At 70.7% G+C, this 57,671-nt stretch carries 47 protein-coding genes and 1 riboswitch (1 of these 48 running past the window's edge); of the genes, 16 read left to right on the forward strand and 31 right to left on the reverse strand.

Annotated features, from left to right (window positions below):
* The first annotated feature begins 37 nt into the window (after positions 1–37).
* The gene (locus tag B0675_RS41455) at positions 38–178 is read left to right on the forward strand and encodes a hypothetical protein (RefSeq protein ID WP_179165203.1); all 141 of its coding nucleotides are present in this window, start codon (positions 38–40) and stop codon (positions 176–178) included.
* 113 nt (positions 179–291) lie between these two features.
* On the opposite strand, the gene B0675_RS24875 is transcribed toward B0675_RS41455, so the two are convergent.
* Together B0675_RS24875 and B0675_RS24880 are read right to left on the reverse strand one after the other, a co-directional pair.
* Entirely contained in the window at positions 292–1,131 is an 840-nt protein-coding gene (locus tag B0675_RS24875) for an RNA polymerase sigma factor SigF (RefSeq protein ID WP_081221248.1), read from the reverse strand.
* A 1,014-nt stretch (positions 1,132–2,145) separates the two neighbouring features.
* Positions 2,146–2,316 carry a hydrophobic protein gene (locus B0675_RS24880; RefSeq protein WP_067385923.1) on the reverse strand — a complete coding sequence of 57 codons (171 nt, stop codon included), beginning with the start codon at positions 2,314–2,316 and terminating at the stop codon, positions 2,146–2,148.
* 178 nt (positions 2,317–2,494) lie between these two features.
* Here B0675_RS24880 and B0675_RS24885 point away from each other — a divergent pair, with 178 nt between their 5' ends.
* The 6 genes from B0675_RS24885 to B0675_RS24910 all read left to right on the forward strand — a co-directional run bounded on the left by B0675_RS24885 (position 2,495) and on the right by B0675_RS24910 (position 8,160).
* Positions 2,495–2,671: a CsbD family protein gene (locus tag B0675_RS24885; protein ID WP_081221251.1), complete on the forward strand. Its 177-nt coding sequence runs from the start codon at positions 2,495–2,497 to the stop codon at positions 2,669–2,671.
* Between the two features lie 576 nt (positions 2,672–3,247).
* Positions 3,248–4,459 (forward strand): PP2C family protein-serine/threonine phosphatase, encoded by a 1,212-nt coding sequence (locus B0675_RS24890; RefSeq protein ID WP_081221254.1) that lies wholly within the window; start codon positions 3,248–3,250, stop codon positions 4,457–4,459.
* Positions 4,460–4,832: 373 nt separating this feature from the next.
* The gene (locus tag B0675_RS24895) at positions 4,833–5,237 is read left to right on the forward strand and encodes an ATP-binding protein (RefSeq protein ID WP_081221256.1); all 405 of its coding nucleotides are present in this window, start codon (positions 4,833–4,835) and stop codon (positions 5,235–5,237) included.
* A gap of 130 nt (positions 5,238–5,367) precedes the next feature.
* A complete protein-coding gene (locus B0675_RS24900; RefSeq protein WP_179165361.1) occupies positions 5,368–5,778 on the forward strand; it encodes an STAS domain-containing protein in 411 nt (136 codons plus the stop codon).
* 504 nt (positions 5,779–6,282) lie between these two features.
* A protein-coding gene (locus B0675_RS24905) for an IS5 family transposase (RefSeq protein WP_241539979.1) occupies positions 6,283–7,106 on the forward strand; the annotation gives its coding sequence in 2 pieces (ribosomal slippage) (positions 6,283–6,646 and positions 6,646–7,106; 825 coding nt in all).
* 64 nt (positions 7,107–7,170) lie between these two features.
* Positions 7,171–8,160 carry an aldo/keto reductase gene (locus B0675_RS24910; protein ID WP_081221260.1) on the forward strand — a complete coding sequence of 330 codons (990 nt, stop codon included), beginning with the start codon at positions 7,171–7,173 and terminating at the stop codon, positions 8,158–8,160.
* Positions 8,161–8,736: 576 nt separating this feature from the next.
* Here B0675_RS24910 and B0675_RS24915 read toward each other — a convergent pair.
* The 9 genes from B0675_RS24915 to B0675_RS24955 all read right to left on the reverse strand — a co-directional run bounded on the left by B0675_RS24915 (position 8,737) and on the right by B0675_RS24955 (position 27,953).
* On the reverse strand, positions 8,737–9,528 hold the full coding sequence (locus tag B0675_RS24915; RefSeq protein ID WP_081221263.1) for a class I SAM-dependent methyltransferase: 792 nt from the start codon (positions 9,526–9,528) through the stop codon (positions 8,737–8,739).
* Positions 9,529–10,010: 482 nt separating this feature from the next.
* Entirely contained in the window at positions 10,011–10,823 is an 813-nt protein-coding gene (locus B0675_RS24920; protein WP_081221264.1) for a thioesterase domain-containing protein, read from the reverse strand.
* Positions 10,824–11,351, reverse strand: a complete 528-nt coding sequence (locus tag B0675_RS24925) for a flavin reductase family protein (RefSeq protein ID WP_081221265.1) — start codon at positions 11,349–11,351, stop codon at positions 10,824–10,826.
* A gap of 113 nt (positions 11,352–11,464) precedes the next feature.
* Positions 11,465–12,223: an SDR family oxidoreductase gene (locus tag B0675_RS24930; RefSeq protein WP_081221266.1), complete on the reverse strand. Its 759-nt coding sequence runs from the start codon at positions 12,221–12,223 to the stop codon at positions 11,465–11,467.
* 54 nt (positions 12,224–12,277) lie between these two features.
* Positions 12,278–13,297, reverse strand: coding sequence for a guanitoxin biosynthesis L-enduracididine beta-hydroxylase GntD (gene gntD, locus B0675_RS24935; protein WP_081221267.1), 1,020 nt, complete (start codon positions 13,295–13,297; stop codon positions 12,278–12,280).
* On the reverse strand, positions 13,254–14,726 hold the full coding sequence (locus B0675_RS24940; RefSeq protein WP_081221268.1) for an MFS transporter: 1,473 nt from the start codon (positions 14,724–14,726) through the stop codon (positions 13,254–13,256). Before B0675_RS24940 ends, gntD begins: the two co-directional genes overlap by 44 nt.
* On the reverse strand, positions 14,723–14,950 hold the full coding sequence (locus tag B0675_RS24945; RefSeq protein ID WP_081221269.1) for an MbtH family protein: 228 nt from the start codon (positions 14,948–14,950) through the stop codon (positions 14,723–14,725). The genes B0675_RS24940 and B0675_RS24945 overlap by 4 nt, the downstream gene beginning before the upstream one ends.
* Before the next feature lie 311 nt (positions 14,951–15,261).
* The gene (locus B0675_RS24950) at positions 15,262–21,444 is read right to left on the reverse strand and encodes a non-ribosomal peptide synthetase (RefSeq protein WP_179165362.1); all 6,183 of its coding nucleotides are present in this window, start codon (positions 21,442–21,444) and stop codon (positions 15,262–15,264) included.
* Entirely contained in the window at positions 21,441–27,953 is a 6,513-nt protein-coding gene (locus tag B0675_RS24955; protein ID WP_179165363.1) for a non-ribosomal peptide synthetase, read from the reverse strand. Before B0675_RS24955 ends, B0675_RS24950 begins: the two co-directional genes overlap by 4 nt.
* Positions 27,954–28,482: 529 nt before the next feature.
* Between B0675_RS24955 and B0675_RS24960 the strand changes: the two genes are divergently transcribed.
* Positions 28,483–29,025: a dihydrofolate reductase family protein gene (locus B0675_RS24960; RefSeq protein ID WP_081221998.1), complete on the forward strand. Its 543-nt coding sequence runs from the start codon at positions 28,483–28,485 to the stop codon at positions 29,023–29,025.
* 257 nt (positions 29,026–29,282) lie between these two features.
* Here B0675_RS24960 and B0675_RS24965 read toward each other — a convergent pair whose 3' ends face one another.
* The 3 genes from B0675_RS24965 to B0675_RS24980 form a co-directional block, all read right to left on the reverse strand.
* Positions 29,283–29,585, reverse strand: a complete 303-nt coding sequence (locus B0675_RS24965; protein ID WP_081221274.1) for a hypothetical protein — start codon at positions 29,583–29,585, stop codon at positions 29,283–29,285.
* A gap of 858 nt (positions 29,586–30,443) precedes the next feature.
* Entirely contained in the window at positions 30,444–30,854 is a 411-nt protein-coding gene (locus B0675_RS24975) for a VOC family protein (RefSeq protein ID WP_081221275.1), read from the reverse strand.
* Positions 30,855–31,154: 300 nt separating this feature from the next.
* Positions 31,155–31,760 (reverse strand): dihydrofolate reductase family protein, encoded by a 606-nt coding sequence (locus B0675_RS24980; RefSeq protein WP_081221276.1) that lies wholly within the window; start codon positions 31,758–31,760, stop codon positions 31,155–31,157.
* Between the two features lie 334 nt (positions 31,761–32,094).
* Here B0675_RS24980 and B0675_RS24985 point away from each other — a divergent pair, with 334 nt between their 5' ends.
* The gene (locus B0675_RS24985; protein WP_143661095.1) at positions 32,095–32,349 is read left to right on the forward strand and encodes a DUF6479 family protein; all 255 of its coding nucleotides are present in this window, start codon (positions 32,095–32,097) and stop codon (positions 32,347–32,349) included.
* A 118-nt stretch (positions 32,350–32,467) separates the two neighbouring features.
* On the opposite strand, the gene B0675_RS24990 is transcribed toward B0675_RS24985, so the two are convergent.
* The 4 genes from B0675_RS24990 to B0675_RS25005 form a co-directional block, all read right to left on the reverse strand.
* On the reverse strand, positions 32,468–33,253 hold the full coding sequence (locus B0675_RS24990; RefSeq protein WP_081221278.1) for a phosphatase PAP2 family protein: 786 nt from the start codon (positions 33,251–33,253) through the stop codon (positions 32,468–32,470).
* Complete coding sequence (locus tag B0675_RS24995) at positions 33,253–34,206, reverse strand: YihY/virulence factor BrkB family protein (protein ID WP_081221279.1); 954 nt, start codon at positions 34,204–34,206, stop codon at positions 33,253–33,255. The genes B0675_RS24990 and B0675_RS24995 overlap by 1 nt, the downstream gene beginning before the upstream one ends.
* Positions 34,206–35,957 (reverse strand): diacylglycerol kinase family protein, encoded by a 1,752-nt coding sequence (locus tag B0675_RS25000; protein ID WP_081221281.1) that lies wholly within the window; start codon positions 35,955–35,957, stop codon positions 34,206–34,208. The genes B0675_RS24995 and B0675_RS25000 overlap by 1 nt, the downstream gene beginning before the upstream one ends.
* 297 nt (positions 35,958–36,254) lie before the next feature.
* A complete protein-coding gene (locus B0675_RS25005; RefSeq protein ID WP_081221284.1) occupies positions 36,255–36,752 on the reverse strand; it encodes a lamin tail domain-containing protein in 498 nt (165 codons plus the stop codon).
* Between the two features lie 200 nt (positions 36,753–36,952).
* On the opposite strand from B0675_RS25005, the gene B0675_RS25010 reads away from it, so the two are divergent.
* From B0675_RS25010 to B0675_RS25020, 3 genes are all read left to right on the forward strand, one after another.
* Complete coding sequence (locus B0675_RS25010; protein WP_107482726.1) at positions 36,953–37,258, forward strand: DUF6400 family protein; 306 nt, start codon at positions 36,953–36,955, stop codon at positions 37,256–37,258.
* On the forward strand, positions 37,245–37,502 hold the full coding sequence (locus tag B0675_RS42075) for a hypothetical protein (RefSeq protein WP_081221287.1): 258 nt from the start codon (positions 37,245–37,247) through the stop codon (positions 37,500–37,502). Before B0675_RS25010 ends, B0675_RS42075 begins: the two co-directional genes overlap by 14 nt.
* Positions 37,503–37,846: 344 nt before the next feature.
* A complete protein-coding gene (locus tag B0675_RS25020; RefSeq protein ID WP_081221289.1) occupies positions 37,847–38,341 on the forward strand; it encodes a hypothetical protein in 495 nt (164 codons plus the stop codon).
* 112 nt (positions 38,342–38,453) lie between these two features.
* On the opposite strand, the gene B0675_RS25025 is transcribed toward B0675_RS25020, so the two are convergent.
* Complete coding sequence (locus B0675_RS25025; protein ID WP_081221290.1) at positions 38,454–38,954, reverse strand: cysteine dioxygenase family protein; 501 nt, start codon at positions 38,952–38,954, stop codon at positions 38,454–38,456.
* Positions 38,955–38,991: 37 nt separating this feature from the next.
* Entirely contained in the window at positions 38,992–39,933 is a 942-nt protein-coding gene (locus B0675_RS25030; RefSeq protein WP_081221291.1) for an amidohydrolase, read from the reverse strand.
* 100 nt (positions 39,934–40,033) lie between these two features.
* Between B0675_RS25030 and B0675_RS25035 the strand changes: the two genes are divergently transcribed.
* Positions 40,034–41,038 (forward strand): LacI family DNA-binding transcriptional regulator, encoded by a 1,005-nt coding sequence (locus B0675_RS25035; protein ID WP_081221292.1) that lies wholly within the window; start codon positions 40,034–40,036, stop codon positions 41,036–41,038.
* Positions 41,039–41,059: 21 nt separating this feature from the next.
* On the opposite strand, the gene B0675_RS25040 is transcribed toward B0675_RS25035, so the two are convergent.
* From B0675_RS25040 to B0675_RS25075, 8 genes are all read right to left on the reverse strand, one after another.
* Positions 41,060–41,743: a hypothetical protein gene (locus B0675_RS25040; protein WP_081221293.1), complete on the reverse strand. Its 684-nt coding sequence runs from the start codon at positions 41,741–41,743 to the stop codon at positions 41,060–41,062.
* Positions 41,740–43,377 (reverse strand): serine/threonine-protein kinase, encoded by a 1,638-nt coding sequence (locus tag B0675_RS25045; RefSeq protein WP_081221294.1) that lies wholly within the window; start codon positions 43,375–43,377, stop codon positions 41,740–41,742. The genes B0675_RS25040 and B0675_RS25045 overlap by 4 nt, the downstream gene beginning before the upstream one ends.
* Positions 43,378–43,478: 101 nt before the next feature.
* Complete coding sequence (locus B0675_RS25050; protein ID WP_081221295.1) at positions 43,479–43,808, reverse strand: hypothetical protein; 330 nt, start codon at positions 43,806–43,808, stop codon at positions 43,479–43,481.
* 196 nt (positions 43,809–44,004) lie between these two features.
* Positions 44,005–44,592 (reverse strand): hypothetical protein, encoded by a 588-nt coding sequence (locus tag B0675_RS25055; protein ID WP_241539869.1) that lies wholly within the window; start codon positions 44,590–44,592, stop codon positions 44,005–44,007.
* A complete protein-coding gene (locus B0675_RS25060; RefSeq protein WP_179165364.1) occupies positions 44,589–45,455 on the reverse strand; it encodes an oxidoreductase in 867 nt (288 codons plus the stop codon). Before B0675_RS25060 ends, B0675_RS25055 begins: the two co-directional genes overlap by 4 nt.
* Positions 45,456–45,646: 191 nt before the next feature.
* On the reverse strand, positions 45,647–47,965 hold the full coding sequence (gene metE, locus B0675_RS25065; protein ID WP_081221299.1) for a 5-methyltetrahydropteroyltriglutamate--homocysteine S-methyltransferase: 2,319 nt from the start codon (positions 47,963–47,965) through the stop codon (positions 45,647–45,649).
* Between the two features lie 161 nt (positions 47,966–48,126).
* A riboswitch (cobalamin riboswitch) is annotated at positions 48,127–48,346 on the reverse strand.
* 139 nt (positions 48,347–48,485) lie between these two features.
* Positions 48,486–49,670, reverse strand: a complete 1,185-nt coding sequence (locus B0675_RS25070; RefSeq protein WP_081221302.1) for a GDSL-type esterase/lipase family protein — start codon at positions 49,668–49,670, stop codon at positions 48,486–48,488.
* Positions 49,671–49,770: 100 nt separating this feature from the next.
* A complete protein-coding gene (locus tag B0675_RS25075) occupies positions 49,771–50,340 on the reverse strand; it encodes a TetR/AcrR family transcriptional regulator (RefSeq protein ID WP_081221304.1) in 570 nt (189 codons plus the stop codon).
* A 71-nt stretch (positions 50,341–50,411) separates the two neighbouring features.
* On the opposite strand from B0675_RS25075, the gene B0675_RS25080 reads away from it, so the two are divergent.
* Positions 50,412–50,903, forward strand: a complete 492-nt coding sequence (locus B0675_RS25080) for an FBP domain-containing protein (protein WP_081221307.1) — start codon at positions 50,412–50,414, stop codon at positions 50,901–50,903.
* Positions 50,904–51,050: 147 nt separating this feature from the next.
* Here B0675_RS25080 and B0675_RS25085 read toward each other — a convergent pair whose 3' ends face one another.
* The gene (locus B0675_RS25085; protein ID WP_081221310.1) at positions 51,051–51,806 is read right to left on the reverse strand and encodes a hypothetical protein; all 756 of its coding nucleotides are present in this window, start codon (positions 51,804–51,806) and stop codon (positions 51,051–51,053) included.
* Between the two features lie 334 nt (positions 51,807–52,140).
* Between B0675_RS25085 and B0675_RS25090 the strand changes: the two genes are divergently transcribed.
* Positions 52,141–52,560: an ATP-binding protein gene (locus B0675_RS25090; protein ID WP_081221313.1), complete on the forward strand. Its 420-nt coding sequence runs from the start codon at positions 52,141–52,143 to the stop codon at positions 52,558–52,560.
* 130 nt (positions 52,561–52,690) lie between these two features.
* Here the strand turns inward: B0675_RS25090 and B0675_RS25095 are convergent, their stop codons facing one another.
* The gene (locus B0675_RS25095) at positions 52,691–55,135 is read right to left on the reverse strand and encodes an alpha-L-rhamnosidase C-terminal domain-containing protein (RefSeq protein WP_241539870.1); all 2,445 of its coding nucleotides are present in this window, start codon (positions 55,133–55,135) and stop codon (positions 52,691–52,693) included.
* 493 nt (positions 55,136–55,628) lie between these two features.
* On the opposite strand from B0675_RS25095, the gene B0675_RS25100 reads away from it, so the two are divergent.
* Positions 55,629–56,555, forward strand: coding sequence for a CDP-diacylglycerol diphosphatase (locus B0675_RS25100; protein WP_241539871.1), 927 nt, complete (start codon positions 55,629–55,631; stop codon positions 56,553–56,555).
* 99 nt (positions 56,556–56,654) lie between these two features.
* Here the strand turns inward: B0675_RS25100 and B0675_RS25105 are convergent, their stop codons facing one another.
* Positions 56,655–57,671 carry the 3' portion of a winged helix DNA-binding domain-containing protein gene (locus B0675_RS25105; RefSeq protein ID WP_081221318.1) on the reverse strand. The gene runs 105 nt beyond the window's last position, so only the last 1,017 of its 1,122 coding nucleotides appear in the window; its start codon lies off the right edge, out of view; its stop codon occupies positions 56,655–56,657.

The raw sequence follows: 57,671 nt of genomic DNA on the forward strand, positions 1-57,671 counted from the left end.
CGGACGAAAGAGCTGCCTCGACTCCCTGGGGGGACGTGTGGACGACCCTACTCAACGGAACAGGCTCGGCGGCCTCGGCTGCATCCTCGTGGCCGTGGTCACCATCGCCGCCGTAATTGCCCTGGTCGTGTGGGCGTGGCAGCAACCCGGCGGGAGCACGCCCAGCTACTGGCACTGAACCAGTGGCGCACGGCGGTGCAGAGTTCGGCGCCGAACACATGAACCGGCGGTGTTTTCCCGCTCCTGGTGGAGGAGCGGGAAAACACCGCCGAGGGGACGCCGCGGGTGGGCTCAGTTGGTGGCGAGCATGCCTTCGCGGAGCTTGGCCAGAGTTCGGTTGAGGAGTCGGGAGACGTGCATCTGGGAGACGCCGAGGTGTTCGCCGATCTGGGCCTGGGTGAGCTCGTCGACGAACCGCATGTGGATGATGCGGCGCTCGCGGTCGTCGAGTTGGGCGATCATGGGGGCGAGCGCGTTGAAGTCCTCGACAAGTTCGAGGGCGTGGTCGTCCGCGCCGATGAAGTTGGCGAGCGCGGATTCCCCGTCGCTGGTGGAGTTGATCGTCGCGTCCAGGGACGAGGAGTTGTAGCCGTTGGAGGCAAGGCGCGCCTCGATGACCTCCTCCTCGCTCAGCGACATCAGTTGGGAGAGCTCCTTGACCGTGGGGGTGCGGCCGAGACGGCTGCGCAGTTCCTCGGTGGCCTTGGCCAGCTGGACGCGAGCTTCCTGCAGGCGCCGCGGGACGTGGACGGCCCAGCTCGTGTCGCGGAAGAAGCGCTTGATCTCACCGACGATGTAGGGGACGGCGAAGGAGGTGAACTCGACTTCGCGGGTGAGCTCGAAGCGGTCGATGGCCTTGATGAGGCCGATCGTGCCGACCTGGACGATGTCTTCCATCTCGTCGCTGCTGCGGCTGCGGAATCGCGAGGCCGCGTACTGGACGAGGGTGATGTTCATTTCGATGAGGGTGTTGCGCGCGTACTGGTACTCGGGCGTGCCCTCTTCGAGTACGGCGAGCTTGTCGAAGAACAGCCGTGACAGCTCACGGGCGTCCTTCGGTGCGATCTGCGACGGGTCCGCGATCTCGGGCAGCACACCGGACTGCGCCTCTGCCGTCCTCGTCACTGTCATGCTGGTCCCCTCCTGTGTAATCAAGCGTTCGGCCGCTGGCCCCATGCACGTCGGCGACAGACGGTGTACCCGGAACCGGGCCATGCATGTCAGCGGATTTTCGGATGGTCCGAGCGCACCGTGGGTGACTGGTTCGCGGGCTTCCACGAGCCCATGGGATGCAGCTCTCCGAATTGCCTGGGACTGCGCGCTCTTCTGTCCGGCGGTGCTGCTGACGTCACGCTGTCGGGTGCAACAGCGCGTGCAGCCCGAGGACAGCGCACCGTGGACCGCTCCGTCACCTCGTGGCGAATGACCACGCCGCCTCGCTGCGCCAGCTCGCCGGAATCGTCACGGACTGCCGGGACTCCCCGCCACCGCGGCGGACGCTCTCGCGTCCCTGCATGAGGCACTCGGGGGAAGCCCGGCCCAGTTCCCCGGCCCCCTTTCCGAGATGGGCGGTCCCATCCGCGGCCCGGTCACGGGGACCTCGCGGACCGCGTGACCGGCATCGGCCGCCACGCCGGCGAGATGGTCGTGAGCGAACACCTCACCGTTCCTCCATCGGGTCGTGATCGCCGCCCGCTCACGACAACGGCCCTCGGGGCGCGGTCGGCCGGCAGCAGAACGCAGCGACCGTCACATGCGCAAGGGCCGGACGGAGTGTCTCCGTCCGGCCCCTGTGTGCGTCGGTTGGCAGCTCGAAATGCGGGGGGTGCCGCAGTCGAATGGCGCCGTGGAAACCGTCGTCGAATTCACTGACGCTTGCTCAAAAAGGCGGCTATTGTCCGGGAGTCTTAAATCAAACATGGAACTACCGAGCGTAGTGGCCGGAGGCGGCATGCTGGAGGGCCATGGTTCCTGGCGTCACCCCGCCTCCGGCCACCACGTGGCGCATACCCCGCATCGGGGGAATCACCCCCTTCTGCTCCGCGCGGCAAGAAGGGCAACCTTCAGGGGCGGGAACGGGAAACGGGTGGGGCCCGACGCCGTCGCGTCGGGCCCCACCCGCGTGAAACTGCTGTTCAGAACCGTCTACCAGCGGTACCAACGGCCGCGCTTGCCGCCGCTGGCCGTCGGGCGGATCACGAAGCCGAGCACCCACACGATCAGCACGATGACGGCGATCCACCACAGTGCCTTCAGTGCGAAACCGGCACCGAAGAGGATCAGGGCGAGCAGAAGAACAAGAAGAATAGGAACCATGATGATCAACCTCCGCCCCCTCATCTGCCCGGGTCGGCAATCTCCACTCCTGCGGATCGATCCCTTTTCGCGGTTGTCCCCGATCCGGGCCACGCCTTTGTGATCCACTGGTTTAGGAGGTGAATCTCTGGCAACTCGGAGAAGAACCTTTTTCGAGCGAGACAGGGTGTGAGTGGTTGTGGCTGCGGACGAGAAGGCTCAGGCCAAGGCCGAGCAGGTCGAGGGCAAGGTCAAGAAGGTCGTCGGCGGTGCAGTCGGCAACGAGTCCCTGAAGGCCAAGGGCAAGGCCAAGGAGTCCCAGGGTGACCTCCGCGCGGCCAAGGAGAAGACGAAGGACGCCGTCAAGCCCAAGTAGTCCTCTTCGTACTCCTGATCCCGGCAGCCCGCTGGTTGCCGGGATCCGTGCTGCTCGGGCAGGAACGCAAGCTCAGGCAGCCCGGACCGGGGTGAGTGGTATCCCTGCGCGCACCAGCACCCCGGATGCTGATCCTTTGGTCTCTGACCCACTCGGTGACAGAGATGCGGGGGAGAGGCCCCGCCCCGTAGCCGGCAGAGGTGTGCCCGGTGACGAAGGTGGTGGGCAGGACGATCCAACGGGTGCAGGAACCCAGAGTGCGAGGTGGCACAACCGCGCTCTGTCGGACGTGGACGAGGCTTTCACGATGCGCCTCGTGTGCCGCTGTGGAAGCTGAATGCACTGGTGGCCTGCGTGGTAACTCTCTGTTCGAGTTGCCTGGCGTTCTGGACGAACTGGGACGCGGGTGATTGGTCCCTCAGGCCGCCGGCATTCGGTCTTCCCCAAGAGCGCAGACCTGCTCCGGACTGGGTCCGGAGCGCCATCGAGCACTTAGGAGCCGAAGTGATCGCACGAAGGCAGGACGGTGGGCAGGCCCCTGGCCATCCCGAGGACGGGAACCGTCGGGGCACACCGATGACCCTGACCGGGACCCTGGAGGCGGCCGAGGCGGCAGCGCCCGTGGAGGCGCTCGACGTGGTCGCCCGGATGCTCAAGGAGCATCTCGGAGCCGAAGCGGTGTCCTTCCTGATCATTGATTTCACCGGCAGCTCCGTGGTGAGGCTGGGAGCGGCAGGCAGCGTCGACACCGGTACACCCGCCCGGCGCATCGAGGTGCGGGGCACCCTCTACGACGACGTGATCCGCACCCAGCGACCGAGCGTGGAGGACAGGGGCGAGGACGCGCTGGTGCGGATCATCGCCCCTGTCACCAACCGCGGGGACGCCATCGGCCTGCTCGAGCTGTTTCTGCCGAAGGCACCCGACGCTGCGGAGATGCGGGAGATCGGCGAGACCGCACACGCGCTGGCGTACATCGTCATCGCCAACCGTTCCTACACCGACGTGTATCAGTGGGGCCGCCGCACCACCCCGTTGAGCCTGGCCGCCGAGATCCAGCACCGGCTGCTCCCGGCGTCGCTGGCCTGCGAGGCGGCACAGTTCGCCGTGGCGGGATCGCTGGAGCCGGCCGACCACGTGGGCGGTGACACGTTCGACTACGTGATCGACCGGGACACCGTCCAGCTCTCGGTCACCGACGCCATGGGACACGACGTCGACGCCGCGCTGCTGGCCACCCTGCTGGTGGGTGCCCTGCGTCGGGCCCGCCGGGCCGGCGCAGACCTTGCCGAGCAGGCCCACCAGGCCGACCAGGCCATTCACGAGTACGGCCGCAGGGGCTACGTCACCGGGCAGCTGCTGCGGATCAGCCTGCTCGACGGCACGACCGAGTTCATCAACGCCGGGCACCCCTGGCCACTGCGTATGCGCAATGGCCAGGTGCAGGAGATCGCGCCGAAGGTCGACACACCCTTTGGTTTCCCTACGCCCCACGACTACCGAGTCCAGTCGCTGGACCTGCGGCCCGGGGACCGGCTCGTCATGCTCACCGACGGCATGCTGGAGCGCAAGGCCAACAGCGTCGAGCTGTCCGAACTGATCGTGCGGACCCGCGACCTGCACCCCCGCGAGGCCGCCCGCACCCTCATCGCGGCGGTGGTCGCTGCCAACAACGGCCACCTGCACGACGATGCGACCGTCATGTGCCTGGACTGGCACGGCACCCGTCACTCCCAGCGCAACGCCGCCACCGGAGCAAACCTCACCAATGCTTCGAAACCGGAGTGACTGCGATGCGCCCCCTCGTGGCAGCCGACTGCGGGGCACCTCACTTCGACGTCCCGGGACGTGGTGTGGCGAGCCGACCGTCGAGCGCCCTCTGGCCCACTGGTTTGCAGGGCCCGCCACGAGACGACCCCAGTGCAGTGAAGCGGGCTCGACTTCCGGCGGCTGTACGGCCGTTGGGTCTTCCGCATGCTGCCGTTCGTCGCGCGCATCGGGTCATGGGGCGGGGCGGAGTGCGAGAACCTTTCCGGTCTGCGGACTCCGGCCGGTGGGGAACGAAGTTGTCGGGCGGAGGCGTCGGACGAGGAGAATGGGGCAACCGAATGGCTGATACCGGGCCGGGCTGGCTGTTCCGGTGACAATCCCGGAGCAGCCCGTGAGCACTTCTCCTGACTCTCCCGAGGCGGACAAGAGCGTTACCGGTCCGCTGACGGCAGGTGAGGCACGCCGTCTGGTCGCCCGGGTCCTCGCTGATCATTACGGGACCGGCAGGGAACAGAGCGTGGCAGCGGGCGACGCGTTGCTGGTGGCCAGCGAACTGGTCACGAACGCGATCCGGCACGGTGGCGGGGTGCGGGCATTCAGCGCGCACGTCACGCACGGAGAACTGCTACTGCAGGTCACGGACAACAACCTCGAACTGCCGCATGCGCCGACCAGTGACGTGTCCCGGCCGGGAGGGTTCGGCTGGGCGCTGGTGAGCGGGGCATCACGGCGCCTGGACGTGCGCCCGCTGCCCGACGGCACCGGCAAGACCGTGATCGCTTACCTCGACCTGTAGGCCACGCGACCGCGACCCGCTACACGGGCAGGCCGCCGCGCAGTAACAGTTCTGGATGTCACCGCGCAGTACACAAAGTCCGGGCTCAGGCCCGCACTGCCCGGCAGGCATGTCAAGGAGAAGGACGCTGATGACCGCCAAGGACGGCGCACACCATAAGTTCATTGCTCGCGGCGTGTGGAGGGACCAGCATCTCGAGGTGCGGGCGGATGATCTCGACCTTGCCACCCTCGGCCTGGTGCGGGTGATCCGGGTGGGAGGCGACGTCGACATCGACACCGCGCCCCTGCTCGATGCCGCCCTTGGTGACGCCGCCCGCGCGCGTCCGGTTGCTGTGATCGTGGACCTGTCGCAGCTCACGTTCGGGGACTCCGCCACCTTGAACGCTCTCATCCGCGCGCAGAAGCTGGCGTTCGAGCTGGTAGTCGCAGGCCCGTTGAGCCCGCGGATACAACGGCTGTTCAGCCTGGCAGGCGTGGAGGGCTTCTTCCGCTTCGCGCCCGACACCGACGCGGCCCTGGAACAGCTCACCCCACACTGACCGATTCCCAGCATGATCCCGCCCCCTCGCCGACCGCAGGCTCCACCCGTCCATCCGGGCAGGCGCCCGGCCGCCACCGGTCCGGAGGCGATCGGCGAGGAGCGCCGTCAAGACGATGCGGCAGCCTGAGCACCCCCCCCCGCCACCCTTCTCCTGCGAGGGCTTTTGCCGCCCCTTTTCTCGATCGCGGGCAGGGCTGTAGGGGCCTTGGTCCGACTCGGAGGTGGCCTGCGGGCTCTCACTCGGATGGCTTACTGGCGTGCAGATCGTGTGGCTCACCGTGCTGTGTGCCGTCGCGAGGGGCAGGGGGCCGAGAGGTGGTGAGCCCGGGGCGCCCGCTTGCGTTGGAGTGTGCTCCAGGTCGTAGCGTTGCAGACATCACGGCCCACGAAGGGTGGCTAGATTCCCTCAGAGATACACGGTCGTGGAAATCGTCGCTAGACGGATAAGAGGTCCTAACAGAAGCTGTTGATCATGTGACTTTCGGCTTCAGCGTTCGTTGGTCTGGTCGTGGGGAAGCGTCAGTCGCGGCCGTGGATCGTTTCGGATGAACTGTGGTCGCTCATCGAGCCGTTGTTGCCCGAGGCCGCTCCGAAATTGGTGGAGGGCAGACCGCGGGTGCCGGACCGGCAGGCCTTGTGCGGGATCCTGTTCGTGCTGCATACGGGCATCCAGTGGGAGTACCTGCCGCAGGAACTGGGCTTCGGCTCGGGCATGACCTGCTGGCGGCGCCTGGCCGCGTGGAACGAGGCCGGTGTGTGGGACGCGCTGCACCTGGTGCTGCTGAAGCGGCTGCGGGCTGCGAACAGGCTGGACTGGTCGCGGGCGGTGATCGACTCTTCCCACGTCCGGGCCGCTCGGCGAGGCCCAAAAGCGGACCCAGCCCGGTCGACCGCGCACGGCCGGGCAGCAAGCACCACGTCGTCACCGACGCCCAGGGCATCCCGCTCGCGGTATCGCTGACCGGCGGAAACCGCAACGACGTCACGCAGTTGCTGCCTCTGCTGGACAAGATTCCGGCCGTGGCAGGCGTCGTCGGCCGACCCAGACGCAGACCCGATGCCCTGCTCGCCGACCGCGCCTACGACCACGACAAGTACCGCCGCCTGCTCTGGGACCGCGGCATCCGCCCGGTCATCGCCGAACGAGGCGTCGAACACGGCTCCGGCCTGGGCATTTTCCGCTGGGTAGTAGAGCGCACGATCGCCTGGCTGCACGGTTTCCGACGACTGCGGATCCGCTGGGAACGACGCGACGACATCCACGAGGCTTTCCTCGGCCTCGCCACCTGCCTGATCACCCACCGGCACGTCCAACACCTTTGTTAGGACCTCTAAAGGGCTTCGCCGCCCAACGTACGACGGACGAGTGCAGAGAAGACTGGGAGACGGCATGCAGAAGCGCAGCCTGCGGGACCTTCATGTATCGGCTATCGGTTTGGGCTGCATGGGCATGTCCGCTTTCTACGGATCCACGGACGACGACGAGGGGATCGCGACCATCCGGCGAGCCGTCGAGATCGGGGTGAACTTCCTCGACACCGCGCAGATGTACGGGCCGCTGACCAACGAGTCGCTCGTGGGCGAGGCCATCCGGGGCCATCGCGACGAGTACGTGATCGCGACCAAGTTCAACTACCGGATGGACGACGCCGTGCCCGGCGACATGAACTCCGTCGGTCCTCAGGACGGGTCGGCAGAGCATGTACGCAGCTCTGTCCACGGATCCCTGGAGCGCCTGGGAACGGACTACATCGACCTGTACTACCAGCACCGCGTGGACCCGAACGTACCCATCGAGGAGACCGTAGGGGCGCTGGCCGAGCTGGTCGCCGAGGGCAAGATTTTGGGCATCGGTCTGAGCGAGGCCGGCGCGGAGACCATCCGGCGCGCCAGCGCTGTTCACCCGATCACCGCGGTGCAGAGCGAGTATTCGCTGTGGTCGCGGGATGTGGAGGCCGAGGTGTTGCCCGCCTGCCGTGAGCTGGGCATCGGATTCGTGCCGTACTCGCCCCTCGGCCGCGGCTTCCTCGCCGGCCGCTTCGCCTCGCCGGACGAGCTCGACGCGAACGACTGGCGCCGCCAGAACCCGCGCTTCCAGGAGGCCAACATCGAGGCGAACATGCGCCTGGCCGCCAAAGTGAAGGAGATCGCCGCCGAGAAGAACGTGCCCCCGGCCCAGCTTGCCATCGCCTGGGTCCTGGCCCAGGGCGAGCACTTCGTGCCGATCCCGGGTACCAAGCGGCGCACCTACCTGGAGCAGAACGCCGCCGCGGTCGACATCAAGCTGACCAAGGACGACCTGGCCCGTATTGATGCCGAGCTGCCCGAGGCGGCGGGGGAGCGCTACGACGAGGCCGGAATGCGCTCGGTCAACCGCTAGCCGCTCCTGAAGGAGAGGGCCTGCGGGGTCCAGCCGCCTACGCCGCCTCCTTCACCGCGAGCCGGCCTTGGCCGTCTTGGTGGGGCGCGGCCGCGACGCCAGGATCCTTGATCTCGCTGTCGCCCGGTGCCCGGTGATGGACGATCTCACCGAGGCAGCGAAGCGTCAGTACACGGGGCCAGCCATCGGCCGCTGGCCGGCGGCCTCATGCCCAAACCCTGCCGTTCGAATTCTGAGCTGGGCACAGACCGAAACGTCGCAGTGAAAGAGGCACACAGCGATCCGAGGGACTGCACGGCCATCGTCGACCAGTTCGCCTGCTGCCTCGCCCCGACCAAAGCTGGAGCTGCACGGGCCGCCACAGGCTGACGCCACAACGATGCGCTCTGACTGAGCGCATGCCGAGCCCATCGAGTTCCGCATGCCGCTGCTCGTTCAACTTCGAGGCCCGACGCCGGACGTAGTCCATTGAGACGCAGGCCGGCGGGTTGCCCGGCCCGAGGCTCGCCGGCCTGGTCTTCGGCGTGGTCCGGGAGTCGCGCCTCGTCGACTGACTCATCCACTCCCGCGGCGGGGTCAGCCCGGCTTGATCGCCCGCGTTGCGAAGTAGTGCGACATGTATGAAGCGGATGCATTGGATTGGTGCGGCGCTTCCGTGAAGCCGGTGACGACGAACCCCGCGGCGAGCTGCCCGCCGATCTGGTCGGTGAGGGTGTGGCTGTATTCAAGAGCGGCATCCGCGCCGAACTTCGTGGCGCGTTCCTCGGCGGAGTACTGCGTGACATCGCTGTAGGGCAGCTTGTGCACGACGATCAGCTCGCCGCGCTCGTCCAGCGCCTCGTGGTCGAACAAGTACACATCAGGGTTGAGGAAGCCCGCGAGCAGCGTTCCTCCCGGCCGCAGCGCTCGGAAGCACTCACTCCACACCGCTGCCAAGTCCGGTACGAACAGGTTGGAGACCGGATGGAACACGACATCGAACGTCGCGTCGCCGAAGGCACTGAGATCGCGCATATCGCCGAGGACGGTGCGCAGGTCGAGTCCGTCGCGCGCCGCCACCATCTGGTCCTGGCCGAGTTGGCCCGGTGAGTTGTCGAATACGGTGACTCGCGCACCTGCGGCGGCGAGGATCGGACCCTGCTGGCCACCGCCGGAGGCCAAGCACAACACGTCCTTGCCGGTCAGGTCCGCCGGCAGCCAGGAGCGGTCGACTGGCTCATGCCCGATGAGGACAATCGACCAGTCGCCCGTGCCGGCGCGCTCGACATCCTCAGAACTCACGGGCCTCGACCACTCGTTACCCTCTTGGACATACCTGTCCCAGGCTGCCCGATTGTGGGCGACCGGGTCGACAACATCGTCCTGCACCTTCAACTCCCTGCTACAGCCGAGTGGACACCGGCGGTACTGATGGTTCGGTGCCACCAGCCAACACGATTGCAGGGTGCGGGCCCAGCGAAATGGGCGGGCATCGAGATCGATGCCGATGCCCGGTTGGTCGTCGTGTCTGCAAGGTCCCGGCCCGAGTGCTCCTCGTCCCCGGGCTGCCGCTCAACAGCAACGGCAAGGTGGACCGGGGCGCGGTGGCGGACCGGGTCGGGCCGCCCGCCGCGCGCAGAATGTGACCCGTCCGGGGCTGAACTCCAGTAGCCGGATGGTGCTTTCGGGGCGCAGAAACCCGATCATGGAGGAGGAAGGGGTCCAGGCCGGCGCTTTCCGTGTGTCGGGTGGCACCTGTTCGGCTCTCGCCGGGCCTCGAAGTGCTCTCGTGGGTCACCACGCCTCGATGTGAACCGTGTCCTGGGTCCATCACGGCGCGAGGTGCGGCACGCGGGGGGCAGCCGCGTGCGTCACAGCGACGCCATCAGCCGATCCCGTATGTCCGATGTCAGCGCTCCTCGTTGTTCCTGGAGGTAGAAGTGGCCACCCGGGAAGGAGAGGGTCTCCGTCGAGGCGTGGGTGTGGAGTTGCCAGTCCGGCATGGTGGCCGCGGGAGTTCGGGAATCGTCCTGCCCGTAGTACGCGGTGATCGGGACATCCAGTCGTCCGCCCGCCGGGGAGTGGCGGTAGGTCTCGATCAGCTGGTAGTCCGCCCGGACCGCGGGCATCACCAAGGCCCTCAGCTCCTCGTCGGCCAGCACCTGGACGTCGGTACCGCCCTGTTCGAGGAGGTCGGCCGCGAGGGCGGCGTCGCTCTTGAGGTGTCGAGTGCCGGGACGTATGCGGTGCGGGGGCAGCAGGCCCGAGACGAACAGGTGCGCCGGCCGGACCCCGTGCCGGGTATGCAGCAGCCGCGCCGCCTCGTACGCCACGGCGGCACCCATGCTGTGCCCGAACAGAGCAAGTGGCCCTTGCTCGGCCAGGGGGGCCAGTGCGGCGGCGACCTCACCGGCCATCACCGTCATATCGGTGATGCACGGTTCGTCGAAGCGGTCCTGCCGTCCCGGGTAGCAGATCGCAACCCCGTCGAGGGCAGGGGTGAGAAGCGCCGGCCAGCCGCGGAAGAACGTCGGTGCGCCACCCGCGTGGGGCAGGCAGACGAGGGTGGCCTCGGCCTCGCCCGTGGCCGGTGGCGGGCCGTAGCGGCGCAGCCAGCGACCGGCGCCCGAAGCAGGTGTGGTCGTGTCGTCCGGGGGAGTGGGGTGTGGGGACGTCGGGTGCACTCAGGCCTCCGGGCGGGTCTGGCGCCGGGCGTAGTGCACCAACGGGTCCTCATGGTCCTCGGTCTGCGCGTGCAGCACCTCACCCAGGACCAGGGTGTGGTCCGCCAGTGGTACGAGCCGGGTGACACGGCACACCAGGCCGGCCGCTGCGCCGGTGATCAGCGGTGCCCCGAACCGGGCTGTGTGCTCGACTCCTTCGAACCGGTGCCCGGAGGGAAGCCGCGCGAACCGGTCGGCCAGGGCCCGCAGCCGCCACGGCAGGACGTTCACGGCGAAGAGGCCCGACGCGGTGATGTGCCGGAGTGTGCCGCTCGTCGAGGCCAGGGAGACAACCATGGTGGGCGGGCGGTCGGTCAGGGAGAACACGGCGGTCGCGGTGCAGCCGACGGGCGACTTGGCGTCGTAGGCCGTCACCACCGTGACACTGGCGGCGAATCGGGTCATCGCCTCGCGGAACGTGCCGGGCGCGACCGTGTCGGTGCCGCCGGGTGAGGGCCCCGCCAGGGGGCCGTCGGTGATCGCGGTCATGGTTTCCTCTTCTTCTCCTGGTGAGAGTCGGTGCGGCGGGTGGAGGGACGGGCGTGCGGGGGTGGTCGCCGCCCGGCTCCGGAGCCGGGCGGCGACCGATGGTGCGTCGACGGTCAGGCCCGCTCGGCTGTGTGCCGTTCAGCGCTGCCCCATTCGGCGGTCGTCGCGCCGGCCGTCTCGCCGCCGTCGATGACCAGTTCCTGGCCCGTCAGGAACGCGGCGTCCGGTGAGGCGAGGTAGAAGAAGGCCGACGCGATCTCGGAGGGGTCGGCGTGCCTCCCGGCCGGGATACGGGCGTTGACGTCGGCCAGCATCTCGCCCGTGTACTCGGCGAGCTGCATCGGCGTGAGCACGGCGCCCGGACTCACGCAGGCCACCCGTACGCGGGGGCTGAGTTCCAGGGCGAACGTCTGCGTGAGGGCGATCACGCCCGCCTTGGTCGCGTTGTAGTCGGCGTAGTTGGGGTATCCGCGCCGGCCGTTGACCGACGCGGTCGCGAGGAGCACCCCGGTGTCCTGGTCCGCCATGAGGCGGGCTGCTGAGCGCCACAGGCCGAGCGTGCCCAGCAGGTTGACGTCGACGATCCGCCGGGCGTCCTTCTCGCTGATGTCGAGGACACCGTGACGGACGCTGATGCCTGCGTTGGCGATGACCACGTCCAGGGATCCGTGATCCCGGTGGATCTGGGTGAGGGTGTCGTTCACCGCCTGCCAGTCCGCCACGTCGCAGCGGACCCACGTGACCAACTCGCCCTGATCGCCGTCCGGTTCAACGATGTCGAGGTTGACGACGCGGTCGCCCGCGTGAGCGAAGCGTTCGACGGTGGCCCGGCCGATACCGCTGGAGCCACCGGTGACGACAATGGTGCGCATCTGTGGATGTCCCTTTCCTGAGGGGGATGACGGGGGAGGCGTACCGGGCGTGCTTCAGAAGAGGATGCGCGCGTTCCCGGGAGAGGCGTGCGGGGTCGTCTTGCGCAGGTCACGGCTGACGATCATGCGCTTCAGCCAGCGGTCCGTACCGTCGTGTGTCGCGCGGAACGCCCTGCGGCCGTGCACGGCGACGTAGTTGTCCACGACCGCGAGGCTGCCCTGCTCCACGACGACGTCGAGCTGCACCCGCTCCAGCTCCTCCATGAGCTCGTCCAGTGCCTCCTGGGCGGTGGAGTCCTCACCGGCGCACGTCATGAACGGGTAGTCGATCCGCAGATACGGCCGGTCGTGCTCGCCCGAGAGCACCGCCACGGGCTCGGGGTCGCTCTGCATCCGCAGCATGCGTGCGAGGGCCGGGTGGTCGGGGTGGCGCGCCTGGAGCTGGCGTACGTGTTCGTCGTCGGGGCGGATCAGGAAGCGGGGTGAGCGGAGCAGGTCCGCGGTCTCGTCGCTGATCTTGACGTCGCGTACCGAGGAGACGATGGTCGGCACCCGTTCGTGGTTGCGCATGCCGAACAGCAGGAGGTAGTCGCAGCGGCCGGGGTGGAAACCGTCCTCGGTGTGGAACTCCAGCAGGCACTCGCTGCCGTGCCCGCTCTGGCGCAGCTCGTCACCGCGGATCGGCAGCAGGTTCTGCGTCACGCGGCCCAACTGGAGCGTCGAGAAGGTGAACGGGTCGCCGAGGGCGGTGCCGACCATGGCGAGGAAGAGCTCCTGGTCGAGGACGGCTCCCTGGACGGGTACGTCCTCCCAGTGGGCCGGTGTGGGACCGACGGCCTCGTCGTCGACCGGGAACCCGTGGATGACCAGGACCGCGGCCGGCTCGGTGCGGCGGAACTGCTCCAGGAAGGTGCGCAGTCCGGCCGGGAGGTGGAGTGCGGCGTCCCAGTGCTCGTCGTAGAAGGCGGGGTGTGCGGGGGACAGTGCCCCCTCGCGGAAGCGGGCCAGAGCTTCCTGGATCTGTTCCGTCTCAGCGACGGAGAGCCCGTATTCGAGGGGTATGCCGTGGTACATGACTGGACCTGCCACTTTCTGAAGGGGAGTTGGGGAGAGGCGAGATCGATGGGGGGACGGTGGAAACCGGAGGCGGGGAGGAGGCCGAGGGCGAGGTGGGGAGTGAAGGGGAGGGTGATGGGGAGCCGGTGGGCGCGGCCGGCATCGGGACCAGGGAGAGCGCGGCGCACACCAGGCAGAGCACGCCGCTGAACCGGAAGGCGAGGCCGGCACCGCCCTGGGCGAGCAGCACACCGGCTGCCGCCGTCCCCAGGCCGCTGCCGAGCGCGTCCGCCGCACCGAGGGCGCCGAAAGCCCGGGCCGTATGGTCCGGCCCCGCGTCGCGCGCCACCTTCGCGGAGATCAGCGGCAGCGCGACGGCGAGCAGGAAACCCTCCGCGAGCGACAGGGCGACGGCCGCGCCGGTCACGTCGACCAGCGGGTAGAGGCACGCCGACGCACTGAGGAGAAGCGCGGCGCAGCGGATCAGCGTCGTACGGGGAACCCGGCGCAGCAGGGAGCCCGCCCGGGGCGACAGCAGGAGCGCCGGGAGCGCCAGGCACGCCATCGACCAGGCCACGACGGAGTCCGCCGCGCCGAGTCCGCGCAGGTAGACGGCCCAGACGACGGAGTAGCCCCCGTACAGGGCGGTGATCCCGAACAGCAGCACCAGGGCCGGCCACACCAGCGCGAACAGCGCACCCGGAGAGACCGGTGCTGAGCTGGGCCCGGTCCGCACGAGCGGCCGCGGGCTCGGCCGGGCGGACAACCGTGCCCGGCCGAGCCCGGATCGGACGTGAGGCGGCGAAGCCGTGCGGGTGGACTCCGCGCGGGTGGGCGCTGAAGCCCTCTCCCGTCGCACCGCCGATCCCGCCACCGCCATGGCCGCGACGCCCACAGCCGTGGCGTACCAGGCCGCGCCGCCGCTGCCGTGCAGCAGCGCGGCGCCCGCGCCGAGCGGTCCGGTCAGCGCACCCAGCATCTGGGCCGCCGTCAGGCGACCGTAGGCGCGTTCCAGGCGACTCGTCCGCTCCGCCTCCCCCTCCGCGGAACGCGCTTCGGAGCGTCCCGCAGAGGGGGTGGACACGTCGGACCGGTCGCTGGCGAGGGCGGCGCGCAGGCCGGTGCCGGTCAGCGCGCCGCCCGCCATGACCAGGAAGTCGGCCGCGGCCAGGCTCCACCACGGCGTGAGGAGGGCGAACGCCAGACAGCCGACACTCTGGAGGAGCGTGCCCAGCAGAGTGATCCGGGTCGCGCGGCAACTGTGGCCCCAGCGGCTCACGGCGAGTTGTGCCAGGGCTCCGCCCGCCGCGGCGGCCGTCATCACCAGCCCGATGCGGTCGGTGGCGACGTCCCGGTCGAGGAGGATGAGCGTCTCCGCCGAGAAGAGGCCGAGCTGACTTGTCCGGGCGAGGAAGGCCGTGGCCAGAACCGTGAGCGGGGCGCTCACCTCGCGGTGGCGGCGTCGGCTGCCATGGCCTCGACCAGGCTCCGGGGACGCAGGTCGGTCCAGTGCTCACCGATGTAGTCGAGGCAGTCCTGGCGCGTGCCCTCGGCGTGGGCGACCGTCCAGCCGGCCGGAACCTCCGCGAACGCGGGCCACAGGGAGTGCTGGTTCTCGTCGTTGACGAGGACGAGGAAGGTGCCGTCCTGGTTGTCGAAGGGGCTGTTCATGCTGGGTGTCTCCTTGGCTGTCGTCGGTGTCTGCCGGAACGGCGTTCGCCCGTTCCGGTGGGGTGGGTAAGTGGGCTGGGCAGGTGAGGTGGTGGCAGAGGGTCGCTCGGGCGCACGGGGTCGCGAAGGCATGCCTGAGACGGACTGGGCGTACGAGGATGAGGTCCTGCTCGGGAGGTGGGTGGGGTGACGGGGCGGCCGGCGGCTGGTGGGCCGGTCAGGTCCGGTGGCGGGGTGAGGGCGCGCCGCCCGTGAGTCTCCGGAGCAGGCACGGGCCGGTCGCCACGGGTGGCCAGCGCCAGGACGGCCGGTCAGCGCAGGTGGCGCGCCAGAGCCCGTGGCGTGGGTCGATCGAACACCGCTCGTACCGCGAGACGTGGTGCGCGGGCGAGGGCGCGCAGACGTGCCGCGAGGCGCAGTGCTCGCAGGGAGTTGCCGCCGAGCGCGAAGAAGTCGTCGTCAGGACCCACGTGTTCGACGTCGAGGATCTCGGCGAACAGGGTCTGTACGGCCTCCACGGGACCTTCCTCACCGGGAACCGGCCGGCCCGTGAACGCGGCGAGTACCTCACGCAGCCGTGCCATGGTGCGCTCGGCAGTTCCGCGGTCGAACAGGTCGGCCCGGTAGCTCAGTTGGAGGTAGAGACGCTCGTCGGGCACGCCCATGAGGCTCATCGGGTAGTGGTAGGCGTCGCGGCCTTCGAGACCGGAGACACGGACGCGTCCCGCCCTGATCTCGCCGGAGTCGGCGGGGTAGTTCTCGAAGACAGTAGAGGTGTCGAAGAGCGCTCCGTGGCCCGCCAGTTCCTGGATGCGGGGCAGGCCGAGATGGTGATGGGGCGCCAGAGCGGACTGCTCGTCCTGGAGGCGGGTGAGGAACGCGGCCGGTGACCCTCCGTCCTTCTCGCGCACCTGTACCCGCACCGGCACGGTCGTGATGAGAAGTCCGACGCCGTTCTCCACACTTGGCAACTCCGCGGGGCGGAGGGCGACCGTGGCGCCGAAGACGACGTCGTGCCGCCCGGTCGCCTCGGCAAGCACCTGCGCCCAGGCCCCCTGCATCACGGTGTTGAGGGTGACGCCGCTTGCCCGCGCCAGCTCGGTCAGCTCCGCCGTCTCCGGCTCGGTCAGCTCCGCCGTGATCCGTTCGGGGAGCAGCGGTGTGCCCGCCCGCGCGGCTTCCGGCGCCAGGAGCGTGGGTCCGTCGAGCCCGCCGAGTGCCTCCCGCCACGCCTTCTCGGCGGTGTCCTGGTCCTGGCGGGCGTGCCAGGCGAGGTGGTCCCGGACGGTGGGACCGGGCAGGGGCCTCGGCAGACGGTCGGCGTGGTCCTCGCGTGCCGTGTAGAGGGCGAAGAGGTCGCGCAGCAGGATCGGCATCGACCAGCCGTCCAACAGGATGTGATGTGCCGTCAGTAGAAGCGTGTGATGGTCGTCCGTCTCCCGGACGAGCGTGAACCGGGCGAGGGAAGGTGCGTCCACGGGAAGCCGGCGCAGCCTGTCCGCGGCCAGGATGTCCGTACGGCGGATCCGCCGCGCTTCCTCGTCCGGCCCGCTCAGGTCGTGCTCGGTCCAGGACGCCTCGACGTCCCTCAACACGGTCTGGACCGGAGTGCCGGAGGACAGGGTGCCGAAGGTCGTGCGCAGCGGGGCGTGCCGGTCGACCAGGTCCTGGCAGGCCGCGCGCAGGGCGGACGAGGAGAGTGGTCCGTCGAATCCGAGGGAGAGCTGGACGTTGTAGACGTCGGCCGTGTCCTCGTCGTACAGGGCGTGGAACAACAGCCCTTCCTGGAGCGGGGACAGAGGCAGGACGTCGGTCAGGGTCTGACGCGACCAGCGAGCTTCGAGCGCGTCGAGTTCGTCCTGGTCCAGTCGCTCACCGGCGATGGCAACGACTCCGAGGTCGGAGGGCGTGTGCCCGCCGGAGTTGCGGGTGGTCGCCTGGGTGACGAGCGCGTGCAGGGCCCGGAACCAGGTGTCGGCGAGCTCGCGTATCCGGTCCTGGTCGAACAGGGCGGATGGCCATGACCAGTTGGCGACCAGACGGGGTCCGTCGGGGCGGTCCTCGGTCGCGGCGTTGAGGTCCACCGCGTGCGGCAGCGGCATCGCCGGGTCGGCCGGTGCGGTCACGGCGTCGGTCTCGCCGGCCGTCTCCCAGTCGCCCGACTGCCCGGCCCCGAACCGGCCCAGATAGTTGAAGCCGATCTGGGGAGTGCGGAGCGCCGCGAGGACCGGACCGGTATCGGCGTTGAGGTGACGCAGGAGGCCGTATCCGATCCCGTGGTCCGGCAGGGCACGCAGCTGTTCCTTGACGGTCTTCACGGCCCGTCCGAGCTGGGCGCCGCCTGCCCACACGTCCGCCCAGTCCGTGGCCCCGGCGTCCAGGCGCACGGGATACAGGCTGGTGAACCAGCCCACAGTGCGGGAGAGGTCGATGCCGGGGGTGAGTTCCTCACGGCCGTGGCCCTCCAGGTCGACGAGGACCGATGTGGTCGCCGCCGGATCGCGCCAGTGCGCCACGGCCAGCGCGAGCGCCGTGAGCAGGATGTCGTCGACGCCGGCGTGAAAGGCCTCGGGCACGGTTGTCAGCAGGGCGGCCGTCTGTTCGGCGGGGAGCGTCAGCGTCAGGTCCCGGCGGGTGGCATAGATGTCGCGGTTCGCGTCGAGCGGGCGGTGGGAGATGGGCGGGTCGTCGGGTTCCGACACGGCCTGCCACACCGGGAGTTCGGCGGTTCGTGTCGGTTCGTGGGCGGCTTCGGACAGCACCCGGGACCAGGTGCGCAGCGAGGTCGGCACCGGGTCGAGTGCGGCGTCAGGAGAGGTGCCGTCGGCCGCGGCTCGCCAGGCCGCCGCGAGGTCGGGCAGCAGGATGCGCCAGGAGACGCCGTCCACGGCGAGGTGATGCACCATCAGGAGCAGGCGACCCGGCTCTGTTTCACCACGGTCGAACCAGACGGCCCGCAAGACACGGCCCTGCCAGGGGTCCAGAGTGCCCCGGGCCACCTCCGACTGCTCCGTCACGGCGTCCCGAAGGGCGTCGTCCCTCCCGACGGAGCGGCGCGTGAGGCAGTCGGCGGCTCGCACGCCCCCACGGGCCGAAACCTCCACCGTCCAGCGGTCGTCGTCGCCGCTCAGCCGCAGACGCAGCGCGTCGTGCCGGTCGATGACCGCCTGGAGCGCGGCGACCAGGTCCTCCTCGCGCAGCGCGGCCGGCACCTGTACGACTGTGGACTGATGGAAGCCCGAGACGGGGCCGTCCTGTTCGCGCAGCCAATGTGCGATCGGAGTGAGGAGCACAGGACCGGTGCCCGCGTCGTCGGTCCCGGCGGCCGGTGCGGTCTCGGCCGGGGCGGCGACGAGCGCGAGGGCGGCCACCGTCCGATGCGTGAACACGTCTCTCGGGGTGATCACCACGCCTGCCTTGCGGGCCCGGGCGACGAGTTGGATGGACAGGATCGAGTCGCCGCCCAGCTCGAAGAAGCCGTCGTCCGGACCGACCCCCGGCACACCGAGCACCTCGGCGAAGAGCCCGCAGAGCACTTCCTCCACCGGGCCCTCGGGCTCACGCCCGCCGGAGGCGGTGAACGCGGGCGCGGGCAGTGCCTTACGGTCCAACTTCCCACTGAGCGACAGGGGCAGCCGCTCCAGCGGGACGAACGCCTGCGGAACCATGTGCTCGGGGAGCCTTGCGGCGCAGTGGGCCCGCAGCTCGGCGCCGTCGCAGCCCAGGGGGTGCTCCGAGCGTCGCGAGCCCGCCGGAACGACGTACGCCACCAGACGCTTCACGCCCGGCTGGTCCTCCCGGACCACGACCGCCTGGGACTGCACGGCCGGGTGGCCGGCCAGCACGGACTCGATCTCGCCGAGCTCGATGCGGAAGCCGCGGATCTTGACCTGGTCGTCGGCGCGCCGCAGATAGAGCAGTTCACCGTCCTCGGTCCAGCGCACGATGTCGCCCGTCCGGTACATCCGTGACCCGGGCGGCCCGAACGGGTCTGCGACGAAGCGTTCGGCCGTCAACTCGCGGCGTCCGTGGTAGCCGTGGGCGAGCTGGACGCCCGACAGGTACAACTCGCCGGGGGCGCCCGGGTGTGCGTGCCGCAGGCCCGCGTCGAGGACGTACACGCGGGTGTTGTCGACGGGCCGGCCGATGGGCACCGACGCCGTCCGCAGCCCGGGCGCGCTGCGCCGGTGCGTGACGTCGACGGAGGCCTCGGTGGGCCCGTACAGGTTGTGCAGTTCGGTGCCCGCGGCGTCGAAGACGGTGTGGAAGCGGTCGGCGAGCGCGGCGGGCAGTGCCTCACCGCTGCAGATCACCCGCCGCAGGCTCGTGCATCGGGCCGCCTCGGGCGTGTGCAGGAACGACTCCAGCATGGACGGCACGAAGTGCAGGGTGGTGACATCTTGACGCTGTATCAGGTCGGCGAGATACGCCGGGTCCTTGTGGCCCTCGGGCCGGGCCACGACCAGCGTGGCCCCGGTGATCAGCGGCCAGAAGAACTCCCACACCGACACGTCGAAACTGGACGGGGTCTTCTGGAGGACTCGGTCGGCCCCCGTCAGGCCGTACGCGGACTGCATCCACAGCAGGCGGTTGACGATCCCCTCGTGCGGGACGAGCACGCCCTTCGGCCGGCCGGTGGAACCCGACGTGTAGATCATGTAGGCGGGGGAGCCGGGTGCCACCCGCGGCAGTACCCCTGCGGCTCCCGTCGCCTCGGCCTCCTCCGCTTCCTCGACCAGGGCGTCGTGGACGTCCGGGGTGACGACGAGTGCCGGGGCCGCGTCGTCGAGCATGTACCGCACCCGGTCCTCCGGATAGTCCGGGTCGACCGGCAGGTAGGCCGCGCCTGCCTTGTGCACGGCGTACAGCGTGACGATCAAGTCCAGAGAGCGCGGCAGGGTGACCGCGACGACCCGCCCGGGGCCCGCGCCACGGGCCCGCAGCGCGTGGGCCAACCGGGCTGCCCGGGTGTCGAGTTCGGCGTACGTGAGCGTCTCGTCCTCGAAGACCACGGCGGTCGCCTCCGGCGTGCGAGCGGCCTGCTCGGCGAACAGCTCCGGGAGCGTGCTGGCGGGAAGGGAGACGGCAGGCCCTGTCCCGGCGGTCACAAGCCCCGCGTGTTCGCTCGCGTCCAGCGCGTCGACCCGGCCGCAGGGCAGCTCGGGGGTGGCGACCAGGGCTCCGAGGAGGCGTTCGAGACCCCGGGCCAGTCCCTCGACCGTCGGCCGGTCGAGGACGTCGTCACGATGGCTCAGATCGAGCCGCAGCCGGCGTCCGGGAACGGCGACCAGGCTGAGCGGGTAGTGCATCGTGCCCGTGGTGGCCGTGTCCTCCAGGATTGCCACGCGCAGTCCGCCGAAGGCCCGGTTCACGGACGCGTCGTCGAACGGCGCGTTCTCGAACACCACGGCCGTGTCGAAGAGATCGCCGAGTCCGGCCAGCCGCTGGACGGCGGCGAGGCCGAGGTGGTGGTGCGCGAGCAGCGCGGACTGCTCCTCCTGGACGCGAGCCAGCAGCCGATCCAGCGGTTCGGCCGCGTCGAGACGCACCCGCACCGGAACGGTGTTGATGAACAGGCCCACCGTCTCCTCCACGCCGGGCACCTCCGGCGGCCGTCCCGCGACGGTCGCCCCGAACACGACGTCCTGTCGGCCGGTGACGCGGGCCAGCAGCAGGGCCCAGGCCACCTGGACGAGCGTGTTGGCCGTGAGTCCCCGGGCGCGGGCGAACCGGCCCAGCTCCGTGGTCAGTTCCTCCGACAGGTGGGTCACCACCCGGGATGGGAAGACCGCTCGGTGCGGCGTCCCGCCCGGCGTCACCAGCGTGGGCTCGTCCAGGTCGTCCAGCGCGGCCCGCCAGGCGCCTTCCGCGGCCGTCACGTCCTGGCCGGCCAGCCAGGCGAGATGACGGCGGAAGGAGGGCGCCGGAGCCAGACCCGCAGCGCCGTCCCCTCGCCCGAACCGCTCGTACAGCTCGAACAGATCACGCAGGACAAGCGGCAACGACCAGCCGTCCCACAGAATGTGATGATTCGTCAGCAGAAGCACGTGGCGTTCGGCGGTCATGCGCAGCAGGCGGAACCGTACGAGGGGAGGAGTCGCCAGGTTGAAGCGCTGCTCCCGGTCCTCGGCTGTGATCCGGTCGAGCGCCGGCCCCTGTTCCGCCTCCGGGAGGCCGCTCAGATCCTCCTCGGCCCACGGTGTGTCGACGGTACGCGGCACGATCTGGACGGCCTGGCCGCTGCCGCGCTGGAGGAATCCGGCCCGCAGCGCGGGATGCCGGTCCAGCAGAGCGCCGCACGCCGTCCGCAGCGCGGTGGTGTCGAGTGGCCCGCTCAGCTCCAGCGAGGTCTGGACGGTGTAGACATCGCTGCCCTCGCTGTCGTAGAGCGCGTGGAAGAGCATGCCCTCCTGGAGGGGCGTCAGCGGCAGGATGTCGAGGTCGGGTCGCTTGCCGGCCGCGGCCGGCTTGGTCGTGGTCGGTGTCGCGTTCACTGGGCGGACTCCCATTCGGCCACCAGCTCGTCGAGTTCGAGGTCGGGCAGGGTCATCGAGGGCAGGTCCGGCTCCCCGGCCCCCTCGGTGGACTCCGGTCCCAGGTCGGACGCCGTCTCGGCGAGGGCGGCCGGGGTGTGGAGGGTGAAGACGTCACGGGCGGTCAGGACGAGTCCCTCCCGGCGGGCCCGGGCGACCAGCCGGACGGACACGATCGAGTCGCCCCCGAGGGCGAAGAAGCTGTCGTCGGGGCCGACCCCCTCGATGCCGAGGACCTCTCCGAAAAGGGCGCACAGCAGTTCCTCCCGAGGAGTGGCGGGCAGACGTCCGTCACCGGCCGCGGTGAACTCCGGTGCGGGCAGGGCCCGTCGGTCGATCTTGCCGTTGCGGGTCAGCGGGAGCGCGGCCAGCGGCACGAACGCGGCCGGCATCTGGTAGTCGGCGAGCAACGGAGCCAGGTGGGCGCGGAGTTCGGCCGCGGTGGGCGACTCGCCCCCGGCGGGCGGTACGACGTAGGCGGCAAGCCGTTTGACGCCGGGAGTGTCCTCGCGGGCGAGGACGCAGCACTGGGCCACCGCCGGATGCCGGACGAGCGCGGCCTCGATCTCACCGGGCTCGACGCGGAACCCGCGGATCTTGATCTGGTCGTCGGCACGGCCGAGGAACACCAGCTCGCCCTCGCCGTTCCAGCGGACCAGGTCGCCGGTGCGGTACATGCGCTCGCCGGGCGCGCCGAACGGGTCGGCGACGAAGCGCTCGGCCGTGGCCCGCGCCCGGTTCAGATACCCGCGCGCAAGTCCCGCTCCGGACAGATGCAGTTCACCCGCGACACCGACGGGCACCGGACGCAGCGCGCTGTCGAGGACGTACGCGCGCATACCGTCCAGGGGGCGGCCCACCGGGACGGTGCCCGGGATCTCGTCCCCGGGGCGCATGCGGTGCCGGGCGGCGAAGACGGTGGTCTCGGTCGGGCCGTAGCCGTCCACGACGGTCAGTCCCGGGCTGGCGGCCATGACCCGGCGGACAGCCTGGCCGGGGACGACGTCGCCGCCCGCCCACACCTCCCGCAACCCGGCGAACGACTGTGGCGACTCCTCTGCGAGGAGACGGAACAGGCCGGCGGTCAGCCAGACGGCGGTCACACCGTGCTCGGCCACCAGCCTCTCCAGCGCGGGACCGTCCAGCTCGGCAGGAGGCGCGAGAACGACCTGCCCGCCGCTCAGCAGCGGCACCCACATCTCGTACGTCGCCGCGTCGAAGGCCTGGGTGGAGTGCTGGAGCACCGACCGGTGCGCCGCTGAGGCGAACGCGCTGTCGCCGGCCAGGTCGAGAACCGCACGGTGGGTGACCCCGACGCCCTTCGGCTCGCCCGTCGAACCGGACGTGAACAGGACGTACGCGAGCTGGTCGGGCCGGATGTCGGGCAGCGGGCCGACCGGGGAGGTGAGGTCGGGGAGCGGTTCGTCCACGACGAGAAGCTGCTCGGGGTCCAGTGCCCGCGCGGCCTCGTGGGAGGCACGGTCGGTCAGCAGGATCCGGGCCTGCGAACCCTTCGTCATGGCGCGCAGCCGGTCGGCGGGGGAGCGCGGATCGAGCGGCATGTAGGCGCCGCCCGCCTTGAGGACCGCCAGCAGAGTGACGATCAACTCGGGCGAGCGTTCCTGGAGAACGGCCACCGGCTCCTCGGGCCGTACCCCCAGTGCCAGCAGCCGATGCGCCAACCGGACGCTACGGTCATCGAGGTCGGCGTAGGTCAGTGGGCCGCCGCAACCCGTGAGGGCGACGGCGTCCGGAATGCGCGCCACCTGCTCGGCGATCCGCCGGGGGAGTGAGGAGCCGCAGGAAGGGGCGTCGGCGGCGTTGAACTCCTCAAGGACACGCGCCCGTTCCGGTGCCGACAGCAGGTGCACCGTGGCGAGCGAGGCGTCGGGTGCCGAGGCGAAGGCGTCGAGGAAGCGGGCGACCCGCTCGGCGACGGCCAGAGCCCCGGAGCGGTCCACGAGGTCGGGCCGGTGGGCGAGCCGCAGGGTCAGCTCCGCACCCGGTTCGGCGATCAGGGTCAGCGCGTAATGGGTGGCGCCGTAACTGCCGGCCGGTGTGACGGTCAGGCCCGAGGCCGTGGCGCCGGCGAGGGCTCCGGTGGTGCCGGAGTGGTTCTCGAAGACCGTGGACGTGTCGAAGAGCCGGTCGAGACCGGTGGACCTGCGGATGTCGGCGAGGCCCAGGTGATGATGCGCGGACAGGGCCGCCTGCTCGTCCTGGACGCGCGCCGAGAGGCTCTCCAGCGGTTCCGCCGGATCCAGCCGCACCCGTACCGGCACGGTGTTGATGAGCAGACCTGCCAGCTCGTCCGCGCCGGGCAGGTCGGCGGGGCGCACCGACACGGTCGTCCCGAAGAGCACGTCGTCACGGCCGGTGAGCTGGGCCAGCGTCACCGCCCAGGCTGTCTGGACCACGCTGTTCAGCGTCAGCGAGCGGGACCGTGCCGCCGTGGCCACGGCCGCGGTGCGGGCCGGGCCGAGCGTCACCCGGACTTCCTCGGGGAGGACCGGGGGCCGGTCGGGCCCGGCGTCCGGCACCAGCAGCGTCGGTTCGTCGACACCCGCCAGAGCCGTGGTCCACGCCTCCGTCGCGGCCGGCGCGTCCTGTGCGGCGAGCCAGGCCGCGTACTCCCGGAGCGTGACACCCGAGGTCGTGTCGGCCACCGCGATGCCGGCGGCGAGCGATCCGCCGCACAACGCCTCGTAGACGCCGAGGAGATCGTCCATGACCAGGGCGAGTGACGCGCCGTCCAGGACGATGTGGTGACCGGTGAAGACGAGGACGTGCCGCTCGGCGGACAACCGCACCAGCAGGAACCGGACGAGGGGAGCGTCCTCCATGGCGAAGGGGCGGGCACGGTCGGCCGCCAACTCGGCCTCAACGCGCTGCTGTTGGACCTCCTCGGGCAGCCCGGTCAGATCGCACTCGTCCCAGGGCGCGGCGGACGCGTCGGTGATCACCTGGACGGGCCGGCCGGACGCGGTCCGGGTGAAGGCGGCCCGCAGACAGCCGTGATGAGCGAGAACGGTGTCACAGGCGGCCCTCAGCAGCTCCGTCCGCAGGGGGCCCGCCAGCTCGTAAGCGGACTGCGCGACGTACGGGTCGACGGAAGAGCCCTGCGTGCCGCCATCACCGTCCGAGTCGCTGTCACCGTTGCTGTCGTACTGCGCGTGGAAGAGCATGCCCTCCTGGAGCGGGCTGAGTGGCAGTACGTCGCTGTGGCCGGGATGGGCGGCAACGAGGGCAGCGGTGTCGGCGAGGTCCAGCTCCGGCAGAGGGTGCTCGGCGCGGACGGGGCGCTGCTCGGTGGGCTCGGCGACGCGAGCGACCTCGGCGAGGGCGGCGACGGTCTTGAGCTGGAACACGTCCCGGGGCCGCACGATCACGGAGGCCTCCCGAGCCCGTGCCGCGAGACGCACGGCCAGCGGTGAGTCGCCGCCGAGGGCGAAGAAGCTGTCGTCGATGCCGACGCTCTCCGCGCCGAGAAGCTCGGCGTACAGAGCGCACAGGGTCTCCTCGACGGTGGTGCGCGGGGCCCGGCTGTCCGCGGCCGCCGTGATCTCCGGCGCGGGCAGGGCGTTCCGGTCGAGCTTGCCGTTGTGGGTGAGGGGCAGAGCGTCCAGCGCGACGAAGGCCGCCGGAACCATGTACTCCGGCAGGGCCGCACCGAGGTGTTCCCGCAAGGCGCCCGCCTCCGGTGCGAGGTGGCCCGGTGCCGTGACGACGTAGGCGATGAGCCGGCGGACCGACGAGCCGTCCTCGCGCACCACGACACCGCACTGGGCGACGGCCGGATGCGTGGCGAGCACCGACTCGATCTCACCGGTCTCGATCCGGAACCCGCGCAGCTTGACCTGCGTGTCGGCGCGTCCCGCATAGCGCAGGAGCCCGTCCTGGCCGCGACGGGCCAGGTCGCCGGTGCGGTACATGCGCTCGCCGGGTGCGCCGAAGGGGTCGGCGACGAACCGTTCCCCGGTGAGCGCGGCCCGGCCGAGATAGCCCCGGGCCACCCCGGCACCCGCCAGGAAGAGTTCGCCGGTCGCTCCCTCCGCGACCGGGCGCAGCGCGCTGTCGAGGACGTAGGCGCGCAGGTTGTCGACGGTGCGGCCGATCACCGGGGCGTCCGCGGCCCGCAGATCGCAGTACATCGAGTCGACGGTGCACTCGGTCGGCCCGTACACGTTGCGGGCGGTGAGGCCCGGGGTGGCCCGCAGTTCGGCCCACAGATCGTCGGGGACGGCCTCGCCGCCGAGGACCAGGACCCGGGGACGGTGCCCGCCGTCGAGCAGCCCGGCGGAGAGCAGCTGGCGGGCATGCGTGGGGGTGGTGTCGAGGAGGTCGACGGCGTGTCGGTCGGCATGGGCGGCGAGTGCTCCGGCGTCCCTGCGCGTCGCGTCGTCGATGACATGCAGTTCGTGCCCGGCGACCAGCCAGAGCAGGGCCGTCCAGGAGGCGTCGAAGACGAATGCGTTGGTCAGCGCCACTCGGAACCGTTCGCCGCCCGCCTCGGCGACGGCCGGTTCGATGAAGACGCGCCGGTGATGCTCGTAGAGGTTGCTCAGGCTGTGGTGCTCGACGGCGACACCCTTGGGGCGGCCGGTGGAGCCGGAGGTGTAGATGACGTACGCGAGATGGGCTGGAAGCAGCGGCCCCGTGCGGTCGGCGTCGGCCGGATCGCTGTCGGGCAGCCCTGGGAGACCGAGCCCGGCATCCTCCAGAAGCAGCACCTGGGTGGCGTGCGCCGGGGGCAGACTGTCGGCGAGGGCCGCGGTGGTCAGGACGAGGACCGGGTCCGCCTCCGCGAGAACCTGCGCGGTACGTTCGGCCGGATGCTCGGGGTCGATCGGCACGTAGGCCGCACCGGCCTTCAGTACACCGAGCATGGCGACGACCGTGTCGGCAGAGCGGGGCAGGGCGAGCGCGACGCACCGTTCCGGCCCCGCGCCGAGGCCGGTCAGCAGATGCGCCAACTGGTTGGCCTGAGTGTTGAGTTGACGGAACGTCATGGAGCGGCTCGGGTCGACCAAGGCGATGGCGTCGGGGGTACGGGCCGCCTGGGCTGCGAACACGTCGGTGACGGTGGCCGGGCCGACCGGACGGGCCGGCGGACCCGCCGCGGCCAAGGCGGCGTCGATCTCGGGCGGGGTGAGGGTGTCCAGCCGCCCCAGCGGCAGACTGCCGTCGGCCGAGGCCATCGCCGTCAGGAGAGCGATGAACCGTTCCTGGATCAGGGCCAGTTCACCGGACTCGTAGAGCGCGGGGTTCGCGTCGAAGGAGAACTGCAGACCGCTGCCGTCGGAGCGTTCGTAGACGGCGAGCGACAGGTCGCCGACGGGGCCGTTCGACACGTTGTGAACGGTGATCGGATGTCCGGCGAACGTGACGTCGAAATCGAACGGCATGATGTTGACCATCGGGCCGAAAAGATGGCGCCCCTCGTCCAGGAGACGCAGATCCCGGCGCAGGTCTCCGTACGGATAGCGTTGATGCCGCAACAGATTCCTGAGTTCCACAGCGACATTCCGCACGAGTTCCCCGACCGTCGTTTCCGGGGAAACACTGACGCGCAGGGGGAGTTCGTTCGACACCATTCCCGGGATCTTCCGGGCGTTCGCCCCGTGCCGCGCACTGACCGGAATTCCGAGCGTGATGTCACGTATTCCGGTGACACGGTGGAGATGAGCGGCGACCGCCGCGACGATCATCGCGGACCAGGTGGTGCGGGACGCCCGGGCGGTGGACCGGAGGTCGTCCAGTACATCGGGGGAGAGGGTAGCGGTGCGGCGCAGGAAGGTGTCCGACGGCGGGGCGGCCCGGCCCGACCCCGCGAACGTCGCGGTCTCCTCGGGCCGGCGGGCGAACCGCTCGCCCCAGTGGGCGCGGTCCTTCGCGTACTGCTCCGACGAACGGTACGCGGCCTCGTCCTCCAGCAGGGTCTCCAGCGGGAGGAAGGCCCCCTCGCTCGTGCTCTCCCCGGCGGCCAGAGCGGTGTAGACCCGCGCGACCCGCGCCGTCAGGGTGGCGGCCCCGAACGCGTCCACGACCACGTGGTGGTAGCGCTGGTGCCAGAAGTACCGGTCGTCGCCCAGCCGAATCAGGGCGTACGAGTACAGCTCGCCGTCCGCCAGGTCCACCGGCCGGGCCATCTGCCCGCTGATGTACGCGCGCGCCGCAGCCTCCGGATCGCGTTCGCCGGTGACGTCGATCGTGCTCAGCCGGGGCGCGGCCGGAGCGCCGAGCACCTGGCGCGGTCCGTCCGCCTCCTCGGTCGGCCGGATGTGCAACGTCCCGGCCTCACGCACCACTTGGTCCAAGGCGCTCTCGAAGAGCCCCGCGTCGACCGGGCCGTGGATCTCCACGAATTCGCCGACGTTGTAGACGGGGGAATTCGGATTCAGCTGATGGGCGAACCAGACCCCACTCTGGGCCGCCGTCAATGGCAGCGAAGTGTGCTGGACAGCAGACATGACTCCACCTCGGTCGGTACTACGGCGGTCGGGAGAACGCGGAAAACCGTGAACGTGCCGTGTCGCAAGAGGCGTTCCGCAGGGAGCGGACGCGTACTCGATGATTTCCGCTCGGCGTATTCCGCTCAAGTCACGGGATGGCGTTACACCTTGGCGGCGAAATACGCCGCGAGGTCGTCGGCAGACCACGCAGAGGCGGAAAGGCCGCAGGTCGAACTGCTTGCCCGGGTCACGGGGCGGGTGCCAGGCATGCCCCATGTCCCGTCGGTCAGCGGGCGCTTGAGCTTGGTTGGTCACCGGCCTGGGACCGAGGGGCGACCCCACATCGGTGGCGTGGTTCAACCCGCACACCGGGCGGCTGCCTCCATCCCCTCCGGATAGGAGGTGATGCGTTGCAGGAGGGTCCGCTGCGCGTCCCTCTCGTCCGAGTGTCGCCTGTTCCCACTGCGCCACCGCGGATACGCTGGCAGCTCCCCACCGACCGGCCTCCGATTCGGCCTCGGGCCTCCAAGATCCGTGGAGCAGACGCATGAGCGATGTGAGTGCCGGCACCGGCAAAGTGGTCGTGAACAGGGCGATGTCGCTGGACGGCTTCATCGCCGGGCGTGGCAACGCGATGGACTGGGTCGGCGAGTACGTGCCTGCGGACGCGTTCCCGGAGGTCATGGCGGCCACGGGCGCCATGCTCGTCGGCCGGGGCACGTACGAGGTCGCCAAGCGAATGGCCCACGAGGGTGCCGCTTACGACGGGGGACCGCAGTTCGTCCTCACGCACCGGCCTCCCGACGAGCCGGACCCCACCGTCACATTCCTCACCTGCGGACTTGAGGAAGCCGTCGCCACGGCCCGCGGCGCAGCGGGCGGCAAGAACCTGGAGATCCTCGGTGCCGACGTGGCGGCCCAGTGCCTGCAGCACGGGCTCGTCGACGAGATCCTCGTGTACGTCGTACCGGTGCTCCTCGGCGACGGAGTCCGCTTCTCACCCCCGAGCCTCGACAGGATCGACCTGGAGCCTTTCGACAACACCCAGTCCGGTGCCATCACGATGCTCCGCTTCCGGGTGCGAAAGTAGGAGCGGTTCTCCGACGGGCACTGCGGTGACCAAGAACCCTCGCGGACCGGTCAAGTCCACCGACCGGCCACTTGATTCGGCAGCCTCGCGATCCGCTTCGAGGCCGGCGTCGTGATCGCCGCACTGAGCTCGCGACACGATCACGCAGCTCGGTCTCAGCAGTCCCGCTGTGCGGGCGCGTGGGAGCGTGGCCGTGGATCTTGGGCGGCGGCTTCGGGCTCTTCGGAAAGGGCATTGCACGACGGTCCCGTCAAGCTTCAGGCCGTTCCCTCCAGTGCTCGTTCCAGGCTGAGCCCCTTCTCGGTCCACATGCTGTCTACCTTCACCGCCACGCCCCGGAGCTCCCGGATTCCGCACGCCCAGTAGGCCACCGGCTCTTTCGCTTCGTAGAGCGTCCAGACGGCGATCACCACGTCCTCGCGGTGCGGATGGGTCCAGCGGTCGGTGCAGACGGTCAGATTCTGGCTGGTGAGGTCTGTGGCAACTCGCTTCCACCCGCGCTCTTCTGCGTACGCTGCTGCAGTCCTGCGGTCACGGATCTGTGAGTCGGACCAGGGCATGGAGTCTCCTCGAAAGTCGTGGCAGGCCAAAGTATCCGGATCCGAGCATGTGAGGCGGCTGGTCCAGCAGACTGGCAATTGCGGTCAGGGCGGGCAGCTTTCCAGGCGATTCGAGCAGGTCGGGTTCCGGAGAGACACCGGTAGTGGAGTGCCCGTAGTGGGGCGCTCCCCCTGGATGTGGCCGGACGACGAGGGGAACCTCCGACCGTACGAGAAGGCCTGAGACCGGCTCGCCGAATACGCCGTCCACGGAGCCCGGGCACACCGGCTGATCGGCCGGGCCCGGGCGACGCTGAACCCGTCCTGAGCAACCAGCCACATGTCGCCAGGCGTTGGAGTGCTCTGATCCGGAAGGTTCGCCGGGGCCGAGAGCGGCGAGGGAGCGGATCGAGGCAGCCCGTTCGAGAGGCATGCGAAGATCGCGGCCGTGACATCAAGCTGCATGTCTTCGACGGCGAACACTCGTTGACGTTGGACGTCGGTGACCTGGCCGCCGATGCCGCGGTAGCCGAAGCGGGGCACGAGTCGAACGGGTACTTCTGGGAAAGGCATCGTGCGGATCGCCTGGCCTGACATCGCCGAACGCCACGACTGCGGCAGCGGGGCTCGCATGTTCTGCGCGGTGGGGAGTCCGAGTGACCTGGTGCCACTCAAGGTGGCTGTTGCGTCAGTCATGACGAGCCCCGAGGCAGTCCGAGACCTCATCGCCCGGGCGGACACTTGGAGTTCGAGTTCGACGACTAGCTCCCACCGGACAGGAACACCGGCACGGACACCGCTTCGGCCAGACTGCTGAGAGAAGGGGCGGCCGCCCCAGCGGATGCCCCTTCTCGTCGCGGATACGAGCACGCTCGCAACCTAGCCGCGCTTCGGCCAGACAGGCTCCTGATCGGTCCAGATGACGCCCTTGTTGCGGCAGAGGCAGAAGGGGTGGCCGACGGGGTCCGTGTAGACACGGAAGCCGTAGCCGTCGGGGTCGGTGCAGTCGCGCTGCAGAGTTGCGCCGAGGGCCAGGACGCGGCTGTGTTCGGTCTCCATCGCATCGACCTCGAAGTCGAGGTGGAACTGCTTGGGGTGTTCGCTGTCGGGCCACTGCGGGGCGCGGTAGTCATCCACCTGGATGAAGGCCAGTTCGATCTGGCCGAGCTGGATGCCGGCCCAGTTCTCGTCACTGTCCTCCTTGACGGGGATTCCCGTCACCTCGGAGTAGAAGGCCGCCAGCTTCATCGTGTCCGGGCAGTCGATGATGAAGTCTGTGAGTCGAAGCATGCCGCGATCTTGCCACAGGACTCGACGAGCCGGACCTCTCAGCCGGCGGCGAAACCGGAACGCGGGGTGGGACGGGCGCTTGCGATGTCGATCAGCCGGTCGTAGCCGACGACGCGCACGGTCGGTTGCCCGACCGTGGGAAGACGACACCGCTCAGCGCCTCTCCGGCCGACTCGTGAGGTGCCAACCCCGGCAGTGTGGACAGCGGTAGGCGCGCGTCTCGCGTCGGTTGGGATCGACATTGTCGATACGCCCGAGTGCGAGGAGAGCCGCTATCCGGTCGCGGCTCAGCCCTCTTGGTCAGTAGCTGTCATGAGCGGGCGTTCCGTTCGGCCGGTAGGCGCCGACGACGGTGCCGCTCTTCGTGGTCGAGACACTGACCGGTTCCAGAGCGGTGGGGATCGCTCCGTCGGCGAACAGCCGCTTGCCGGCACCGATGATCACCGGATGGATGGTCAGCCGGTACTCGTCGACCAGACCGTGCCGCATGAGGGTCTGGGCGAGGTCGCCGCTGCCGACGACGGTGATGTTGCCGCCCTCGGTCGCCTTGAGCTTGCGCACGGCATCCACCGTGTCGCCCTTCAGCAGCGTGGAGTTCTGCCACTCCACCGACGTCAGGGTCCGGGACGCCACGTACTTGTGCATGCTGTTCATCCGCTCGGTGAACGGGTTCTCAGGATCGGCGGTGGGCCAGTACGACGCGAAGATCTCGTACGTCTTGCGGCCGAGCAGCATCGCGTCGGAGTGCTCGTACCAGCCGGCGATGGCACCGCCGACCTCGTCGTCGGACACCGGCTTCTGCCAGCCGCCGTGCTCGAAACCGCTCTCGGCGTCCTCGTCCGGGCCACCCGGCGCCTGCATCACGCCGTCCAGCGTCAGGAACGTACAAATGATGATCTGGCGCATGATGCGCTCCCTTCGTCAACGGTATAGACGGCGCGGCCGCCGGAAACTCATCGGCGCAGGCCACCTACGCCCCGTTACGGGAGCCGCTGCACAGCCCGAATGGCGCGTGCGCTCGCTCTGGAATCTTCGCCATCGTGCCCAGGTCTCCGCGTCGGCGCATGGTGCTTCGGGCATTCGGCTCGCGTGTGCATGACCGGGCCCACCTGCTGCCGCGTGTCACCCGTCGCCTGACCGTGCCGAGTGCCGTGCACGTGTCATGGCCCCCAGGTCGGCCAGACGGGTGCCGTGACCGCCGTGCGTGATGATTCCCCTCCGGCAGGGGTACCCGGACCGCATGATCAATGCAGCAGAAACCACTCTGGCCGCGTCCTCCACCGGCGCCCTGTGGCTGATCGTGGCGGGAGTCGTGATCGTCGTGGGGCTCCTGGTCGCGTTCTTCGTCGGCAGCCGACGCTCCGCCCGGCGCCAGATCTCCACGTCGGTGCAGGACCCGGCACAGATGCCGCACGGTACGGCCGACCCCGCACAGCGCGGCGACGGATGGCAGACCCCCGAAGGTGACCCGGAGCAGGGGCACCCGCATCGCTGATGCCGAGATCGGGCCGACCACTGAGCACGCGAGAGGCGGCCCGTCGGGACATGCAGCTGTCGGGACACACGAGGGGCGGCGGGCACATGGTGTGCCCGCCGCCCCAAAGTCATGTTCTTCAGCGCCGCCCCGGTTCCGGTTCCGGGTGCTTCTGGGTCAGTTCGGGCTCCAGGCCCCCGCTCACGTCGGCATGGCCGCGGCCGGCGTCGGCGCGCCAGGCCTCGAAGGCCCAGGCGGTGAGGGCGACCACGGCGAGTCCCAGGAGCCAGCCGCCCACCACGTCACTGAACCAGTGCACGCCCAGCGCGACCCGGGTGAAGCCGACACCGACCACGGACAGTCCCGCCACCCACCAGCAGAGCACCCGCCACGCCCGCGGCACCATCGGCAGCAGGACCAGCAGTCCGATGGCGAACGAGGTGGTGGCGGTCATGGCGTGGCCGGAGGGGAAGGAGAAGCCCGGGGCTTGCGCCACCGGGTCCTCCAGGGACGGGCGCGCCCGCTCCACGATGGTCTTCACCAGCAGTCCGATGACCCCGCCGGCCACCGCCGTGACGGCGGACCAGGCGGCCAGCCGCCACGCCCGCCGGTACAGCAGCCACACGGTCAGTACGGCGACGGCGGTGCGCAGCGTGGTCGGGTCCCACACCCAGTCGGAGAGGAACCGCAGGGTGCTCGTCCACGCCGGGTGGTCCAGTGCGGTGGTGTGCAGCGAGTGCGCCGCACCGGAGTCCAGTCGGCGCAGGGGCTGCCACCGCCCCTCCACGAGCACGAGGAGCAGCCCGAAGGGCACGGCGGCGACGGCGGCGACGGCGGTCGCGCCGAGAAGCCGGGTGCCGAACCTGCGGTCTGCCTCGCGGCGGCGGCGTTCTCGAAGGGTGCGGACGGCGACACGCACGGGCATCAGACTCCCGGGTCGGTTTGGATCGGACCGGGGCGCCGGGCCCGCGAGGCCTCCAGCTGTGCGGCGAAGGACAGTCCGAGGAACAGGGCAATGGACGTCAGGTAGGCCCACAGCACCAGCGACATGAAGGCACTGAGCGGGCCGTAGACGGTGTCGAAGGAACCGCTGATGTCCAGGTACAGGCTGAGTACCCAGGTGAGTGCGGTCCACAGCACCAGGTAGACGACGGCGCCGAAGGCCAGCCAGGTGTAGCCGGGCTGCTGACGGCGTGGCGAGCGGCGGAAGATGGCGCTCGCCGAGATCAGGGCGAGGAGCAGCCCGAGCGGCCAGCGGATGATCTCCCAGGCCGTCTTGGCGCCTCCGTCGAGGTGGTAGACGGCCACGACGGAGGCCGCCAGGTCGCCGCCGGCCACCATGATGATGAATCCGAGGCCGAGCGGTATCCCCGCACTCAGCGACATGACGAGGCCGCGCAGGTACTTCTGGTGGAAGACCCGGTCACGCTCGTTGCCGTAGATCCGGTTGGCGCCGCGCTCTATCTGGCACATCGCCGTCGTCACGTTGACCACCGAGAACACCGCGCCGAACCAGAGGGCGACCGCCGCGCCGTCGCCCGCCTTGTGCCGGCTGCGTTGCAGCGCGTCATCGACGACCTCTGCGCTCGGTCCGGCGGCGAGCCGGTGGATGGTCAGTTCGGCCACCCGGCCGATGTTCTCGGTGTGCAGGGTGGTGGACAGCCCGACGAAGGCGATGGCGAGCGGGATCACCGCCAGCACGGTCTGGAGAGCGAGCGCCCGCGAGTGGCTGAACCCGTCGGCGTAGCGGAACCGGATGAAGGAATCGCGCAGCAGCGGCCAGCCGCCGTAGCGGCGCAAAGACGCCAGCGCCTCGTCGGCCGACAGCTCCTCGCCGCTCATGTCCCGTGTCACCGGGACCTTGGTGGCCGTACCCATCACTTCTCCCGCGACGGCAGCAGCACGGTCAGCGCGCCCGGGCGGACCTCGGCGGTGATACGACGGCCGGGGCCGACCGGATCTCCGTCGAGCTCCCGCGACTGCGGTGTGTCGAAGGTGATGTCGGCGCGCTTGAACGTGAAGAACTCCACCGGCACGCCCTTCCCGGAGTCGTCACCGGTCGCAAGGGTCCGCGGGGCGGTCCCGGCGGAGGTACCGGGGCGCCGCATCAGGGTGCGCACGGCGCGGATCCAGCCGCCGGGGCCACGCGGGTCCAGGACGAGCAGGTCGAGCAGGCCGTCGTCGGGCTGGGCCTCCGGCAGCAGGGTCATCCCGCCCTGCACCGTGCCCACGTTGCCGACGAGCACCATCCGGGCCGTGCGGCTGAAGGCGGGCGCGTCGTCGAGTCGGACCGTCAGGCGCATCCGGGGGGTCCGCAGGGTGCCGACACCGGCCAGGACGTAGGCGGGCCAGCCCAGGTGGGCCTTGGCACGCGGGTCGGTGTGTTCCATCATCGCCGCGTCGAGGCCGGCTCCGGCCATGGCGGTGAAGTGGGTGCCCTGGAGATCGTCGCCCTCGATGTGGCCCAGGTCGAGTCGGTGCGGGCGGCCGGTCAGCGCCGCCTCGAGCGCGGCTGTGGAGGCGAGCGGCAGCCCCAGGTTGCGGGCCAGCAGGTTGCCGGTGCCGCTGGGGACGATGGCCAGCGGTACGTCGCTGTCGGCCATGGCGTCGGCGACGGCGCGGACGGTGCCGTCACCGCCGCAGACCACAACGACGGTCGCGCCCTCGCGGATCGCGCGGGTGGCCTGCCCCGCGCCCGGGTCGTCGGCGGTGGTCTCGATGAACACCGGGTCGCGGTGGCCGTGCCGCTCCAGCGTCTCGCGCAGCTCCTCGCGCGCGGCGGCGTCGGTGACAGTGGGATTGACGATCACGGCGGTGCTGCCGGCCGGGCGTTCCTCATGCCCCTCGTCGGCGGCACGGGCGGCCGGGACGGTGGCCTTGGCGGGCGGCGCCGCCACGGACTTGTCGACGAACAGGGCCCGGCCGACGATCAGCAGGGACAGCCCGCCGTTGGCCATACCGCCCAGGACGTCCGTGGGGTGGTGCATGCCCCGGTAGAGACGGGCGAAGGCCACGATCAGGGGCAGGAGCAGCAGCAGTCCGCCCACGACCTTGCGCCAGGGCCCCCGCATGCGGGACAGCACGATCACCGAGAGACCCGCGTACAGGGCGGTCGCCGCACCGGTGTGACCGGAGGTGTAGCTGGAGGTGGGCGGTGAGGCGTCGAGGCGGTCCACCTCGGGCCGGTGACGGTCCACCGACATGGTGATCACCAGGAACACCAGCGACTGGAGGGAGACCCCGACAGCAAGGAAGACGGCCTGACGCCACATCGGCAGTCGAGGTATCAGGATCAGGGCCAGGCAGGCCAGCAGTGTGCCGATGACGACCGTAAGGGTGTTGCCGGCCTCCGAGGCGATGAAGGACAGGGTGTTGAAAGTGCCCGTACGGACGTTCTCGAAGCCCTCGTTGACGTTGTCCTCGACCGTCAGCGGCCACACGTCCTTGGCGGGACCGGTGATGAGAAGACCGATCCCCACCATCAGGGCCGCCTGGCAGACGGTCAGCACACCGATGCGTGCGGCGGTCTTGCCGGTGCCCCGGGGCATGGTGAACGAGCGGGTGGGTCGCGCGTTCTCCGCTCGGGCGCCGGTGGTTCCGGCGGATCTGTCCGGCACGGTCGTAGGCATCAGGGACTCCCAGGGTCAGCGCAGTACGGCTGGCTTCGGCCCGGTCGGGCGCTCCTCCCGGGTCCACCGCCGTTTGCCCCCGAACCCCTGGAACAGGCCTGTCAGCTCGTGGAAATACGCCAAACCCCTGATTTCGACCGCGGATATGCGTCCTGGTCCGATCGCGGACAGGTGACGGGGACGGCCCCGGCCGCGCCGCTGTGCCGCGACACACCCGAGGCCGTCCCCGACGTGGCTTCCTGAAGTCATGGTTTCCCGGAGCCCGGACGGGCCGGCCGACTCCGGTCGCCCGCCGCCTCAGCCGTGGTACGTGATGTACCCGTTGCCGTCACGGTCGTTGGACGACGCGCTGTACGCGTGCACGTCGGCGCGGGCGCCGGACGGCTTGTACAGGTAGATGGTGTCCTTGTCGTTGTTCCAGAGGAAGTTGCAGTTCTGGCGGTAGACGACGTTGTTCGCGTCCGAGTCGGTGCCGTGTCCGCCGCGGAGCTTGATGTAGTCCCCGGGCTGGAGGTAGTGGTTCGACGGGAACGTGAAGGTGGTGCCCACGGCGTCCTTGACGACGTAGCCCTTCAGGTTCACCGTCGCGCTGGACGAGTAGTTCTTGATCGTCAGGTACTCGCTCCGGGTGTTGCCCGTGGAGCAGCTGTTGGAGTCCCGGCCCGGAGCGTCGTACTGCACGCCCTTGACCTTCAGCGCGGACGAGTACTCGGTGGCCTGCGCCGGAGTGGCGGCGACGGCCGCGAACGCCCCGGCAGCGGCTGCGGTGACTGCCAGGGCAGCACGAATACGCATGAGGATTCCCCCCTCAGTGGTGCGGATGAAGCTCCAGGAGCATATCGAGCGTGTGACTGCGAGGTGACAGGAATGTGTGGGCAACGTAAAGAGCGCCCCGGGTGCAGGGGTGGGGCGAGCCGATTCCGACCGCCTGACCTGGTGTGACGTCGCCCACCTCCCCTTGTCGCCGCGAAGAAGGCCTACCTAAGTTGTGTCCCATGGATCCCCATACGTCCCCCGCACCCCAGGACCGCGACGGAGCAACCGCGGGCGGCGCCGACAGGTCGGCTGCTCCCGCGCTGGTGGACTTCACCGTCGACCTCACCGCGCACGAGGCCCTGCGGCAGACCGAGGTCCTGGCCGCGCTCGGTCCCGACTGGGATCCGATCGAGGCGCTGCGCGGCGAGGAGGCCGCCCGCGCCCTCCTCTACTCCGGCCTCGACGCGGAACAGCAGCGCGTGTACGACGATCTCGTCGCGGCCGGAGTGCTGCCGCGGCGCGGAGACGGCAGTGCTGCCGCTTGATCCCCAGGCGGACGTCGGACGCCGTGCCTGGGTGACCTGCCCGAACTGCGCGGACAACCGCGGGTGCGCGTCGTGCGGGCAGCGTCGGTCGTGCTCCGAACACTGGCGCTACCTGCTCTCCACCACCGGAAGCCTGCTGCATCTGCAGTGTCCGTCCTGCACTCATGTGTGGACCCACGAGACCGGCTTCGGCGCCACCCGTTCCTGGTGGGACCGGATCACGGGCGGCCGCTCGAAGCGCTGACGCACGCCGGGAGATATCCTCCGAAGGCCCCAGGCGGGTCGAGGATCTCCGATGCGCCGCTGTGGGAAGATCGCAGCCCCGCACGACAGAAGTCCGGGCCCGCGCACGTCGTCGTTCACAGATTCGATGACGCTCGTGGCCCACCGGTGGATGACGGACCGGTCCGCGCGGGTAAAGAACCTGTGCGCACCTGCGCGAAGACCCCCACTGCCGAAGGACTGCCGGTCTTGGACCTCCCACACTCCGAAAGCCCTGCCGCACGACGTCCGGGGCGGACATGGACCGTCCGCATCTCCGGCCACAGTGACCGCACGGCGTCCGTCTCCTGCTCCTCTCCCTGCGCGATGCCGCCGCGCTCCCGCGACCTCGCCTCCCTGCGCCGCTTCGCCGAGGCCCATGTCGGCGCGCACGCCCGGGCCGCCACCGTGCATCCCGACGCCGCCTGTGCCTGCCGGCAGACGCAGTGCGCCTCCCACGAGGACAGTCAGGTCCACTGCGCGGGCAGCGTGCTGCTCGTCCTGCGGCACGACCCGGCCGTCGGTCAGGTGTGGACCCTGATGGAAGTCTGCGCCGCCTGCGCCCCCTTGATGACCCACACCCGCGTTCTCGGCCGAGCCCTCCCTCGCACCAGGACACCCGTCGCGCCGGCACCGGCGACCCCTGGTGCCGGGACCCCGGCGGCCGTGCCCGCGGTGCCCGGCGGCTTCAGCGCGCCGAGCGGCCCCGGCTTCAACAGTGGTGACGCACCCGCGGCACCGTCACGGTCCCGCTCCGGCGGCCGCGGCCGTCCCCAGCCCCGGCAGGGCCGCCGGGACCAGGGCAGATCCTCCCGCGGCTGACCACGGCGCGCCGCGGTCACGCGGGGCGCCACCGGTTCTCGGCGCGTGGGATCCCGGTGCGAGGGCCGGGGAACACGCCCATCTCCGCCGGCGATCCGCCGGCGGAATTCCCTCACGCGGCCGGGCTGTCCAGCGGGCGCAGCTCGTCGGCGTACGAGACGGAGACGCGGCGCATGAGTCCGTCCCCGGTGATGTCGTACTGTCCCAGGCGCCACAGCGGCGGCGAGTAGGCGTGCAGCGAGACCGCGTCGTCGGTGGCGCCGGTGAGCCGGTGGATGTGCTCGGGACCGAAGCAGAACGACTCGCCCGCGCCGACCGCCACCGACAGATGACGGCCGCCTATCCGGGGGTTGGACTCGTTCAGCACCCCCTGGACGACCCGGACCGCGCCCGCCGAGATGTCGTGGTCGTGCCAGCCGGTGTCGTTCTGCCGGGTCCAGCACAGCAGCCAGACGTCGACGTACTCGTCGCGGTGCAGCGACGCGTAGTGCCGCTCCTCGTGGGAGAAGGCGACCTGGTCGCGCCAGAGTTCGGGCCGGGCTGCCAGACCGTCGACGAGCCGCTGGAGTTCGTGCTTGTCGAGCGTGCGGTCCGGCAGGGACGAGTACGTCACGGCGGTGTTCCCTTCCAGGATGGGCCCGTCGCACGGATCAGACGCGGCCGTGCAGCAGGCGGGCGGGGTTGACGGTGCGCAGGGCGTGGACGGCGGCGTCCGCGCCCAGATCGGGGACGACGGGAGGGGCGTAGGGCCGGTCGCTCCCGCTCACGACGACGTCGATGCCGGCGGCCCGGACCAGGGCGTCCACCGCGCGCGTGCCGTAGGAGGAGGTGTCGTAGAAGACGTCGAAGTCGACCTCGCCGCGCCCGCCGCCCCGCGCCGCGAGCCGTTCGCCGTGCAGCGGCGCCAGACCCGCGAGCGCCGCGAAGCAGACCCGCAGCCCCGGATGACGGGCACGGCCGAAGGCCCGGAACGCGAACCACGCGCTGTGCAGCTGCTGTTGGTAGGGGACCAGGGCCGCCCACCAAGAGGGGGCCCCGGGACCGGAGGGGGCCGCGCCCGGATGGACGAACAGTGGTCTGTCCAGACGTGTCAGCAGGTCGAGCAGGGGAGCGCACGTGCGCCAGCCGGCGGCGTCCAGCAGTGCTGTGGCCGGGAGTTGCAGTCCCGCACAACCCTGCCGGAGCGTCTGCTCCACCACGTCGGGGTCCGGCGCGCTCAGGCAGGGGGAGGCCCAGACGCCGAACGGCGCGGGCAGCGCCAGAGCGCCCGCGTGGAAGGCATCGAGCAGGGGCAGCGACTCGGCCGGCGGCAGGTACTCGATGCCCAGCGGGCTGGACAGCGACACCAGGGCGAGGCCGAGACCGTCGGCGACGGCCAGCCGCGCACGGGCCTCGACGTCGTGGTCACCGGGGTCCACCGCGAACGGCGGCTCGCCCTCCAGGTGCAGCGTCCAGCCGTCGAGACGTGGAGGCGCGGTGCGCGCCCTGAGCAGCTCGACGAAGGCGGGAGGCCATATGTGCTGGTGGACGTCGATGGGCACCCTGAAGTCCTCGGAGGTCCGTGCGGTGTGGCGGGAGCAGCGATCGGTCATCGGTTAAGCGCTTCAGTGATGCGCTTAACTTAAGCGATTAACAACCTGGCGTGTCAAGCAGGTGCCCGCGATCCGGACGCGGCCCGGTAGGCTTCCCGGCATGGTCAGGCCCCCGAAGCGCACCACCCTCAGGGAGGTGGCCGAGGCCACCGGCCTCTCCACCGCCGCGGTCTCCTACGCCCTGCGCGGCAAACACGTCTCCAAGGAGACCGAGGAACGCGTGCGCAAGGCCGCGGCCGAGCTCGGCTACGAGGCCGACCCCATCGCCCGGGCCCTCGCCAGCGGCCGCACCAGCATGGTCGGCGTCCTCGCGGGCGACCTCCAGGACCTGTGGCAGCAGCAGTTGATGGCCGCCATCGGCCGCGAACTCCTCGCCGGCGACCGCTACGCGCTGATCCTCGACGCGGGCGGCGACCCCGACCGGGAACTCGTCCTCGCCAAGCAACTGCGCGACCAGCGCGTCGACGCTCTCCTCGTGTCCCCCGTGAACCCGGCCGCCGAGGAGTGGACGGCGATCGCCGACGCCCTGCCCGTCGTCGCGGTCGGAGACTCACTGAGCCGGGCCCGCACGGTCGGGCAGGTCATCTTCGACAACCGGGCCGGCATCGACGCCGTCCTGGAATACCTCCACGGACTCGGCCACCGCCGGGTCACCGTCCTGACCCCGACCCGGCCGAGCACCCCCGACCGGCCCGCCGACGTGTACGTGCGCGAGGCGGCCGACCGCATAGGGCTGCGGGCCGAACTCGTGCCCTGTCCACAGGAGTTGGGCGCGGCGACCGTCGTCGCCCGAGGCGTTCTCGAAGGGGACGTGCGGGCCACCGCCGTCTTCTGCTTCTCCGACTCGCTCGCCTACGGCGTGTACGCGGCCGCGGCCGAGGCCGCGCTCGTCGTGGGACGGGACGTCTCCGTGGTCGGCTTCGACGACCACCCCGTCTCCCGCGTTCTCACCCCACCGCTGACCACCGTCGGTTGGGGGCTGACCCAGATCGCCGCGGAGGCCGCCCGGCTGACCGCCTCCGCGATCGAGGGCAAGCGCGTGCGCAAGAAGCGGATCCTGTGCGCCCCGATGATGTGCGCCCGCGGCTCGGCCGTCGCCCTCTGAGCATCCGGCGCACCGTACGGGTCAGGGGCAGTGGTACGTGAGCCGCGTCTCGACGCTGCGGCGCACCGGGGACAGCACACGCAACTCGGCACGCGCCGTGTACCGGCCTTCCCCTTGGAAGGTCCACAACAGGTGCAGGTGCGCCCGTTCCTGACCTTGTGTCATCTCCTCGTGCAGCACCTTCGAGGAGGTGCCGTCGCTGCGCACCCAGCGGTAGGCGAGTTCCCCCGGCCGGCCGTCGGTGGTGACGGCGGCGACGATGTCCACGGTCGTGTCGCATCCGGGCGAGGACGACGTGGCGGAGACCGCGATGCCCTCGACGCCCACGGAGGGCCCGGAGCGGTGCCACAGGAGGAACGCGACGACGGCCAGAAGCGCCAGGGCCGGCAGGACGTGCCGCCGCCAGGTCCGGCGGGGAGTCGGGACCGAGACGGGCGCCGCAGTCGATCGGCGTACGGTGTCCGCGTTCACCCCGGGCCCGAAGCGCAGCAGGGTTCCCTCGACCCGGTCGGGCGGTGTGTCGGGCACCGTCGGCTCCGACAGCGCCCGGGTGGTCGAAGTCCCGCCGAGGGCAAGAGTGTCGGAGGCCCGCGTGCCGGTCTGGTCGGTCTCGGCGGTGTCGGGCCGCTGGATCCAGTGGCTGGCCAGCACGGTCGCGCTGTAGTCGTCGTCGGACGGCGCGGGAGCGCCGGGGTGTTCGTTCATCCGATCGTGCACCGCCTCGTCATCAGCTGCTGCGAGGCGCCGCCGTCCGCGGAGACGGGCTGCGTCCCGGCCCGGACACTCCAGTAGCAGCCCGTGCCCTGGAAGGTGTGGTCGAGGGCGATGGTGTACTGGGTCGAGCCGCTGCGCCGGTAGGTGTCAGCCCCTCCGTCTGGGGCGCCGGGCTGTCCACTGGCGTCACCGGTGGACCACGTGACCGTGATGTCGACGGGGCCGGTTCCGTCCGTGGTGACGGTGACCGACGCTGTGGCGGTCGCCGTGCCGGTCTGCCGGAAGCCGCCGAACACCACCGACTTGACGCCGACTTCGGGCGACGGGGAGGTCGTCGTGGGTGCGGCCGTCGTGGGTGCCGAGGTCGTCGGCGGCGCGAGGGTGGCGGTGGTGGATGCCGACGAAGGCGTCGGTGTCACGCTGCCGTCGGTCGGAGGGGCGGACGCGGTCACCGTGGGGACGGTCGAGTCGGACGACGACGCGGACGGTGTCGGGGAATCCGGGTCCGCCGTCACGGGGATCCCGCCGGTCGCGTCCGGGTGTGCACTCGTGGTGGCGAGGGCCTGTGTCGCCTGTCCCGGGTCGCCGAGGCCGGGCGCCTGCCGGTCGATGCCGTACGTCAGCAGGAGGGCCGCGACGATCGCGGCCACCGAGACGAGCAGCGAACGGCCGCCAGGACGCCAGGCACGCAGCACGTCGGGAGTCCTGCCGAGGACGGTGCGCGCCGTGTCCGTGACGCTGTTGCGCGGCGTGGCGGGGGCATGGGGCAGAAGGAGCAGCGAGAGCGCGGCGAGAGCCGCGAGGCGTCCCCGTCCGCGTTCCTCCCAGTCCGGTCCGTACGCGCGGCCCGCGGTGGCCTCCAGCTCCGCCACGAAGTCCTCGGCGTCGGTGGGACGTTGCTCGGGCGTCTTCGCCAGCCCGCGGCGCACCAGGGAGCGGACGGGCTCCGGCGCCTCGTCGGCGGGGATGGGTCCGTCCACGTGCTGCAGCGCGAGCTCGGCGAGGTTCTCGCCCGTGTAGGGCTTCCGGCCGGTGAGGCATTCGAAGAACGTGGCGGTCGCGGCGTACACGTCGGCGGCCGGGGACGCGGGGGCGCCGGTCCACTGTTCCGGAGCCATGTACGACGGAGTGCCCGCGATACCCGCGGTCGTGCCGTCGGCGGCGGCGATCCCGAAGTCCACCAGCTTCGAGGTGCCGTCGGAACGGACGAGCACGTTCTCCGGCTTGTAGTCGCGGTGCACCACGCCGATCCGATGGGCGTCCGCGAGCCCGAGCAGGGAGCCCTTGAGCAGGACGAGCGCGGCCTCGGGGGAGAGGGGCGCCTCCCTGCCGAGCAGCGTCCGCAGACTGACGCCGTCGACCAGTTCCATGACGATCGCCGCGCCGTCCGGGCTCTCCACGTACTCGTACAGTCCTGCCACGTGGGCGCTGCGCAGGCCTCCGAGCAGCCGGGCCTCCGCCCTGAACTCCCGCACGAAACCCGGGCGGGTACGCAGCGACTCACTCAGATACTTGACCGCGACGGGCAGCCCCGTCTCCCGGTGCACGGCCAGCGCGACCCGTCCGCTCGCCCCCGACCCGAGTTCCCGTGACTCGGCGTACCCCGGTACCGCCCACGTGCTCATGCCCCACCCCCCGAGACCTGGGACACGTGAGGCGCTCCGGCCCCCACGCGCTCCCAGCCGTGTGCTGTGAGACACGATCCAGGCCGGATCGGTTCCAGCCGTCAGGGACCGGAACACCAGGCCTGCCACGCCTCCTCGGCGCAGCCGTGCCAGCGCACACGGCGGTCGCGGGCGAGGAGGGAACGCCAGGGTTCTTCGGCCATGACGTGGAACACGCGGGGGCCGTCGGGCAGGAACGCGCCGCGCGGTTCCTGGGCACCGGACAGCTGGGCCTGCCGCAGGTCGAGGAAGACCACGGCCTGCTGCCCGCACCTCTCCCGCAGCACGGCGGAGAGGTACGGGGCCGCGGACCGCGGAAGCCGCCCCTCCACCACGATCCAGCTGCGGCGGCCCGCCAGCGCGATGATCCGGGCACGAGCCGATCCCGCCATGACCGTCCTCCCTCGGAGTCCTCCTCAGTCATCCGTAGCCGGAGCGGTCGCGGATTGGCCCGATGCGGCAACGGAAGTGGATCGGTTCGCGGACCCTGCCTCCGCCGGGCTCCCGGACGAGGCCGTTCGGTCGACACGCGCCGCCCTCCTCGGGTGAAGCGGGTCGTCCTGGAGAGCGGTGGGCAGGACCTCAGGCTCAGTTGATGTCGAACGTGACGACGGCCCGAGCGGGGGAACGGAACCGGCCGGGGACGACGGGGGACCGCTCGATCAGGACGTTCACTCCAGTACCCGGGCCCCTGGTGATGTAGCTCCAGGCGGGTCCCTTCAAGGCCGGGCCGCACAGTCCCTTGGGGAGTTCCCCCTCGTCCGTCGCGAGCGCGTAGGCGCTGCCGTACTGCTCGTCGAACGGCTTCGCGTCCTGCGGCAGGAGTCCCGCGCGGTGCAGGTAGTCCGGCATCCGGTCGCTGAGGAAGGAGACCTGGGCGGTGCCCTCGCGGGTGGCGTAGTGGACGTCCGAAGCATCCGCGGGGAGCGGGACGCCGCCGGCCGAGATCACTTTGGGCAGCTCGGTCGTGCTGCCCTCACAGGCCCGCGCGTCCCCGAACGGCTTGAACAGCTCGTCCTGGAACAGCCACACGATCCCGCCCGCGAGCAGGGCGAGGACGACGACCGCGACGCCCGTGCGGACCGGCCAGCGCCGTGCGCCCCCGCGGCCGGCGTCCGGCGCGTCCTCCGGGTTCGGCGCCGCGGTCTCTTCGAGGGTCGCTCTGCCGCCGCTCATCGGCCGACCTCCAGGTCCGCGAGATCCTCGGCGGTCAGCTTCAGCGTGCCCGCGTCGATGTTCTCCTCCAGGTGGGCGGGTGATCCCGTGCCGGGGATGAGGAGGATGTTCGGTGACCGGGCGAGCAGCCAGGCGAGGGCCACCTGCGGCACGGTCGCGCCGTGACGGGCGGCGACGGTGTCCAGTCGCTCGGCGGTGACGGGCTGGAAGCCGCCCACCGGGAAGAAGGGCACATACGCGATGCCGGCAGCGGCGCAGGCGTCGACGAGGACGTCGTCGTCCCGTCGGGACAGGTTGTAGAGGTTCTGGACGCAGGCGATCGGAGCGATCGCGCGCGCAGCCTCGAACTCCTCCAGCGTGACGTTGGAGACACCGAGGTGCCGGATGAGGCCCTCGTCGCGCAACGCGAGCAGGGCCTCCAGAGGATCCGCGAGGGAGGCGCCGGGCCGGTCGACGTCACCCATGCGCAGGTTCACCACGTCGAGCCGGTCCAGGCCCAGGGAGCGGAGGTTCGCCTCCACGCCGCGGCGCAGGTTGTCGGGGGTGAGGCCGGTCTTCCGGTCGGCGGGCAGCGCGATGTCGGCCCCCTCGACCAGCGCGCCCACCTTCGTCACGATCACCAGGTCGTCCGGGTAGGGGTGCAGCGCCTCCCGGATCAGCTCGTTGGCGGCCACCCCGTCCCGGGCGTAGTAGTGCGAGGTGTCGAGATGGTTCACCCCACGCTCCACGGCGCGGCGCAGGACGCCGAGAGCGGTCTCCCGGTCCGGCCGGTCGCCCCGCGGCCAGCCGGTCAGCTTCATCGTCCCGTAACCGATGCGTGCGACGTTCAGGTCGCCGCCCAGTGCCCATCGTTCTGCTGTCACGATCATCACCTTAGTGGGCCGCGTTCAGGTGCGATCTTGTCGACCGGATCCGAAGAAGACGTCGAACGGGCGGCAGCTTCGGGTCGGTTGTGTTGCCGCCGTCATGATCAGCGGATCCGGGCGGTGGACGGACGAAGGGACGACGGCCGGGAGACGCCCCGTGGCGTCTCCCGGACGTCGTCCCTCGTGGGTCAGGACCCGGACAGCTCCGCGCGGACCGTGCGGGCCGCGGTGACCAGGTTCTCCAGAGAGGCTCGGGTCTCGGGCCAGCCGCGGGTCTTCAGCCCGCAGTCGGGGTTGACCCACAGGCGTTCGGCCGGGATGGCCTCAAGTCCCTTGCGCAGCAGGGCGGACGCCTCGTCGGCGCTCGGCACACGCGGTGAGTGGATGTCGTAGACCCCCGGGCCCGCCTCGCGCGGATAGCCGTGCTCGGCGAGTTCGCCGGCGACCTGCATGTGGGACCGCGCGGCCTCCAGGCTGATGACGTCGGCGTCGAGGTCGTCGATCGCCTGGACGATGTCCCCGAACTCGGCGTAGCACATGTGGGTGTGGATCTGCGTGTCCGGCCGGACACCCGCGGTGGTGAGGCGGAACGCCTCGGTCGCCCAGTCCAGATAGGCGGGGCGGTCCGTCGCGCGCAGCGGCAGGGTCTCGCGCAGTGCGGGTTCGTCGACCTGGATCACCGAAGTGCCCGCCGCCTCCAGGTCGTTCACCTCGTCGCGCAGGGCGAGGGCGACCTGTCGGGCGGTGTCGCCGAGCGGCTGGTCGTCGCGGACGAAGGACCAGGCGAGCATCGTGACCGGCCCGGTGAGCATGCCCTTGACGGGCCGGTCGGTGAGCGACTGGGCGTACGTCGTCCAGCGCACCGTCATCGGCTCCGGGCGGGAGATGTCGCCGGCCAGGACCGGCGGCCGCACGTACCGGGTGCCGTAGGACTGGACCCAGCCGTGCTGCGTGGCCAGGTAGCCGGTGAGCTGTTCGGCGAAGTACTGCACCATGTCGTTGCGCTCGGCCTCGCCGTGCACGAGGACGTCCAGGCCGGTCTTCTCCTGGAAGGCGATGACCTCGCCGATCTCGCTCCTGATGCGCTCCTCGTATCCGGCGACGTCGGTGCGTCCGGTGCGCAGGTCGGCCCGGGCCGCGCGGAGTTCGGTGGTCTGGGGGAACGAGCCGATGGTGGTGGTCGGCAGCAGCGGGAGGCCGAGGTGGGCGCGCTGGGCGACGGTCCGTTCGGCGTAAGGCTGCGAGCGGTGGGAGTCGGTGGCCGTGATGGCGGCGGCGCGGGCGCGTACGGCGGGGTCGTGGGTGAGCGCCGAGCCCGTGCGGGCGGTGAGATCGGCCCGGTTGGCGGCGAGTTCGGTCGCGATGGCGTCCGTGCCGTGCGACAGCCCCCGGGCGAGCGTGACGATCTCGGCGGTCTTCTGGCGGGCGAAGGCGAGCCAGCGCAGGACCTGCGGTTCGATGGCGCGCTCGACGGCGGTGTCCAGAGGCACGTGCAGCAGCGAGCAGGAGGCGGCCACGTCGACCTGCCCGGCCAGACCCAGCAGGGTGCCCAGTGTGGCGAGCGACCTCTCCAGGTCGTTGACCCAGATGTTGCGGCCGTCGACGACCCCGGCGACGAGCCGCTTGCCCGGCACACCGCCGACGGCGGCGAGCGCGTCCAGGTTCGCGGCCGCCGCGTCGGTGAAGTCGAGGGCGAGTCCCTCGACCGGAGCCTTGGCGAGGACGGGCAGGGCTTCGCCGAGCCGGTCGAAGTACGACGCGACGAGCAGCTGCGGACGGTCGGTGCGAGCGCCGAGGACGCGGTAGGCGCGCTCGGCGGCGTTCAGTTCGGCGTGCGTACGGTCCTGGACGAGAGCGGGTTCGTCGAGCTGGACCCACGGGGCGCCTGCGGCACGCAGGTCGGCGAGCACCTCGGTGTAGACGGGCAGCAGCCGGTCCAGGAGGGTCAGCGGGTCGAAGTCCGCGGACACACCCGGGGCGGGCTTGGCGAGGAGCAGGTAGGTGATGGGGCCGACCAGGACGGGACGGGCCGACAGGCCGAGCCCCAGGGCCTCCTCGAGTTCGGCGACCTGCTTGGACGAGTCGGCGGTGAAGACGGTGTCGGGGCCCAACTCGGGGACCAGGTAGTGGTAGTTCGTGTCGAACCACTTGGTCATCTCCAGCGGCGCCACGTCCTGGGTGCCGCGGGCCATCGCGAAATAGCCGTCGAGGGCGTCGGCGGTGACGGCCTCCCGGTGACGCTCGGGGACGGCGCCGACCATGACGCTGGTGTCCAGGACGTGGTCGTAGTACGAGAAGTCGCCGGTCGGTACTTCGCCGATGCCGGCTTCGGCGAGCTGCCGCCAGGTGGAGCTGCGCAGTTCGGCCGCGGTGGCACGGAGGGCGTCGGCGCTGACACGGCCCTTCCAGTAGCCCTCGATCGCCTTCTTCAGTTCCCGGTTCGGACCCTGGCGGGGGTAGCCGTACACGGTGGCCCGTGCTGCCGCGGCTGCGGTCTTCGTGGTCACGGAAATCTCCTTCGCGAGATGTCTCCCTGGATCCCGATGGGAGCCGCGAGCGCGAAGGGTGACGTACCGGGCGGGAGGACGTGGCGCGCCGGAGCGCGGCCGTGCCGCCAGGTATGTACGCCGACCCGCCCACGAGGTCACCGGGATGTCCGCACGCGATGGGTCGCGCACGGGCAGCGGGCAGGTCTTCGGACTCGCGGGCACGCCCTCCGGACGGAGGTCACCTACTGGCCGTCGCTTCCCAGACCCGGCCGGGCCCAGTGCGTATGACGGCGGTCGTTCCCGCTCACCGCTGCGGGGCAGTCCCGGATTCCCACCGGGTTCCCTCTTACGACGCATCCCGCCTGGCGGACGGGGCGAACCAGCTGCGGACATCACCCTATGCGGACGGACGCCGTGCTGGGGAGAACGCCCACATCCCGGACGGTCGTACGCGACGCCCGGATGGGGATCCGAGCACGTCAACGGGTGTACGGAGGGCGGCGGACGGCCCTGGAGACGCGCCCGCGCCCGCGTCCCGTCAGGCGGAAGGCCCGGGGAAGCCCCGGGTGCCGTCGAAGGCGAGTTTCGCGAACCGTTCGCCGATACGCCGGTGGGTGGCGGCGTCGGGGTGGAGCGCGTCGGGCAGCGGCAGTTCGACGGCATCGGCCTCTCCGTACAACTCCCGTCCGTCGAGGTAGTACAGGTTCGGGTCCGCGGCGGCCCGCTGCTCCACGATCCCGGCGAGTTCGGCACGGATGATCTGGAGCGTCAGCTTTCCGCTCGCGCGCTCGGCGGGGTCGCCGGCGGCGCGGAACCGCAGTCGTCCGCTGCTCAGCGCCGTGAGGTCCGGCAGGCTCGGGCCGGGCGTGTCCTCGTGGATCGGGCACAGGATGGGGGAGAGGACCAGCAGCGGTGCGGTGGGGTGGCCCTCGCGGACGGTGTCCAGGAAGCCGTGCACGGCGGGCGTGAAGGCCCGCAGTCGCATCAGGTCCGTGTTGACGACGTTGATGCCCAGCTTGACGCTGATGAGGTCGGCGGGGGTGTCGCGCAGGGTACGGGCGGTGAACGGGTCCAGCAGGGCGCTGCCGGCCAGTCCCAGGTTGATGAGTTCCACCCCGGCCAGCGAGGCGGCCAGTGCGGGCCAGGTCGTGCTGGGGCTCGCGGCGTCGGAGCCCTGGCTGATCGAACTGCCGTGATGCAGCCACACCGAGCGGCCGTGGTCCGGCGTGGGCTCGACGGGGGCGTCGGTGCGCAGGGCCACGAGTTCGGCGGTCTCGTTGTGCGGCAGCCAGATCTCGACGTCCTTCGGGCCGTCGGGCAGGTCCGTGAAACGAACGGTGCCGACCGGGCCGGGTGTGGTCGTCGCCGAGCCCGTGGTCATGTCGAGGGTGAGCGTGTTGCCGCCCGATGCGGTCGACCCATCCAGAAGGCGCCCGTCGACCACGAGGTCGTACCGCCCGTCGGGCCGTGGCGGGGCGCCCACGTAGACCCGCTTGGTCGGGAGGGTGTCCAGCTCGATGGTCGTGGCGCGCGTGCTGAAGGCCAGCCGAACGCCCGAGGGCTGGGCCTCCGCCATGGCCAGTTGAGCGTCGGCGCACTGGGCGCGGGCCCGGGCGGGCAGCCGGTGGGGCAGCAGACCGACGGCGGTGCGCTCCAGCTCGATGGCGCCCCGCACCAGGTCGGCGGTGACGGGTGTGGTGATCCGGTCGTGCTCGCTCTGCATGATGATCTGAGCCTGTCGTTCGGGGGATTCGTACGGTGCCGACGCTGCGGAACCCGGCGAGCGCTGTCTGCCGGTGAACCCGTCGGTCCTGCCGCCTCGGTCAGGGCGCGGGCCAGTTCCGCAGCAGGGAGTCCAGGGCGTCCAGGACGCGTGACCAGCTCTCCTGCGAGTCCGGGGCGCTGTGACTGAACCCGCCCGACATCTCCAGACTGACGTAGCCGTGGAAGACGCTCCCGAGCATGCGGACCGCATGGGTCTGGTCGGGTTCCACCAGGTCGTAGCCCCGCAGGATCGCCCGCGTCATCTGTGAGTGCCGCCCGCCCGCGCTGGCGGCGGCCGCCTCCGGGTCCAGCCGCAGCTGCGCCGCGGCATAGCGGCCCGGGTGCTCGCGTGCGTAGTCGCGGTAGACGTTCGCGAAGGCGGTCAGGGCGTCCTTCCCGGCGCGTCCGGCCAGGGCTGTCGCCCCACGGTCGGCGAGCTCGTCGAGGGCGAGCAGGGCGATCCGTGTCTTGAGGTCGTGCGAGCTCTTCACATGCGAGTAGAGACTCGCGACCTTGACGTCGAACTGCCTGGCCAGCGCAGAGACGGTCACCTGGTCGAAGCCGACCTCGTCGGCCAGCTCGGCTCCCGCCCGCGTCAGACGTTCCGTGGTCAGTCCTGCACGAACCATAGTGATCCTCTCTTCCGGCAGAACTGATTATGCATTTGCCTAATAGGTTTAGGCAAATTAGCGTAGGTGTCATGAAGCCGTTGACCGAGCAAGAGATCCGTGCCGCCTTCGTGAACTGCACGAAGGGCGAGGCGAAGCGCCTCTCCGTCCCGCGCGACCTGGCCGACCGCCCCTGGGACGACCTCGACTACCTCGGCTGGCGCGACCCCCAGTCACCCGAACGCACCTACATCGTCGTCGAGTTGGACGGCGGCCTCCGCGCGCTGGCCCTGCGCTGCCCCGCCCAGACCTCCGGGCATATGCGCCGCAGCATGTGCTCGCTGTGCGTGACCACCCACACCGGAGGCGTGTCCCTCATGGTCGCGCCCAAGGCGGGCAAGCAGGGGCAGCAGGGCAACTCGGTGGGCGCCTACATATGCAGCGACCTCGCCTGCTCGCTGTATGTGCGCGGCAAGCGCGACGCGGGCGTCGGCGGACGGATGCACGAGTCGCTGACCCTGGAGGAGAAGATCCAGCGCACCGTGACGAACCTGGCGGCGTTCGTCGCCAAGGTGACGGCATGAGGGACACATGGTCTTCCCGGGCCGCGGCTCGGGAAGGTGCCGGGCGCGGGGAGACGGAGAGCTGAGGCGCGACGCCGTGCCCGTCCGGGCGCGGCGAGGCGTAACGGTTCCCCGTTCCTCGCGGACCGGGTGCCTGACGTCGGACGGTCAGCCGGCGCTGGCCTCCACGGGCTGCTCGGTGCTCGCCGCGGTGGCCGCCGGCTTGTGGCCGTCGGTCGCCGTGTAGAAGACGGACGTGCCCTGCTTGGCACGGTGGGCGTGGCTCTTCGCCACGAGGTTCTCCAGCGTGGTGCGCACGACATTCGTCTGGATACGGCGGTCGGGGTGGGTCTTGCCCAGCGCCGTGGACACCTCCGCGGCCGAACGGGGCTCACCCTGGGCGGTGAGGTAGCCGCGGATCAGCTCGACGAGGGTGGGCTGACCCGAGACGGCCTTGGCCGCGGGCTTCTTGACGGAAGCGGCCTTGGCGCCGGACGACTTCGCATCCGCGGTCTTCGCAGCCCCGGTCTTCGCGTCGGACGCCTTGGCGGCGACCGTCTTCGACGCGACATCCTTCGCACTGCCGGCGGTCTTGGCGCGCGACCGGGTGCCCTTGGCGTCAGTGGTCTTCGCGGCCTTGGCCGCCTTGGCCGGGCTCGTCGCCCTGGCGGCGGACTTCTGCTGGGGCACGGACGGCGCCGCGGGCTTGACCGCCTTGGTGGGGACGGCCTTCTCCGTGACACCGAGGGCCTGGTGGAGGCTCGTCAGGACGGAGTGGTCGTGGCGCAGCGCGTTCAACTGCTCCTGGAGGGCGTCGATCTCCGCACCGATGCGCTCCTGCTCCTTGGTGTTGCGGTCCAGGTCGCCGATGACCTGGGCCGTGTACTGCGATGTCAGCTCGGTGGAGGACGTGGTGTCGGGCATGGTGTGACCTTTCGTCGGTGCACGACCGCCACATGAACACACATGGAGCGGCCGGAGGGCGAGGCGCGTCCTGGCGACCGCGCTGGAGGACGGGGCGCGCAGCCGCACCTGCTGCGTCGTGCCCCGGCCTACCGATAGTACGGACAGGGGGCACCTGTTGTTCCCGTCGCGCGAAGGTTGGCCCCCGGGAGAGGGTGACTTGTGGCGCGGGATTGACTTCCTCACGGCCGATGTGGGTGCCGGCGGCGGCCCCGCCCGAGTGTGTGGGCGTCTTTCGGGTACCCGAGTTCCACGGCACGGTAGGCATGAAGGAAATGGGAGCGAGGACAGGTACATGGCGGTCAAGGCGATGGGCTGGGCGCACTCGTTCCCGGTCTCCGGCGGCGTGAGGGCCGGACGACAGTGGACCCGCAGGCACCTGGAGTCCCTGCCCTGGACGGCCCAGGAACCCGACACGGTGGACGCCGTCGTCCTGACGGTGTCCGAACTCCTCACCAACGCGCACATCCACGCGCGCAGCGACGCGGCTCTGGTCCTCACCTGGGACGGCGACTGCCTCCATGTGAGCGTCCACGACGAGGACCCCACCCTGCCCCGCCAGCGCGATCCGGAACCGGGCGCGGTCTCCGGCCGGGGCGTGGGCATCGTGCAGATGCTCGCGGACGACTGGGGTATGAAGTGCCAGCGTCACGGCAAGACGGTGACGGCCTGTTTCCGCCCGGAGAGCGCCCACCAGCAGGGTGACGGCGGCTGAGCGCTCACCCTCTCGCACGGAGTCGGCCCGCTCGGGACGCCGGTGCGAACAGGCCGACCTTCAGGATGCGGTCACATGAACACGCCGGGTGGGGAGCCGAGTCGACATCGGCTCCCCACCCGGCGTGCTCTCACTTGCGCCGTACGGCCGTGAAGGTGTGGGTGCCCGCTCCGAGACCGGAGACGGTGACCTGGTGGTCGGAGACCTGCACCGTGCGGTCCGACGGCCGGCGGCCGTCCCAGAGAACGCGTCGGCCCGCCCGCACCGTCACCTCACGCGCGTCCATCGGGAAGGTGAGCGCTCCACGGGTACCGCCGGGTACATGGACGGTCACGTCGAACGCGGTGCGCTCCGCTTCCCAGCTGACCTGCAACGGACCGTGCGGCGTCGGCAGTTGGCCCTGCGCCCAGCTGACGCCCGCGGGCTGGGGGCGTACCTCCCAGGTGGCGTAGCCGGGGGAGGTCGGTCGGGCGCCGAGCAGTTGATGGGTGAGGGCGGGCAGGACGCCGGTGGACCAACCGTGCGCCATGCTCGTGTAGGCACCCTCGTACAGTGATCCGCCGGGGCCGATGCCCTCCCAGTTCGTGATACCGGGATCGTGGCTGTCCATCCAGCCGTACGTGCGCCGGATCTGGTCGACCGCCGACTCGGCCCTGCCGCTCTCGAAGCGGGCCACGATCTCGGGGTACGAGGTGAACGCGTACACCCGCTGCGAGGCATCGCCGAAGATGGTGTCGTTGTCCATGAACGCGTTGCCGTACGGCCGGTGTGTGGTGGCGTCCAGGTGGGCCAGCGCCGAGGCGGCGCGCTCGGCGTCGGCTATCCCCGCGGTGATGGCGATCGAGTTGCCGTCCTGCGCGTGGCGTACCGGGCCGGTAGCGGAGTCGAGATAGGCGCCGGCGTCAGCATCCCAGAGGTGGGCGTTGACGGCGTCCTTCACCGCGCCCGCACGCGCTTCCCAGCGCTGCGCGTCGGCCTCGTGCCCCAGCCAGCGTGCCATCCGCGCCGCGTCGTCGAGAGCCTGGACGTAGTTGGCGTTGTAGTAGGTGATGCGACCGGTGCGGTCCAGGAAGGCGTAGTCGCCGTAGCCGCCGGTGTTGTTGAGCCCCTTGCTGAGGAGGCCCGCACTGTCGGTGACACTCGGGTACCAGGTGTCGAGCGCCTTGAGCAGGTTCGGGTAGTACCGGCTCGCGTAGGAACGGTCTCCCGTGTAGAGGACGTAGTCCCAGCTGCACGTCACCCACCACAGCGGATAGTCGAACAGCGGCAGCCCGTAACCCGAGATGGAGGCCGGCGGTATCCAACCGTCGGCCCGCTGATGTTCGGCGAGGTCGGCCAGCACGTTGCGTGCGGCGGCGGCCGCGTCGTCGTGTGTCAGGTACAGGGTCCGCGCCGACACGGCCAGGTCGCCGACGTACGGGTCCCGGTCACGCTTCGGCCCGTCGTGCAGCACGAGCTTGCCCTCCAGCGAAGGACTCCAGGCGTTGCGCGGGTCGACGTCGTCCTGGCGGAAGGTGTCCGTCACCAGCTCGTTGGTGTACGAGGCGCCGTACCAGTAGCGGTTGAGGTCGTCGTCGGAGCAGAGGAACCAGCCGCGGTACGTGCTCGGCGTGCCGAGGTAGGCGGTGAAGTCGAGGCTGACGGAGTCGATCTCGACGGTTCCCCACGGCTGTGCGACGGGCGCGTCGCCGGCCAGCGCGTCGAGGGTGATCTTGAGGTACCGGAAGCCGTGCAGGCCGTCGGCGTAGACCTTGCCGTCGGACTGGTAGCCCTTGTGGTCGGTCCAGTCGGCGCCCCTGGCCGGCACGGCGAACTGGTCCGTCCCCTGGCCGGCGCCGCCGGACTGGTCGGAGCGGGTGAAGTCGGAGCGGTCGGTCAGGAACTGCTTCGTCTCGGAGAACGCGAGCCGTACACCGGGTGAGTTGTCGGACGCGGAGGTGAACCGGACGCGCGGGAACCCCACCACGACCTTGCCGAAGTCCACGGTGACGCTGGGTGCCGCCACCGGGGCGACGGGCTCGGGCCACACCTCGTTGACCCGGGTGAAGGCACCCTTCGGGGTGTCCTGGACGCCTGTGACGGTGATGCGGATCCGGGTGGTGGTCACCGTGGGGGAGAACGGCACCGCCCGCTGGATGACATCGTTGTCCTTCACCGTGGCGACGGTCTGCCAGGCGTCGTCCTTCCAGGCGTCCACCGTGAAGTCGGTCGGCACGCCGTCGCCGTTGGAGATCAGCGTGATGCCGGACATCTCCCGTGCCGCCGGCACCGTGATGGTCAGGGTGTCGGGGAACACGCCGATCGTGTCGTCGTTCCAGAAGGTTCCCGGGTCGCCGTCGATCGCGTTCTTGGCGTCGTACGTCCGCGGCTGCCCGTCGTTGCCGTTGTTCCCCGCGTGAGCCGACGATGCCTCGGCCGCGGTGCCTTCGGGCCAGCGCGGGGCGGCGGCGGGCCGGGGTCGCCGCAGCACGGCCCTCGCGCCGCCCGGCTTCAACAGGCCCTCGGCGCCGCTCACATCACCGGTGGAGGCGATGACCCGTACGGGCCGCACGGTCCGGGAGGCCGGGGCCTGCACGTACCCCTGCCACCCCTTTGCCGCACGGGGTACCGATGGCGCCGGCGCCCCGGCCCCGTCCGTTCTCCCGGCGGCGGACGCGGCCCCCGCGAACGGGACCCCGGCGGCGGTCACGGCCAGGGCCCCGGCCCCGGCGACGACGACCGCCCGCCGGGAGGGGCCGGTCCCCGGAGTGCTGTCTGGAGTGCTGTGCGACGACATGGCGCCTCATTCCTCAGTGACTGAAACGATTCAATCGTGACGGGCGAGGCGACGCTATCCCAGGAGGTGGGCGGCGTACAGGTGTTGAGCAGGGGGAGGTTGGGTTCGCGGTCGGACCGGGCCGGCCTCCCATGGCGGAGCGTGTGACGCTCACCCGTTCGGTTGCCGGGTATCGGGTCCGCCGCTGCCTACCCTGTGAGCGGATCCGCGAGGGGCGAAACCGGGCGAAACCGTCCGCCCTCGTTCAGGGTCGGTACCACCCCGTTGCGGTCGTCACCATCGGAGATCACGCATGAACGAGCACAAGAACGTGAACGCGCTGCCCCGGCGTCAATTCATCGCGCTCTCGGGCGCGGTCGGTGCCGCCACACTGCTGACGGGTGCGGGCGCGACGGGGAGCGCCGCCGCGACGGACGATCCGGGGCGCGGCGAGAGCCCCTGCACATGCCCCGTTCCGCCCACCTCGCCGCCCGGGTCGGGCCAGAGCCCCTGTCCTCCGTCTCAGATGCAGGCTCTCTGCGGCAGCCTCACCGACAACGATCCGCTCTGGCACGACGTCCAGTACTGCACGCGGGGCATCGTCCCGCCCGCGCCGCAGCCCAAGCCCGACTGTCTGAAGACGACGCCCAACTACGTCGTGCTGCACGGAAAGCCCGAGACGCAGCACAACTACCTCTTGCTCCCCAGCTGCCGGATCACGGGTATCGAATGTCCGTTCCTCGTGACCTCCGGGGTGGCGAACTACTGGAACGACGCCTGGGAGAACGCGAGGAGCGGGGGCGGCGTTCCTGTTCAGTACCCCGACATCGGACTGGGCATCAACTCGAAGGGAGCACGGCGCTTCGACCAGATGCACATCCACCTGGCCGGCGTCCGGGCCGGCACGCAACGACGCCTTCAGGAACTCGACACGATGGGCCGCATGGCGACGCACCCCGCGCAGTGGGCCGCCACGGCCAACCAGGCCCCCATCACCGGCACCGGAGGTTCGGGCGACCGCACGTACCGCATTCTCAAACTGACCGACCTCAGGCAGAACCTCTTCGCGCTGTTGAACCAGTACGTGGTCCGGCCGAACGGGCTGAGCATGGCGGACCAGACGCTGATCGTGGTGCCGAAGACGACCGCCACCGGAGTCGCGGGGTTCTACGTCCTCAACAGCGACACGTCCCTGCACGGCGGCACCAGCACCTGTGACTACCTGCTCGTGTACGCCTGACGGCGGCCTGACGCCGGGTGCCGAGGGCCGACGCAACCTGCCTGACAGGGAGCCAGGTCGGCCGTGGGCACCCGGCGGTCCTCGTGGACAGCGAGGTGCTCACCGTCCGGTGGGCAGCGTCCCGGCCGGCTCCTGCCACCGCACCCGCTCAGTCTCCCCGTCGGAAAGAAACGCCGCCAGCTCTCGGGCCTCCTCCGCCACGCTGTCCCGGGTGGCTCGGGACAGTGCGTACAGAGGTGTGACGGTCACCCCGGCGCCGGTGAACTGCCAAGTCGCCGCGACACGGCCGTCGATCAGGACCACGCGTTCGCCGGCCACCGACAGGCCGCGGTGGGCGTCGTCGATGATCCGGCCGCGATCCTGGTAGCCGAGGATCGCGTTGTCGAACGCCGGCAGGAACCGCACCGGGGCCGGGGTGTCCGGGTCCGGACGGGGGGCGTCGGGCAGGTCCAGGAGTTCCCGGCCCCGCTCGTCGCGGAAGGAGACCAACTCCCCCCGTACGGCGGACACCGCGGCCGGGAGTCCGGCGAGCCCGCACCACGCACGGAGATCCGCCGAGGAGGCCGGGCCGAACGCGGCCAGGTAGCGTCGCACCAGCGCCTCGCCGACGGGGTCCGTGCCGCCCGGCGGCGGAGGGTCCACCTCCCTGCCCAGCCATGAGGCCAGTGCGACGTTCCGCACGCCCGCCTTCGTGCGCCACAGCCCTCGCGGTGGAGCCTGTGCCACCGGGACGAGTGCGGCGATCACCATCTCACCCAGGGCCCGCCGCCCGGGCTCCGGCCAGCGGGCCGCCAGCACGCGTACCACCTCGGACGTCGGACGCGGCTCACCGTCCGCCATCAACTCCGAGGCCGCCGAGGCGAGTTCGTCGAGGTCGACCCCGTCGAGCTCACGCCGGTAGACCCCGAGCACCCGTTGACGCAGCATGGCGTCGTGCCGGGACCGCCAGGCGAGGACGTCCTCCGCCGTCAGCAGGTGCACCGTGCGCCGCATGAGATGCGCCCGCACCACGCTCCGCCCCGTCAACAGGACGGACAGAGAACCCGGTTGGAACGCCCGCAGTCGTGACCACAGCCCGGTGTACGGCTCCTGGGGTTCCTGCGCCTGGAGTCCGCA

It is taken from the genome of Streptomyces sp. M41(2017) (assembly GCF_002078175.1).
Taxonomy (GTDB): domain Bacteria; phylum Actinomycetota; class Actinomycetes; order Streptomycetales; family Streptomycetaceae; genus Streptomyces.

Coding starts and splice junctions, on each gene's coding strand:
- B0675_RS24875 (WP_081221248.1), bottom strand. CDS start 1,131: ATGACAGTGACGAGGACGGCAGAGGCGCAGTCCGGTGTGCTGCCCGAG.
- B0675_RS24880 (WP_067385923.1), bottom strand. CDS start 2,316: ATGGTTCCTATTCTTCTTGTTCTTCTGCTCGCCCTGATCCTCTTCGGT.
- B0675_RS24890 (WP_081221254.1), top strand. CDS start 3,248: ATGACCCTGACCGGGACCCTGGAGGCGGCCGAGGCGGCAGCGCCCGTG.
- B0675_RS24900 (WP_179165361.1), top strand. CDS start 5,368: ATGACCGCCAAGGACGGCGCACACCATAAGTTCATTGCTCGCGGCGTG.
- B0675_RS24910 (WP_081221260.1), top strand. CDS start 7,171: ATGCAGAAGCGCAGCCTGCGGGACCTTCATGTATCGGCTATCGGTTTG.
- B0675_RS24925 (WP_081221265.1), bottom strand. CDS start 11,351: ATGACCGCGATCACCGACGGCCCCCTGGCGGGGCCCTCACCCGGCGGC.
- B0675_RS24930 (WP_081221266.1), bottom strand. CDS start 12,223: ATGCGCACCATTGTCGTCACCGGTGGCTCCAGCGGTATCGGCCGGGCC.
- gntD (WP_081221267.1), bottom strand. CDS start 13,297: ATGTACCACGGCATACCCCTCGAATACGGGCTCTCCGTCGCTGAGACG.
- B0675_RS24945 (WP_081221269.1), bottom strand. CDS start 14,950: ATGAACAGCCCCTTCGACAACCAGGACGGCACCTTCCTCGTCCTCGTC.
- B0675_RS24955 (WP_179165363.1), bottom strand. CDS start 27,953: ATGTCTGCTGTCCAGCACACTTCGCTGCCATTGACGGCGGCCCAGAGT.
- B0675_RS24960 (WP_081221998.1), top strand. CDS start 28,483: ATGAGCGATGTGAGTGCCGGCACCGGCAAAGTGGTCGTGAACAGGGCG.
- B0675_RS24965 (WP_081221274.1), bottom strand. CDS start 29,585: ATGCCCTGGTCCGACTCACAGATCCGTGACCGCAGGACTGCAGCAGCG.
- B0675_RS24975 (WP_081221275.1), bottom strand. CDS start 30,854: ATGCTTCGACTCACAGACTTCATCATCGACTGCCCGGACACGATGAAG.
- B0675_RS24980 (WP_081221276.1), bottom strand. CDS start 31,760: ATGCGCCAGATCATCATTTGTACGTTCCTGACGCTGGACGGCGTGATG.
- B0675_RS24985 (WP_143661095.1), top strand. CDS start 32,095: ATGATCAATGCAGCAGAAACCACTCTGGCCGCGTCCTCCACCGGCGCC.
- B0675_RS24990 (WP_081221278.1), bottom strand. CDS start 33,253: ATGCCCGTGCGTGTCGCCGTCCGCACCCTTCGAGAACGCCGCCGCCGC.
- B0675_RS24995 (WP_081221279.1), bottom strand. CDS start 34,206: ATGGGTACGGCCACCAAGGTCCCGGTGACACGGGACATGAGCGGCGAG.
- B0675_RS25000 (WP_081221281.1), bottom strand. CDS start 35,957: ATGCCTACGACCGTGCCGGACAGATCCGCCGGAACCACCGGCGCCCGA.
- B0675_RS25005 (WP_081221284.1), bottom strand. CDS start 36,752: ATGCGTATTCGTGCTGCCCTGGCAGTCACCGCAGCCGCTGCCGGGGCG.
- B0675_RS25010 (WP_107482726.1), top strand. CDS start 36,953: ATGGATCCCCATACGTCCCCCGCACCCCAGGACCGCGACGGAGCAACC.
- B0675_RS25020 (WP_081221289.1), top strand. CDS start 37,847: ATGCCGCCGCGCTCCCGCGACCTCGCCTCCCTGCGCCGCTTCGCCGAG.
- B0675_RS25030 (WP_081221291.1), bottom strand. CDS start 39,933: ATGACCGATCGCTGCTCCCGCCACACCGCACGGACCTCCGAGGACTTC.
- B0675_RS25035 (WP_081221292.1), top strand. CDS start 40,034: ATGGTCAGGCCCCCGAAGCGCACCACCCTCAGGGAGGTGGCCGAGGCC.
- B0675_RS25040 (WP_081221293.1), bottom strand. CDS start 41,743: ATGAACGAACACCCCGGCGCTCCCGCGCCGTCCGACGACGACTACAGC.
- B0675_RS25045 (WP_081221294.1), bottom strand. CDS start 43,377: ATGAGCACGTGGGCGGTACCGGGGTACGCCGAGTCACGGGAACTCGGG.
- B0675_RS25050 (WP_081221295.1), bottom strand. CDS start 43,808: ATGGCGGGATCGGCTCGTGCCCGGATCATCGCGCTGGCGGGCCGCCGC.
- B0675_RS25055 (WP_241539869.1), bottom strand. CDS start 44,592: ATGAGCGGCGGCAGAGCGACCCTCGAAGAGACCGCGGCGCCGAACCCG.
- B0675_RS25070 (WP_081221302.1), bottom strand. CDS start 49,670: ATGCAGAGCGAGCACGACCGGATCACCACACCCGTCACCGCCGACCTG.
- B0675_RS25075 (WP_081221304.1), bottom strand. CDS start 50,340: ATGGTTCGTGCAGGACTGACCACGGAACGTCTGACGCGGGCGGGAGCC.
- B0675_RS25080 (WP_081221307.1), top strand. CDS start 50,412: ATGAAGCCGTTGACCGAGCAAGAGATCCGTGCCGCCTTCGTGAACTGC.
- B0675_RS25085 (WP_081221310.1), bottom strand. CDS start 51,806: ATGCCCGACACCACGTCCTCCACCGAGCTGACATCGCAGTACACGGCC.
- B0675_RS25090 (WP_081221313.1), top strand. CDS start 52,141: ATGGCGGTCAAGGCGATGGGCTGGGCGCACTCGTTCCCGGTCTCCGGC.
- B0675_RS25100 (WP_241539871.1), top strand. CDS start 55,629: ATGAACGAGCACAAGAACGTGAACGCGCTGCCCCGGCGTCAATTCATC.